The following is a 56,905-nucleotide window of genomic DNA, read 5'->3' as shown; positions in this document are numbered from 1 at the left end:
GTGATCTGGTCGAGATACTCGATGACCGAGACCTCGGCGCCCAGCCGATGCCAGACGGAGCCGAGCTCGAGCCCGATCACGCCCGCGCCGATCACCACCAGCTTCTTGGGAACCTCCTTCAGCTCCAGCGCGCCGGTGGAGCTCACGATCCGCTCCTCGTCCAGCTCCACGAAGGGCGGCACGGCGACGTCGGAGCCGGTGGCGATGACGATGTTCTTGGCCTTGTAGACGCCCTCGGACTCGCCCGAGACGGTGACCTCGCCCTTGGCGGTGATCTTCCCGTAGCCCTTCAGCCAGGTCACCTTGTTCTTCTTGAACAGGAACTCGATGCCCTGGGTGTTGGAGTCGATCACGCCCTGCTTGTAGTCGAGCATCTTGGCCACATCGACCGAGACGTCGCCGACCGTGATGCCCATCTTGGCGAAGTTGCCCTGGGTCTCATGCACCAGCTCGGAGCTGTGCAGCAGCGCCTTCGAGGGGATGCAGCCCACGTTCAGGCAGGTGCCGCCCAGCGTGCCGCGTCCCTCGACGCAGGCGGTCTTCAGGCCCAGCTGGGCCGCGCGGATCGCGCAGTAGTAGCCGCCGGGGCCGCCGCCGATGACGACCAGGTCGAATTCGGTTTCGGACATGGGTCCTCCTTGCGGGTCTTCGCCCGCGGGTTCGGGCCGCGCGCTCTCAGCCGAGCAGCGCGACGAGGATCATAATGAGCGCGGCGCCATTGCCCACCGCGAAGATGAGAGAGCGGCCGGGGGTCCAGCCGAAGGCGTAGGCGGGCACGTAGAGCACGCGCGCCGCCAGCCAGATCCAGGCGCAGGCCGCCGTCAGCGGCGAGGCCGCGCCCAGCAGCGTGACGCTGACCGCCGCCACCCCGTAGAAGAGCAGCGATTCATGCATGTTCGACAGCGCCCGCTGCAGCCGCCCGGCCTTGCCGTGCAGCTCCAGCGGCTCGTCGCGCGGGCCCATGGTCTTGTCGGGGCCCAGCTGCAGGTTGGCCGGGATCGCCATCAGCACGAACTGCGCGAACAGCAGCAGGCCGCCGAGCGCCAGCACCACGATCTCGGGTCCGCCGAGGGGGACGGTTTCGGACATCTTCAGGTTCCCTTCGGTCCATGCCATTCGGCGGCCGCGTCGTACGCCGCCGCCCGCGTCGCCCTGTCGTGGCGGAGCATCGCGAGAGTGCAGGCGCCGATCATCAGGCCGCCCAGCGACTGACTCGCAACGCCCACCGGGATCGACCCCAGGCGCGCCAGCAGGCCGGGCAAGCTCCCATCCCCCTCGCCGAGCGCCCTGGGCGGGCCCCAGTAGACCAGCCAGAAGACCAGGGCGCAGCCGCCGAACAGCAGCGCCAGGATCCGCAAGTCCTTCAGGGTCGGCTTTGCGCCGCGCGCGTCGCCTTTCCGTGGCGCATCCGGCAGGCGGTGGAGCAGCAGGCTCGCGCCGGCCCCGAATAACGGGGCGAACGCCGCCAGGGCGCCGGCGCGATGGGGGGAGGCGTTCAGCCAGTCGTGGGCCGCGGGCCAGAGGCGGCGGGCCGCCTCCGTCCCTGGAAGCAGGACCGCGAGCGCCATGACGATCGCCAGCGTGGCCACGATCAGAACGCCCTCGTCCTTGGTGGTCCAGGGCGGCGCCTCGCGCGGCGCGGGGTCGGGACGGGAGAGGGTGTCCTGCATCGGCCGATCCCCGCCTCAGGCCCCGACCGCGGGCGCGGCGGGGGCGCGGAGCGCGTCGCGGATGCAGCGGGCGCCGGCCAGGGCGAACAGCAGCGAGAACAGCGCCAGCGGGATCCAGTGCGGCGTGCGATGGATCAGGGCGAGGAACCAGGATAACTCCGGCGCCCCGAACGCATAGGGCAGCACGGCCGCGAGCAGGATGACGGCGAGGACCAGCTGCACCCGCAGTTCGGCGAGCGGGCGCGTCCAGGTCCGGCGGGGCTGCGCGGTCTCCCTCCTCTGGACCTGCGGTCCAGGGGGCGGCAGCAGGCTGCGCGCGAGGGTCAACGGAACCAGGCCCAGCAGGACGAGGACGAGGCAGACGAGCAGCTCGTTCCCGTCCTCGATCCCCGCCGCGAAGGCGTCGAGGCGCGGCCAGCCGGTCGCGCCCCACTTGAGCCAAAGCGCCCAGCCCGCCGCCGCGAAGGCGATCGTGACGCCGCCCAGGAGGGCGGCGATCGCGTGGCGGACGGGCCGGGACATGTCGGCCTCAGAGGTCCATCAGCAGGCGCCGGGGATCCTCCAGCGCCTCCTTGACCCGCACCAGGAAGGTCACGGCGCCCTTGCCGTCGACGATCCGGTGGTCGTAGCTCAGCGCCAGGTACATCATCGGGCGGATGACGATCTGGCCGCCCACGACCATCGGACGCTCCTGGATCTTGTGCATGCCCAGGATGCCCGACTGCGGCGGGTTCAGGATCGGCGAGGACATCAGCGAGCCGTAGACGCCGCCGTTCGAGATGGTGAACGTGCCGCCCTGCATCTCGGCCATCGAGAGCTTGCCGTCGCGGGCGCGCACGCCCAGCTCGCCGATCTTCTTCTCGATGTCCGCGAAGCCCATCTGGTCCGCGTCGCGCACCACCGGAACCACCAGACCGTTGGGCGTGCCGACGGCGACGCCCATGTGGTAGTAGTTCTTGTAGACGACGTCGGTCCCGTCGATCTCGGCGTTGACCTCGGGCACCTCCTTCAGGGCGTGCACGCAGGCCTTCACGAAGAAGGACATGAAGCCGAGCTTCACGCCGTGCTTCTTCTCGAAGACGCCCTTGTACTCGTCGCGCAGCTCCATGATCGCCTTCATGTCCACCTCGTTGTAGGTGGTCAGCATGGCGGCGGTGTTCTGCGCATCCTTCAGGCGGCGGGCGATGGTCTGGCGCAGGCGCGTCATGCGCACCCGCTCCTCGCGGTCCGCGTCCGAGGCCGCGACCGGCGCGCGGGGCGCCGACTGCGGGGCGGGCGCGGGCGCCGAGGCGCCGCCGGAGGCCGCCTTCTGGACGTCCTCCTTCATGATCCGGCCGTCGCGGCCGGTGCCCTTGACCTGGTCGGGGCTCAGCCCCTTCTCGGCCATCAGCTTCTTGGCGGACGGCGCATCCTCGACGTCCTTCCTGCCGGAGGCCGGGGCGGCCGCGGGCGCGTCGTCGGACTTCGGCGCGGGCGCCGAGGCCCCTGCCGAGGCGCCGGCGGTGATCTTCGCCAGCACGCCGCCGGTCTGGACCGTGTCGCCCTCGGCGACCAGGATCTCGGCCAGCACGCCCGCCACGGGGCTCGGCGCCTCGACCGAGACCTTGTCGGTCTCCAGCTCGCACAGCATCTCGTCGGCGGCCACGGCCTCGCCGACCTTCTTGAACCAGGTCGACACCGTCGCCTCGGAGACGGACTCGCCCAGGCTCGGCACCTTCACCTCGACCGTCTCGCCGCCCGCGTCCGCGGGGGCCTCGGCCTCGGCCTTCGGCTCCGCCTTGGGCTCGGCCTTCTTGGGGGCGGGGGCGGCGCCCTCGCCTTCCTCGACCATGGCCAGCAGGGCGTCGACGCCCACGGTCTCGCCCTCGGCGGCGACGATCTCGCCCAGCACGCCGGCGGCGGGCGACGGGACCTCGACGGTCACCTTGTCGGTCTCCAGCTCGCACAGCATCTCGTCCACGGCGACGGCGTCGCCCGGCTTCTTGAACCAGGTCGCCACGGTCGCTTCGGTGACGCTCTCGCCGAGGGTCGGGACCCTCACTTCCACTGCCATCTTACCAGTCTCCCGTCAGCCGAGCGCATCGGAGATCAGCGTCTCCTGCTCCTGCTTGTGCTTCGAGGCGAGGCCGGTCGCCGGCGACGCCGAGGCCGGACGACCCGCATAACGCGGCCGGCCGTGCGCGGCGCCGATGCGGCCCAGCACCCATTCGATGTTCGGTTCCACGAAGGTCCAGGCGCCCTGGTTCTTGGGCTCCTCCTGGCACCAGACGATCTCGGCGTCCTTGAAGCGCGACAGCTCCTTGGTCAGCGAGATCGCGGGGAACGGATAGAACTGCTCCAGACGGAGCAGGTAGACGTCGTCGCGCCCCTCCGCGTCGCGCCTCTCGAGCAGGTCGTAGTAGACCTTGCCCGAGCAGATCACGACCTTGCGGATCTCCGCGTCCGGCTTCAGCGTCAGCTCCGAGCCGCCGCCCATCTCCGCGTCGTCCCACAGCACCCGGTGGAACGAGGAGCCGCTCTCGAACATCGACAGGTCCGAGACCGCCTTCTTGTGCCGCAGCAGCGACTTCGGGGTCATGATGACCAGCGGCTTGCGGAAGGTGCGGTGGATCTGGCGGCGCAGGATGTGGAAGTAGTTCGCCGGGGTCGAGCAGTTGGCGACGATCCAGTTGTCCTCGGCCGAGTTCTGGAGATACCGCTCCAGCCGCGCCGAGGAATGCTCCGGCCCCTGGCCCTCGTAGCCGTGGGGCAGCAGCATCACCAGGCCGGACATGCGCAGCCACTTGCGCTCGCCCGACGAGATGAACTGGTCGATCATGATCTGCGCGCCGTTGGCGAAGTCGCCGAACTGGGCTTCCCACAGGGTCAGCGTGTTCGGCTCCGCCAGCGAATAGCCGTACTCGTAGCCGAGCACCGCGTACTCCGACAGCATCGAGTCCACGACCTCGTACTGCGCCTGGCCGGGCTTGATGTTGTTGAGCGGGAAGAACCGGTCCTCGGTCTTCTGGTCCACCACGCCGGAGTGGCGCTGGGAGAAGGTGCCGCGGGTCGAATCCTGGCCCGCCAGGCGCACCGGGTGCCCCTCGGTCAGCAGGGTGCCGAAGGCCAGCGCCTCGGCGAAGGCCCAGTCGATGCCCTTGCCGCTGTCCAGCATCTCGCGACGGCCCTCGTAGACGCGGGCCACGGTCTTGTGCGGGGTCACGTCGTCGGGGATCGTGGTGATCGCCTCGCCGACCTCGCGCAGGCGCTCGATCGGCACGGCGGTGGCGCCGCGCTGGTACTCGCCCTCTCCGGCGCCCATGCCCGACCACTTGCCGTCGAGCCAGTCGGCCTTGTTGGGCCGGTACTCGCGCGCCGTCTCGAACTCCTCGGACAGGAAGGCCTGGAAGCGCGCCTTCTCGTCCTCGATCTCGCCCTCGGGCAGCAGGCCGTCGGCGATCAGGCGATCAGTGTAGAGCTGCAGCGTCGTCTTGTGCCGCTTGATGTTGGTGTACATCTGCGGCTGCGTGAACATCGGCTCGTCGCCTTCGTTGTGACCGAAGCGACGGTAGCAGAACATGTCGATGACCACGTCCTTGTGGAACTTCTGACGGTACTCCGTCGCCACCTTGGCGGCGTGGACCACCGCCTCGGGGTCGTCCCCGTTGACGTGGAAGATCGGCGCCTCGACCATCAGCGCGATGTCCGTGGGATACGGGCTGGAGCGCGAGTTGTGGGGCGCGGTGGTGAAGCCGATCTGGTTGTTCACCACGATGTGGATGGTGCCGCCGGTGCGGTGGCCCTTCAGGCCCGACAGGCCGAAGCACTCCGCCACCACGCCCTGGCCGGCGAAGGCCGCGTCGCCATGCAGCAGGATCGGCAGAACCGCGGTGCGGTCCTCGTCGTTGAGCTGGTACTGCTTGGCGCGCACCTTGCCCAGCACCACCGGGTTCACCGCCTCGAGGTGCGAGGGGTTGGCCGTGAGGCTCATGTGGACCGAGTTGCCGTCGAAGGTCCGGTCCGAGCTCGCGCCCAGGTGATACTTCACGTCGCCCGAGCCCTGGACCTCGTCCGGGGTGACCGAGCCGCCGTGGAATTCGTGGAAGATCGCGCGGTAGGGTTTGCCCATCACGGCCGCCAGGACGTTGAGGCGCCCTCGGTGCGGCATGCCGATGACGATTTCCTTAACCCCAAGCGCGCCGCCGCGCTTGATGATCTGCTCCATCGCCGGGATCAGCGCCTCGCCGCCGTCCAGGCCGAAGCGCTTGGTGCCCATGTACTTCACATGGAGGAACTTCTCGAAGCCCTCGGCCTCGACCAGCTTGTTCAGGATCGCGCGGCGGCCCTGCTTGGTGAACTGGATCTCCTTGCCGTAGCCCTCGATCCGCTCCTTCAGCCAGCCGGCCTCCTCGGCGTTGGAGATGTGCATGTACTGCAGGGCGAAGGTGCCGCAGTAGGTGCGCGAGGCCAGCGCCACGATCTCGCGCATCGAGGCGGTCTCGAGGCCCATCACCTGGTCGAGGAAGATCGGCCGGTCCATGTCGGCCTCGGCGAAGCCGTAGGTCCGCGGATCGAGCTCAGGGTGCGGGACCGGCGGCGTCAGGCGCAGCGGGTCGAGATCGGCGGCCAGGTGGCCGCGGATGCGGTAGTTGCGGATCAGCATGATCGCGCGGACCGAATCCAGCACCGCCTGCTTGATCTCGGCGGCCGAGGCGGGCTTGCCCTCGGACTTCGCCTTGTCCGCGATCTTCGCGGCCAGGTCCTTGGGATTGCGGTCGAGCTGCGGGCCGTAGTCGCCGGTCAGCGCGCCGGTCAGCTCCGAGAAGTCCTGCGGCGGCCAGTCGGCGCGCTCCCACGACGGACCGGCGGCCTCGGCCTCGACGGCCGCGGGATCGTCGCCCAGGCTCTCGAAATACTTCCGCCAGCTCTCGTCGACCGAGGACGGGTCCTTGGCGTAGCGCGCATAGAGCTGCTCCACGAAGACCGCGTTGTGGCCTTGCAGGAACGACGAGGAGTGGAACGCCTTGTTGGGGCTCTGGTCCGTCATGGCAGTCTTCCTACCGGTGCGCCCAGGGTTGCGGACGCGTTTGTGCTTCAGGCTGTAGGTTGTTTTCGCGCGACGATGCGCAAGGAGTCGAACTTGTTTTCGGGAGGCGCCCGGAAGGTTTTCAGGAAGTAGGCCGTCTGGGAGGCGAGCGGGGTTCCCGGCGGGCGGCCGTAGGCGCGGCGAATATTCGCCTGCTGGCCCGCCCACTCCTGACAGATCTGCCGCCAGTAGCCGCGGAACTCCACCGCCTCGACCTCCAGGCCTACCGTCTCGATCAGGCCTTCAAGACTGGATCGCGTGAAGAAGTTCAAGTGGCGGGGCACGTCCAGCCAGTACCATTCGTCGCCGAATCGACGAAAACCTTCGCAGTCGTTGTTGGGCACTTCCACGACCAGGCGTCCGCCGGGCCGCAGAAGGCCGGCCGCATTCTCGAGCGCCAAGGCCGGATCGACGCAGTGCTCCAGGACATGCGACATCAGGACGACGTCCCAGATTTCGGGGGCAAGCTCGGGCGGCAGCGACTCCGCCGTCGCCTGCGACACCTCGATGCCGCGCTTGCGCGCCTCGGCCAGCGCGACGGGGTCCGGCTCGACGCCGAAGACGTCGTGACCCTCTTCGGCGAGCAGGGCAAGGGTCTGGCCATGGCCGCAGCCGATCTCGACCACGCGGAACCGCCCCTCGCCCAGAAGGTCGCTCCACCACCGGCGCGGAGGCCGGCTGTCCCCCTCGAACCGGGAGGCGGCCGACTCGAGCAGGCGCCACCCCAGCGTGCGGCGTGCCTGCACGCCCTGGTCGGTGCCGTGGGTGTAGTACTGCGCCAGGTCGTAGAAGCGCGTCACCTCGTCCGGGGTCGGGCGCGGCAGGATCTGGCCGTAGCCGTCGGCGGAGCGCCAATACAGGTTCCAGCCGCCGTCGCGCGCGTCGGGCCGTCGCCAGTCCGACGCGACGCGAAAGAGGAGGGCGACGTCCGCGTCGCCCTCGCGCAAGCTGAACCGATCGCGCGCTCCTTCGAGCATCGCCTCAGCGCCCCATCGCCTTCAGCACCGCCTCGCCGAGGCCGGCGGGGCTGTCGGCGACCACGAAGCCCGCGGACTTCATGGCCTCGATCTTGTCCTCGGCGCCGCCCTTGCCGCCCGAGATGATCGCGCCCGCGTGGCCCATGCGGCGGCCCGGAGGGGCCGTGCGGCCGGCGATGAAGCCGGCGATGGGCTTGGCGCGGCCCTTCTTCGCCTCGTCGGCGATGAACTGCGCGGCCTCTTCCTCGGCGGCGCCGCCGATCTCGCCGATCATGATGATCGACTCGGTCTCGTCGTCGCCCAGCAGCCACTCCAGCGCGTCGATGTGCTCGGTGCCCTTGATCGGATCGCCGCCGATGCCGATGCAGGTCGACTGGCCCAGGCCCGCGACGGTGGTCTGCAGCACGGCCTCGTAGGTCAGCGTGCCCGAGCGGGACACGACGCCCACCTTGCCGCGCTTGTGGATGTGGCCCGGCATGATGCCGATCTTGCAGGCGTCGGGGGTGATCACGCCCGGGCAGTTCGGCCCGATCAGGATCGAGGACGAGCCCTGCAGCGCGCGCTTCACCTTCATCATGTCCAGCACCGGGATGCCCTCGGTGATGCACACGATCAGCTCGATCTCGGCGTCGATCGCCTCGAGGATCGAGTCGGCGGCGAAGGGCGGCGGCACGTAGATCACGGACGCGTTCGCGCCGGTCTTCTCCTTGGCCTCGATGACGCCGTCGAAGACGGGCAGGCCGAGATGCTCCATCCCGCCTTTGCCCGGCGTGACGCCGCCGACCATCTTGGTGCCGTAGGCGATCGCCTGCTCGGTGTGGAAGGTGCCCTGCGAGCCGGTGATGCCCTGGCAGATCACCTTGGTGTTTTCATCGACGAGAACGGCCATGTTCCGTCTCTCCCTTCAGAATTTCGACGCCGAGCGATCGTCGGCGAGCCGGTCGAGGACCCGCGCCAGCACGATGCCGATCCCGGCGAACAGAACGGAGCGGCCGATCCCGGCCGCAAGATTGCTTGGAAGCACGTCGGCGACGCGGTCGCGCGTCTCCTGCGCGACGGCCCCGACGCGGTCGCCGCGCCGATACCGCCGTTTCGCGGAAGCCAGCGAGCCGCGCCGGCGGGGCATGGACAGGGCCTCGGGATCCGAGCGCATCAGCAGCACGCCGGCCACGATCAGCGCGCCCGCCGCAAGCAGCGGCGCCTCGCGGATCGGTTCGCGGTCGTGGCGTCTGATGCGCATGGCCCTCATCCCTGGTCCGGCCCCGCGGGCCTCAGCCCTTGACCGCCTTGACGATCTTCTCGGCCGCGTCCGACAGGTTGTCGGCCGCGATCACGTTCAGGCCGCTCTCGCCGATGATCTTCTTGCCGAGGTCGACGTTGGTGCCCTCGAGCCGGACGACGAGCGGAACCTGCAGCCCGACCTCCTTCACCGCGGCGATCACGCCCTCGGCGATGACGTCGCAGCGCATGATGCCGCCGAAGATGTTGACCAGGATGCCCTTCACCTGCGGATCGGAGGTGATGATCTTGAAGGCCTCGGTCACCTTCTCCTTGGTCGCGCCGCCGCCCACGTCGAGGAAGTTGGCGGGCTCGGAGCCGTAGAGCTTGATGATGTCCATCGTCGCCATCGCGAGGCCGGCGCCGTTGACCATGCAGCCGATCTCGCCGTCGAGCGCGATGTAGTTCAGGTCGTACTTCGACGCCTCGAGCTCCTTGGGGTCCTCCTCGGTCTCGTCGCGCAGCGCGAACACGTCGGGCTGGCGGTAGAGCGAGTTGGAATCGAAGTTCATCTTGCAGTCGAGGCAGCGGATGTGCCCGTCGGTCATGACGATCAGCGGGTTGATCTCCAGCAGGCTGACGTCCTTCTCGACGAACAGCTTGTAGAGCTTCGCGACCAGCGCCACGCACTCCTTGAACGCCTGGCCCTTCAGGCCCAGCGCGAAGGCGACCTTGCGGCCGTGGAAGCCCGAGACGCCCGAGGCCGGATCGACCGAGAAGGTGACGATCTTCTCAGGGGTCGAGGCCGCGACCTCCTCGATGTCCATGCCGCCCTCGGTCGAGGCGATGAACGAGATGCGGGAGGTGTCGCGGTCGACCAGCAGCGCGAGATACAGCTCGGTCTCGATGTCCGCGCCGTCCTCGATGTAGATGCGGTTCACCTGCTTGCCCGCCGGACCGGTCTGGTGGGTGACCAGCGTGCGGCCGAGCATCTTCGCCGCTTCCTCGGCGGCCTCCTCGACGGACTTCGCCAGGCGGACGCCGCCCTTCTCGCCGGCCGAGGCCTCCTTGAACTTGCCCTTGCCGCGGCCGCCCGCGTGGATCTGGGCCTTCACGACCCAGAGGGGGCCGTCCAGGCCGCCCGCAGCCGTCTTGGCTTCCTCGGCCCGGGTCACGGCCCGGCCGTCGGCCACCGGCGCGCCATACTCCTTGAGGAGCTGCTTGGCCTGGTATTCGTGGATGTTCATGTCGCTCGCACCCTTCCGCGGTTCTCCCTCGGGAGCCGGGGTCGCGGCGGCGCGCATCGGGCGGGCTCCTGTGCGGAGCGGGCCCCGTCGCCGGCGATCCGGCCTTCGGCGCCTTGTAGACGCGCAGATGCGCCGGCCGCAATCGACTCTTTCGAGCAAAGCCGAAAATCGAACGTCTGTGATCACACGTCGGAAAGCTGTGATCACAACAACGCGGCAGATTTCGCGGACGCAGCGGAAACGACCCCGAAAGCGATTCGCAAGCGCGAACTCGTGTTGCGCCGCAACATTCAGCAAAACCGATCTTTTCGGGCGAAACGGGCCCTTCGAAGCGCCTCGCGGGGCCGAAACGCCTCGCCTTGGCCTCTCCGCCCTTCGCCGCCCGCGGCGACGCCGCGCCCGCGAAGCGCCCTCTCGGCGCCTTCGCCCTGGGCCGGCGAGAGACGTGGAGCCGCTGGCGGGGCGCGCGCGGAAGTGATACGGCGACCGTATGAACGACGCTCCCGGCGCCTCCCCCGACCCGACCATCGACGCCGCCCCGGCCGCCGCCGAGCCGAAAGGCTGGCTCGCCGCGCTCGATCCGGTGGCGATGCTGATGGGCGTGGGCTTCGCGATCATCTGGTCCTCGGCCTTCACCGCGGCGAAGTTCGTGGTGGCCGACGCGCCCCCGTTCCTCGCGCTCAGCGCGCGCTTCGCGGTGGCCGGGCTGATGGCCTGCGCGCTGGCCGCGGCGATGGGCCAGTCGGCGAAGCTGACCCGGCGCCAGTGGGGGCTCGTGGTGGTCTTCGGGCTCTGCCAGAACAGCCTCTATCTCGGGCTCAACTTCCTGGCGATGACCCGGATCGACGGGGGGCTCGCGGCGATCATCGCCTCGACCCTGCCGCTGTTCGTGGCCGCCGGCGCCTGGGTCTTCCTGTCCGAGCGGCCGCGCAAGCTGGGCGCGGTGGGCCTCGCGCTCGGCTTCGCGGGCGTCGCGGTGGTGATGGGCGCGCGGATCGAGGGCGGGGCGGACCCGCTCTACGTCGGCTTCGCGCTGCTGGGCGCGCTGGCGCTGGCGGTGGCCACGCTGCTGGTGCGCGGCGTCTCGCCCGGTCCGAACGTGCTGATGATCGTGGGCCTGCAGATGCTGGTCGGCTCCGCCGGTCTCGCCCCGGTGGCGCTGGCCTTCGAGAGCGTGGACGACGTGCGCTGGACCCTGCCGATGCTGCTGGGCGTGGGCTATTCGATGATCTTCGCAGGCATCGTGGCGACGGTGGTCTGGCTGCGGCTGGTGCGCCGGATCGGGCCGACCAACGCCGCCGCCTTCCACTTCCTCAACCCCTGCCTGGGCCTCGCCGTCGCCGCGGCCCTGCTGGGCGAGACGCTGGGCCCCCGCGACCTCGTGGGCGTGGCCATCGTCACCGTGGGGATCCTGCTGGTGCAGCTTTCGCGCCGCCCGGCCTGAGGCCGCGCGGCGCGTCCGCCCGGCCTAGAAGCCGTAGATCGCGCCGAACTTCGCCTCCAGCGCCGCCAGCATCGGCTTCTCGTCCACCGGGCCGCCGCAGGCCTGGGTCATCAGCTCGGTCGCGGGCAGGACGCGGCCGTGGCGATGCACCTTCTCCCGCAGCCAGGCGAGCGGCGCGGCCAGGTCCCCGCGGCCCAGCCGCGCGTCCAGGTCGCCCAGGTCGCGGCGCATGGCGGCCGCCAGCGCGGCGGCGTTCAGGTTGCCCAGCGTGTAGGTCGGGAAGTAGCCGATCAGCCCCTCCGACCAGTGCACGTCCTGCAGGCAGCCCAGCGCGGCATGGGGCGGGCGGCGGCCGAAGTCGGCCTCGAACCGGTCCGCCCAGGCGACCTCCAGGTCCGCCACGGGCAGGTCGCCCGACAGCAGCGCCCGCTCCAGGTCGAAGCGCATCAGGATGTGCAGGTCGTACTGCGCCTCGTCCGCGGCGGTGCGGATGAAGCCGGGGCCGACCGCGTTCACCGCGGCGAACAGCGCCTCGGGGCTGCGCAGGCCCAGGGCGCCGAAGGCGATCTTCATGCGGTCGTGCAGGAACGGCGCGAAGGCGGCCGAGCGGCCGACGTGGTTCTCCCAGAACCGCGACTGACTCTCGTGCACGCCCATCGAGGCATGTGTCCCCGACGGCCGCCAGGCCAGCGCCGGGTCGATCCCCTGCTCGTAGAGCGCGTGTCCCGTCTCGTGCATCGTGGCGAAGATGCACTCGGTCGGGTCGGCGGGGTCGACGCGGGTGGTGATCCGCACGTCCTGCCCCGAGCCGGACGAGAACGGATGCACCGCCCGGTCCAGCCGCCCGGCCGCGAAATCGTAGCCGCAGTCGGCCGCCAGCTCATGGGCCAGCGCCATCTGCGCCGTTTCGGGAAAGGCGCCCGAGATCCGCGGGATCCTGGCCGAGGCGCCGCGGATCCGGTCCAGAAGCGCGGTCAGCCCCTCGCGCAGGCGGGCGAAGACCGGCTCCAGCTCCGCCGCGCGGGCGCCGGGCTCGTAGTCCTCCAGCAGCGCGTCGTAGGGGTCCTGCCCCGGGTCGGCCAGGGCCAGCGCCTCCTCCCGCCGCAGGGCGAGCACCTCGGTCAGCGCGGGGACGAAGGCGGCGAAGTCGCGCGCGCCCCGCGCCTCCGCCCAGGTCTGGTGGCTGGAGGAGCGGGCGCGGGCCAGCGCCTCGGCCAGCCCGTCGGGCAGGCGGGCGGCCCGGTCCAGCGCGCGGCGCGCCTCGCGCAGGTCGGCGCGCACGTCGGGGGCGGGGTCGGCCAGGCCCTCGGCCGCGTCCAGCCAGTCGCGCTGGCGCGGATCGGTGCGCATCTGGTGCAGCACCGCGGCCAGCGCGCCCATCTGCTCCGCCCGCTGCGGGGCGGCGCGGGGCGGCATCATCGTCTCCTGGTCCCAGCCCAGCAGGCCGGCCGCCTGTTCCAGCGCGGCGACGCGGCGGGCGTGATCGAGCAGGGCGGCGTAGGCGTCGTCTGGCGTCATGGGGTCCTTTGGCGGCGGCCTGCCCGCGGGCATGGCCTGGGGGGGACGGGCGCGGCGCCCTCCGGTCGGTCCGGGGAAGCGCCGCATCCCGCCGAAAGATCGACGCGGGACACTGCCACACCCAAGCTGAACGCGGGCCATCCGGCCGATCCGCCGGGACGCCCGGGCGGCGCGACCAGACCGCGCAGCCGCCGCGCCCGGCCGGCCGCGCCCGAAAGCGAACGGGCCCGACGCTCCGCCGGGCCCGTTCAGCTTGCCATGGACGGCGGCGGGAGTCCCGCCCGAGTCGCCCCGGCGGCGCCCTTCCGCCTCAGACGTCCAGGTTCTCGACGTTCAGCGCGTTGTCCTGGATGAACTGGCGGCGCGGCTCCACCACGTCGCCCATCAGGCGCGAGAAGATGTCGTTCGCCTCTTCCATGTCGTCGATGCGCACCTGCAGCAGGGTGCGCGCGTCGGGATCGAGCGTCGTCTCCCACAGCTGGTCGGGGTTCATCTCGCCCAGGCCCTTGTAGCGCTGCAGGCTCAGCCCGCGCTCGCCCTCGGCCATCACGAGGTCCAGCAGCTCTTGCGGGCCGCGGGCGGGATAGCCGCGGTCCTTGCGGCGCAGGGTGACGGGGTTGGTGGTGGCCGCCAGCCCGTCGGCGCCCAGCCCGCCGGAGTAGACCTCCGCCAGCCCCGGCGCGATCGAGGCGAGCCGGCGCGCCTCGCCGCCGCGGAACACGGCCGCGTCCAGCATCCGCGTCTCGGTCACGCCGCGCAGGGTGCGGGTCAGGCGCAGGCCGCCGTCGCCGGTCGGCTCGCCCTTCCAGCCCCGCTCGGTGTCGGGCGAGACGGAATCGAGCCGCGCCGCCACCGCGTCCGCCACCCCCTGCGGGTCGGCGGCGTAGGTCCCTGCCTCGAAGGCGCCGGCGATGGCGGCCTGCTCGAGGATGAAGCGCGGGTAGTTGGTGGGGAAGGCGTTCAGCAGCGTACGGGCGGCGCGCGCCTCGTCGATCACGGCCAGCAGGTCGGGGCCGGTGCGCACCTCCCCGTTCGCCAGCTCCAGCGAGGCGTCGGCCGAGCCTTCGCGGATCAGGAAGTTCTCCAGATCCCGCTCGTCCTTGAGGTAGACCTCCGACTTCCCGCGCGAGACCTTATAGAGCGGCGGCTGCGCGATATAGAGATACCCCGCCTCGATCAGGCTGGGCATCTGCCGGTAGAAGAAGGTCAGCAGCAGGGTGCGGATATGGGCGCCGTCGACGTCGGCGTCCGTCATCACGATGATCTTGTGATAGCGCAGCTTGCCGAGGTCGAACTCGTCGCGCCCGATGCCGGTGCCCAGCGCGGTGATCAGCGTGCCCACCTGGTCGGACGACAGCATCTTGTCGAAGCGCGCCCGCTCGACGTTGAGGATCTTGCCGCGCAGCGGCAGCACCGCCTGGTTGCCGCGGTGGCGGCCCTGCTTGGCCGAGCCGCCGGCCGAGTCGCCCTCGACGATGAAGAGCTCGGACTTCGCCGGGTCTTTCTCCTGGCAGTCCGCCAGCTTGCCGGGCAGGGAGGCCACGTCCATCGCGGTCTTGCGCCGGGTCAGCTCGCGCGCCTTGCGGGCGGCCTCGCGGGCCAGCGCGGCCTCGACGATCTTGCCCACCACGTTCTGCGCTTCCTTGGGGTTCTCCTCGAACCACTCGGCGAGCTTCTCGTTCATCAGGTTCTCGACCGCCGGGCGCACCTCCGACGAGACCAGCTTGTCCTTGGTCTGGGAGGAGAACTTGGGGTCCGGCACCTTCACCGAGAGCACGCAGGTCAGCCCCTCGCGCGCGTCGTCGCCGGTCAGCGAGACCTTCTCCTTCTTGGCGATGCCCGAGGAGGCGACGTAGCTGTTGATCGTGCGCGTCAGCGCCCCCCGGAAGCCGGCCAGGTGGGTGCCACCGTCGCGCTGGGGGATGTTGTTGGTGAAGGGCAGCACCGTCTCGTGGTACCCGTCGTTCCACCACATCGCGGCCTCGACCTCGATGCCGTCGCGCTCGCCCTTCACCACGATGGGCCCGGACATCAGCGGGTTGCGGGAGCGGTCGAGGTAGCGCACGAAGGCCTCGATCCCGCCCTCGTAGTACAGTTCCTCCTGCTGCGGCTCGGCCGAGCGCTCGTCGGTCAGCAGGATGCGCACGCCGGAGTTGAGGAAGGCGAGCTCGCGCAGGCGATGCTCCAGCGTCTTCCACACGAACTGGCGGTTGGAGAAGGTGTCGAGGCTGGCGAGAAAGCGCACCTCGGTGCCCTTCTTGCCCTCGGCCTCGCCGGTGACGCGCAGCGGCTCGACCGTCGCGCCATGCTCGAACTTCGCGTAGTGGGCCTTGCCGGCGCGCCAGATGCGCAGCTCCAGCCAGTCCGACAGCGCGTTCACCACCGAGACGCCCACCCCGTGCAGGCCGCCCGAGACCTTGTAGGAGTTCTGGTCGAATTTCCCGCCGGCGTGGAGCTGGGTCATGATGACCTCTGCGGCCGAGACCCCCTCCTCCTTGTGCATGTCGACGGGGATGCCGCGGCCGTTGTCCGAGACGGAGACCGACTCGTCGGCATGCAGCGTGACGGTCACCCGGTCGGCATGGCCGGCCAGCGCCTCGTCGATGGCGTTGTCCACCACCTCGTAGATCATGTGGTGCAGGCCCGAGCCGTCGTCGGTGTCGCCGATGTACATGCCCGGGCGCTTTCGCACCGCGTCCAGCCCCTTGAGGACCTTGATGGAATCCGCGCCGTAGTCGGCGCCCGGCTGGGCCTCGTCGCTCATGCTCGTCCTGTTCTCCGGTGGGCTGGCGCACCTTATCCGCCGCATGGGGCGAAGTCCACGCGCGCGCACGCGCGCGTTCTCTAGATATGGCGGCGTTTTCGGGCGGCGGGATCCGCGCGAGGGTCAATGCGCCCTGGCGCGGCGGGCCAGCATCTCGACGTGGCGCTCGAGCATTTCGAAGGCGGGAAACGGGTTGCCCCACCCGGGCCAGCGCCGCCAGCCCCTCGCCGCCTCGAGCGCCGCCTCCGGTCCGTCCATGTGCAGGCGGGCTGCGACCACCGGGATCGGACTGCCGCAGAATGGCGGATCCTGAGCGATGCGCCGCCGGATGGCCTGCGGAGTCGCCGCGGCCTCGGCGATGGGCAAGGCTCGCTCCAGACAGAAGCGGACGAGCCTGTCGATCTCGGCCTCGATGTCGAACTCCGGCAGGCGATCGATGTCGAGGGTCGGATGATGCCGCTCGCTCCAGGTCGGCAGATACCACAGGCCGGCGCGCAGGCCGGCGTCCCGCATGAGCCGTTGGACCGGCATCCAGTAGACGACCGAGACCGGCGCCACTTGCGGGATGCCGTGCGGGCTGTATCCCCAGAGCTGCACGCCGGCCTCGAACGCGTCGCCGATGGCTCGGGTGAAGGTCTCATGAGGGCGTCGCTTGAGGCCGGCGGCGATCAGCAGCGGGCGGCTGGGCCGGATGATTGCGGGGGCCCTCATGCCTCGCCTTCGCGGGCGGCGTCCGGCCGGCGGACCCAGCCGGCCTGCGCCGCCGTCGCGCCCTTCAGCATCAGCACGTCGAAATTCGCGAAGATGCGGTAGCCGCGGGCCTTCATGGCGCGGATCTGCGCCTCGTCCCGCGCGCCGCCCGCCAGCGGGATGCCGGCGGCGAGGGCCGCGTCCTCGATCTTCTTCGCCGCGGCCAGGAAGTCGGGGTGGTCGAAGCGGCCGGCGACCCCGAGGTCCGAGCTCAGGTCGAAGGCCGCCATCACCACGATGTCGACGCCGGGCACGGCGCAGATCTCCGCCGCGTTCTGCGCCGCCTCGGCCGTCTCGAGGGTGAGATACCCGTAGGGGCGGTCGCCGAAGCGGGGCTGGTAGTCGAAAAGCTGCGCGTCCCAGCGCGACGCGGCCAGGAACGGCCCCCAGCCGCGCGTCCCCTCGGGCGGATAGCGCAGGGAGGCGACGCAGCGGGCGGCGTCCCGGGCGGTGTTCACGAAGGGAAAGCAGATCCCCTCGGCCCCCATGTCGAGCGCGCGCTTGCACTCCGCCTCGTCGATCTTCGAGATCCGCACGGCGGGCGAGCAGTCGAACCCCTGGGTCGCCGCGATCATCGCGTGGCAGGTCGCCCAGTCGACGGCCCCGTGCTCCATGTCGATCAGCACCCCGTCGGCCCCCGCCGCGGCCATCGCCTGGGTGACCACCGGGCTTGGGATGGTGGCGAACTGGATCGAGAGCGCGCGGCCGGGTTCGGCCAGCTTGTCGCGGAATTTCATCGGAGGTCCCTCCCGAGGCTGCGGCCGGGATCCTACGCCGCGCGAGAGCGCCGCGCGAGCGTCGCCGGAGGGTCCAACGCGCGGCCGGGCCCCGGGGCGCGGAGGCGCCCTTCGGGCGGGCTTGGGCGGGACGGCGGCGGACGCCCTCCGCCGGCGGACGTCCTTCCGGCGGTAGGGGCGCGCCCGCCTCAGTCGAGAGGCGCGAGGATCGTGCCGCCCTCGCCTTCCGAGACCTCGACCCGCAGCGCCTCCTCCCCCAGCGCCGCGAACAGCTCCGCCTCGGTCCCCGTCATCCAGGCCTGCGCCCCCAGCGCCCGGATCTCGGCGTAGAGCGCGGCGCGCCGGCCCTCGTCGAGATGCGCCGCCACCTCGTCCAGCAGCAGCAGCGGCGGCGTGCCGGTCTGCGCGGCGAGCGCCCGGGCGGTGGCGAGCACCAGCGAGATCAGCAGCGCCTTCTGCTCCCCGGTCGAGCACAGCCGCGCCTCGATCCCCTTGGCCGCGTAGACCGCCCGCAGGTCGGCCCGGTGCGGCCCGGTCAGGGTGCGCCCGGCGGCGTAATCCGCGCCGCGGCCCGAAGCCAGCGCCTCGCGCAGCGACGCCTCCGCCCCGGCCTGCGCCTCTTCGGCCGAGGCGCCCTCGGCCAGCGCCGCGGCCGCGTCGGCGTCGGGCGCGCCCTCCAACGTCAGCTCGGCGGCGGGGAAGGCGGTCTCGGCCCCTGCCTGCGCCTCGCGCAGCCGGATCAGCGCCACCGCCCGCGCCCGCGCGACCGCCGCGCCCGAGGCCGCCATCCGCGCCTCCAGCGCGTCCAGCCAGCGGGCGTCGCGCACGTCGTCCTTCAGCAGGCGGTTGCGCTCGCGCATCGCCTTCTCATAGGCGACCGAGGCCTCGGCATGGTCGGGATCGAAGCCCATCGCGGTGCGGTCGAGGAAGCGCCGCCGCTCCGCCGCGCCCTCGGTCCACAGCCGGTCCATCGAGGGGGTCAGCCAGGCCATGCGCAGCAGCGCGCCCAGCCGGGTCTGCGGCGCGGGCTTGCCGTCGATGCGCACGCTGCGCGAGGCGCCGGGCTGCTCGGCCCCCGTCTCCACCTCGTGCAGGCCCTCGGGCGTCTCGATCCGCGCCTGCACCCGCCAGCCCAGCGACTCGGGGCGCCGGGCCAGCGCCTCGCCCTCCGCCCGCCGCAGGCCGCGGCCGGGGGACAGCATCGAGACCGCCTCCAGCAGGTTGGTCTTGCCCGCCCCGTTGGGGCCGTAGAGCGCGACCGAGCGCCCGCCGGGCGCCAGCCGCGCCAGCTTGTGGGAACGGAAATGCGACAGGGCGAGCGCCGCGACATGGCTCATGCGCCGGCCCCCCCTGCCGAGCGGCGGCGGCCCGGGCGCGCCGGCCCGCGGCAGGCCCAAGCCCGCCCGCAGGGCGCCTCCGCGCCCGGGAATCCGCCCCGCCCCGCAAGAGGCGCATCGCTATGGGAAAGCCGGGTCCTCAGACCCGCATCGGCATGACGACGTAGACGGCGCTTTCGTCGTCGCCCTCCCGCACCAGGGTCGGGTCGCCGGAATTGTTGAACAGGAACACCGCGTTCTCGCGGTCCACCTGGCCTGCGATCTCCAGCAGGTAGCGGGCGTTGAAGCCGATCTCCAGCGCGTCGTCCCCGTAGGCGACCGCCACCTCCTCGGTCGCCGCGCCCGAATCCGGGGCGTTCACCGACAGGACCAGCCGATCCTCCGACAGCGACAGCTTCACCGCGCGCGAGCGCTCGGAGCTGACCGTGGCCACCCGGTCGACGGCCGAGGCGAACTCGGCCGCGTCCACCTCCATCCGCTTGGGATTCCCCTGCGGGATCACGCGGGTGTAGTCGGGGAAGGAGCCGTCGATGACCTTCGAGGTCAGCGCCACCCCGCCCGAGGCGAAGCGCACCTTGGTCTCGGAGACGCCCACCTGGATCACCGCCTCGTCGTCCGACAGCAGCCGGTTCAGCTCGCCCACCGTCTTGCGCGGCACGATCACGCCGGGCATCGACTCGGCCCCCGCGGGCAGGGGCGCGTCGACCCGCGCCAGCCGGTGGCCGTCGGTCGCCACGCAGCGCAGCGCCTTGCCCTCGGCCCCGTCGGCCACGTGCATGTAGACGCCGTTGAGGTAGTAGCGCGTCTCCTCGGTCGAGATCGCGAACTTCGCCTTGTCGAACAGCCGGCGCAGCACCTTCGCCGGCGCCTCGAAATCGCAGGCGTAGTCGGCCGACGCCATCACCGGGAAATCCTCCCGCGGCAGCGTCGCCAGCTTGAAGTCCGAGCGGCCGGCGCGGACCTCCAGACGCCCCGAGGCCGGGTCGTCGATCAGGCTCGCCTGCGCGCCGTCGGGCAGCTTGCGCACGATGTCGTGCAGCATGTGCGCGGGCGCGGTGGTGGCGCCGGCCTGCTCGACCAGCGCCGGGATCTGCTCCAGCACCTCGACGTCCAGGTCGGTCGCGCGGATCGACAGCGTGTCGCCCGAGGCCTCCAGCAGCACGTTCGACAGGATCGGGATGGTGGTGCGGCGCTCGACGACGCCCTGGGCGCGGCTCATGGCCTTCAGGAGGGCCGCCCGCTCGACGCTGATCTTCATGGTCCCCCGTGGTCCCTCGTCCGGTCGGTCGGTCGCCCCATTTCCCGGCGCGCGCGGTCGCGGCGGCGCGCGGGCGGGGGACCTGCGTTGTTCGGGCGATCACACTAGCGGCTCGCGCGCCGGGCGCAACGGTTCGGCGCGCCTTGCGGCCGCGACGCCCTTCGAATTTCGGCCGTCCGGCGCATCCGCGCCCACGGCGCCGCGACCGCACGCCGCCCCGGCCCCGCGGGGCGGGGCGAGGGCCGCGACCCGCATGACGAGTCCCCGCCGCAGGGTCAGGCCGCGCGGCCCGGCGCCGGCGCGCGCGATCCCCCGGCCTTGCGGCCGGACGGCGGGAACGGAGATCGGGGAGAGGGGTCGTCGTCGCGGCCGCCCGGGGCCGCGGGCGGAGGCCTCAGGCCTCCAGCATCCGCCGCAGCAGCTCCAGGTCCTCGGCCATCTGGCTGTCGGTTTCCTTGAGCTTCTCGATGGTCTTGCAGGCGTGGATGACCGTGGTGTGGTCGCGCCCGCCGAAGCGCCGGCCGATGTCGGGCAGGCTCTTCGAGGTCAGGGTCTTCGACAGCCACATCGCCACCTGCCGCGGCCGGGCCACCACGCGGGCGCGGCGGGGCGACAGCAGGTCGGTCAGGCGCACGTTGTAGTGGGCCGCGACCTTGCGCTGGATCTCCTCGACCGTGACCTTGCGGTCGGCGGCGCGCAGGATGTCGGCCAGGCACTCCTGCGCCATGTCGAGGTCGACCGGGCGGCCGACGAGGCTGGCGAAGGCGGTCAGCCGGGTCAGCGCGCCTTCCAGCACGCGGACGTTCGAGCTGATGCGATGGGCCAGGAACTCCAGCACCCGCGGCTGGATCACCACCTCGGGGTGGGAGGCCTGCAGCAGGTCGAGCTTGGACTGCAGGATGCCCAGGCGCAGCTCGTAGTCGGTGGGGTGCAGGTCGACGACCAGCCCCCACTGGAGGCGCGAGCGGATCCGCTCCTCCAGGTGCTCCATGTCGACCGGGTTGCGGTCGCCGGAGATCACCACCTGCTTGCCCTGGTCGACCAGCGCGTTGAAGGTGTGGAAGAATTCCTCCTGCGTCGAGTCCTTGCCGGCGATGAACTGCACGTCGTCGATCATCAGCACGTCGACCGAGCGGAAGATCTGCTTGAAGCCGATCATGTCCTTCGAGCGCAGCGCCTGGATGAAGCGGTACATGAACTGCTCGGCGGTCAGCAGGACCACCTTCGCCTCGGGGCGGCTCTGCTGCAGGCGCCAGGCCATGGCGTGCATCAGGTGGGTCTTGCCCAGGCCGGACGCGGAATAGAGGAACAGCGGGTTGAAGGTGACGTCCCCGCCCTCGGCCACGCGCCGGGCGGCGGCGTGGGCGAGCTCGTTGGGCTTGCCGACCACGAAGCGGTCGAAGGTGAAGCGCGGGTCCAGCGGGATCGAGGGCGACTCGCCCGGATCGGTGGTCGCGGCGGCGCGCGTCTCGGCCGGGCGGGCCGCGGGGGCGGCCTCGGAGACCTCCTCGCGGCGGGCGGCGGCGCTCTCGACCGCGCGGCGCGCGGCCTGGGCGGCCGGCGCGGGGGCCGAGGGGCCGTCGGCGCGGCGGCGCGCGGGCTCGGGCGCCAGGCCGTCGTCGTCATGGCCGTTCATGGCGCGGGCGCCGTCGGCCCGGCCGTTGTCGGCGGCGCGGCGGGGCGCGCAGCGCAGGTCGACGCGCTGGAGGTTCGGCAGCTCCGCGCGCAGGGCGCGCAGCAGGCTCTCGGCGTAGTAGCGGTCCACCCACTCGGCGATGAACACCGTGGGGGCGGTCAGCTTGGCCACGCCCTTGCCGGCGCCCTCGATCTCGAGGTTGGCGATCCAGCTGTCGTGCAGCGCCTCGCCGATCTCGTCGCGCACGCGTCCCTTCGCCCGATCCCACGCGGCGACCAGCGCCGGGGGACAATCGCGGGGGGATTCGAACGACGGGTACGGGGGGCGGCCGTGCGCCGGGCCATCCGGGGAAGTCATGGCGGGCATTCGGGCTCCTGCGGGGGCGGCATCGCCCTTGGGGAATCGGGCGGCGGTCGGGGCGGGGCGGGCGGCGTCCGGTCGGGTCAGCTCTGGACCCAGGGAAGGCCGCGGACCTTCCAGCCGTTGACGCCGCCGCGATGGTTGTCGGGGCCGAGATCGCCTTCGAAGCCTTCGGCGACGTTGCAGCACGCGCAGTCGACGCCCTTGTCGGCCAGCGCCGCGGCGACGCTGAGCGCCGCCTGCTGCGAGCGCCCGCCCGAGCGGCACAGGAACAGCAGCTTGGCGGGCGGGGTCTCGCCCAGCGCGGCCAGCACCTGCTCGACGAAGGCGGGGTTGCGGGTCATGTCGGGGTAGCGCTGCCATTCCACCAGGATCGGCTGCGCGCCGATCGGGGACAGGTCGGGCAGGCCGACCCAGGCCCACTCGGCGCGCGTGCGCACGTCCACCAGCGCGGCGTCCCCGCCCGACAGCGCCTCGTAGGCTTGCGCCGGAGCCAGCTGGGGAATGCCCGCGATCGAGCCCGAATCCTGCGTCACCTGCTAGTCTCCCTCAGACGGTCCCGGTGGAATCGGGGGTATGGTAGGCGGCCGGCCCGAAATCCCGCAAGGCGTCGGCAAGTCGCGCGGCCGATTTTCTGGCAAGTCGTTGACTCATTGCGCCATGCCCTCCGAACTCGTTGCGCCGCAGCAAAGTAAAACCGTTACCGCCTCGCGGTGAGCATTCTCACCCCGAGCGATTCCGACTCTAGTTTTACTTGGAGGCCGTCCTGTGTCCCTCGAACAGCGCAGGTTCGACTTTAGGCCGAGCGCGGCCGGGCTGGCAACAGGACGAAATGGAGAACATGACAAGACGGTGGCGAAACCGTGACGCCACGACAAGACGCGCCGGTCGGCCATGCCGACCGGCGCGATGCGCGAAGCATCGACCTCGTCTCGTGTCGGAAGGCCGGATCCAGGTCCGGCCGGGCGATCAGGCCGAGAGGGCCTTCACGCGCGACGCCAGGCGCGAAACCTTGCGCGAGGCGGTGTTCTTGTGCAGCACGCCCTTGGTGACGCCCCGCATGATCTCCGGCTGGGCGCTCTTCAGCGCCTCGGCGGCGACGGAGGCGTCCCCCTTGGCGATCGCTTCCTCGACCTTCCGGATGAAGGTGCGGATGCGGCTGCGACGGGCTTTGTTGACCGCGGTGCGGCGCTCGATCTGGCGAATGCGCTTGCGTGCGGACGGCGAATTGGCCATCTGTGATTCCCGAGTTCTGCTCGTTCTAACGTGAGGCGCGGCGTATACACGTCGGCCCGCGAGGGGTCAACGGCGGAGCGGAACCTTCCGGTCAAACGCCTTCGCCGTCTGTACTTTCCGCCACGCCGGAAACCGGCGCGGCGCGTCGTCTCTCCGAACCCGGGGGCGGCGGGCGACTCGACCCCTTCCCCTGCGTCCGAATCCGTCGCGCGATTCGACGTCCTCGCGCCCGAGGGCTTGCGCCCAGGGCCGGCGGGGCGCCGACCGGCTCAGCGGCCGCGGAACTGCGGCTCGCGCTTCTCGATGAAGGCGGCCATGCCTTCCTTCTGGTCCTCGGAGGCGAACAGCCCGTGGAACAGCCGGCGCTCGAACATCACGCCTTCGGCGAGCGTGGTCTCGTAGGCGCGGTTCACCGCCTCCTTGGCGGCCATCGAGGCGATGGGCGACTTGTCGGCGATCTTGGCGGCCACCGCCATCGCCTCGTCCAGCAGCTTGTCGGCCGGGATCACCCGGCTGACGAGCCCGGCGCGCTCGGCCTCCTCGGCGCCCATGAAGCGGCCCGACAGGCACATCTCCATGGCCTTGGCCTTGCCCACGTAGCGGGTCAGGCGCTGGGTGCCGCCCATGCCGGGGATGACGCCCAGATTGATCTCGGGCTGGCCGAACTTGGCGGTGTCGGCGGCCAGGATGAAGTCGCACAGCATCGCCAGCTCGCAGCCGCCGCCCAGGGCGTAGCCGGCCACGGCGGCGATGATCGGCGTGCGGGTCCGTTCCATCGCGCGGCAGCCGTCCGCGAAGAAGTCGAGCTTGAACATCTCGGTGGCGGTCTTGTCCGACATCTCCTTGATGTCGGCGCCGGCGGCGAAGGCCTTCGCCGAGCCGGTCAGCACGATGCAGCGGATCTTGTCGTCCGCGTCGAACTTGGCGAGCACCTCGCCCAGCTCGTTCAGCAGCTCCTGGTTCAGCGCGTTCAGCGCGTCGGGGCGGTTGAGCTTGACGAGCCCGACGTGGTCCCGGGTCTCTGCGATCAGGTTGGCGTAGGCCATCGGCCCCTCCCGTTGCTGCGGTCCCTCTGGCGGGGCGGCTTCGCCCTCCTTGAAGCCGGCCGGCGGGTGTTAACGGAGCGGCGCCGGCCGATCAAGGCGCACTCGGCCCCGGTCGTCGCGACGTCATCCCTCGCTCAGCGCTGGCATCGGGGGCAATGGAAGGTCGAGCGACCCGACTGCACCATCCTCGCCACGACGCCGGCGCACCCGTCCCGCCGACAGGCCTCTCCCTCGCGACCGTAAACCGCGAACGCGTGCTGGAAATAGCCCAATTCGCCGGAGGCCTGCCGATAGTCCCGCAGGCTGGACCCGCCCGCGTCGAGCGCCTCGACCAGCACCTCGCGCACCGATTGCGCAAGCGTTTCCAGGCGCGCCCGGCCGATCCTTCCGGCGGCGCGGGCGGGAGCGATTCCCGACCGCCACAGCGCCTCGCACACGTAGATGTTGCCCAGGCCGCAGACGATTCGCTGGTCCAGCAGCAGCGCCTTCACCGGCGCCTTGCGGCCCGCGAAGGCCTCGGCCAGCAGCTCGGCGTCGAAGTGGTTGCCCAGCGGCTCGGGCCCCAGCGAGGCCAGCAGCCAGTGCCGCGCCTCCCCGTCCGGCGGAATCAGGTCCATCGCCCCGAAGCGGCGCACGTCGTTGAAGGTGACGCGGGCGGCGGCGCCGTCCGCGCGCTCCAGGTGGAAGACGACGTGGTCGTGCTGGGGATGCAGGCCGGGGTCGTGCACGAACTCCCCCTGGACCTCCTGCCCGATCAGCATCCGCCCGGTCATGCCGAGGTGGATCAGCAGCGTCTCGCCGCTCGACAGGTCCCCCAGGAGGTATTTCGAGCGCCGCCGCAGGCGCAGCACCGTGGTCCCGGTCAGACGCTCGACGAAGCGTTCGGGCAGGGGCCAGCGCAGGTCGGGGCGGCGCTGTTCGACGCGCGCCAGGCGGGATCCGGTCATCACCGGCTCCAGCCCGCGACGCACCGTCTCGACTTCGGGCAGCTCGGGCATGTTCCTGCGCGCGCTCCTTTCGGCTAAGGGAAACGCCATGACCGACGCGACCGAGAATGACAAGGGGCCCCAGGCCCTGACCGAGACGGCCCGGGAGGCCGTCGAGGACACCGCCGATTTCGGCTACCGCAAGGTGGCCGCGAGCCAGAAGGCGGAGCTGGTGCGGGGGGTCTTCTCCTCGGTCGCCGCGCGCTACGACCTGATGAACGACCTGATGTCGGGGGGCGTCCACCGGCTGTGGAAGGACGCGCTGATCGACTGGATGGCGCCGCGCCCGGGCATGAAGCTGCTCGACGTCGCGGGGGGCACCGGCGACATCTCGTTCCGCTTCCTCAAGCGCCTGAAGGGCGACGGACACGCCACGGTCTGCGACCTGACCTCCGACATGCTGGAGGAGGGGTGCCGCCGCGCCGACGCGCAGGGCTTCGCCGAGCAGCTCGACTGGGTGGTGGGCGACGCGATGAAGCTGCCCTTCCCCGACCGCAGCTTCGACGCCTTCACCATCGCCTTCGGCATCCGCAACGTCACCCGCCCGCAGGAGGCGCTGAACGAGGCCTATCGCGTGCTCAAGCCCGGCGGCCGCTTCCTGTGCCTGGAGTTCTCCCAGATGACGGACGCGATGCTGCAGAAGGCCTACGACGCCTATTCCTTCTCGGTCATCCCGGCGATGGGCAAGGCGGTGACCGGCGACCGCGACAGCTACCAGTACCTGGTCGAGTCGATCCGCAAGTTCCCCGACCAGGAGACCTTCCTGGACATGGTGAAGGCGGCCGGGTTCGCCCGTGCCAGCTATCGCAACTACACGATGGGCGTGGCGGCGATCCACTCCGGCTGGCGCATCTGAGCATGGGCGTCTTCGCCAATCTCTGGCGGCTGGCGCGCACCGGCGCCACCTTCCAGCGCACCGGCGCGATGGAGGAGGCGCTGGCCGCCCTCGAGGCGCCGCGCTCGATCCGGGTGGCGGCGCGCATCCTGGGCTGGCCGCTCGCGCCGCTCGGCCTGAAGGGCGACCCCGCCCTGCCGCCCGTGCCCCGCGCGCTGACCGCGCTGGGCCCGGCCTACGTGAAGTTCGGCCAGACCCTCTCGACCCGCCCCGACGTCGCGGGCCCCAAGCTCGCGCGCGAGCTGCGGGTGCTGCAGGACCGGCTCGCCCCCTTCTCCGACGCCGAGGCCCGCGCCACGGTCGAGCATGAGCTGGGCCGACCGGTCGAGGACGCGTTCTCCGAGTTCGGCCCCCCCGTCGCCGCCGCCTCCATCGCCCAGGTCCACCCGGCGGTGGAGCGCGAGACGGGCCGGCGCGTGGCGGTGAAGATCCTGCGCCCGGGGGTCGAGCGCGCCTTCCGCAAGGACGTCGAGGCCTTCCATTTCATCGCCCGCACCATCGAGGTGCTGGCCCCCTCCGCCCGCCGCCTGCGCCCCACCGCGGTGACCAAGCATTTCGAGGGCGTGGTCACCACCGAGCTGGACCTGCGGCTCGAGGCCTCGGCCGCCTCCGAGTTCCAGGCCAACACCATCCAGGACGCGGGCTTCCGCGTGCCCTCGGTGCTGTGGGGCCTGTCGCAGAAGCGGGTGATGACGCTGGAATGGGTCGACGGCGACCCGCTGGGCGACGTCGACCTGCTGGCCGAGCGCGGCCACGACCTGCCGGAGCTGGGCCGCTTCATCATCCGCAGCTTCCTGCGCCACGCCCTGCGCGACGGCTTCTTCCACGCCGACATGCACCAGGGGAACCTCAAGATCGCCCGCGACGGGACGCTGGTGGCGCTCGACTTCGGCATCATGGGCCGGATCGACCCCTACACGCGGCGCGTCTACGCCGAGATCCTGCTGGGCTTCCTGCGCAAGGACTACCACCGCGTCGCCGAGGTGCATTTCGAGGCGGGCTACGTCCCCGCCGACCAGGACCTGGAGACCTTCGCCCAGGCCCTGCGCTCGATCGGGGAGCCGATCTTCGGCCAGGACGCCTCGCGCATCTCGATGGCCCGCCTGCTCGCCCACCTGTTCGAGGTGACCGAGCGCTTCGGGATGGAGACGCGGACCGAGCTGATCCTCCTCCAGCGCACCATGGTGGTGGTCGAGGGCGTGGCCCGCACGCTCGATCCCAACCTCAACATGTGGAACTCGGCCCAGCCCGTGGTCGAGGAGTGGATGAAGGACAACCTCGGCCCCAAGGCGGTGAAGCGGGACCTCGAGGCGACCTTCAAGGTGCTGGCCCGCTTCGGTCCCCGGATGCCGGAGATGGCCGAGAAGCTGCTGACCAAGCTCGCCGAGGGCGAGCCGATCGAGGTGCAGGACCAGGGGCTGGAGCTGCGCCGCGCCATCGCGGTGGGCGTGGTCGCGGGCCTGCTGGGGGGGCTCGCCGGGGCCCTGGCGATCGCGCTCGCGATCTAGCGCCCGCCGAGGGGCGGGCTCCCGGGCCCATAGGCGCCCTGCGGGCGGGCTTGGCCGGGTCGCGCCCGGGGCGGCCGTCGCGCGGGCCTGCCTGCCGGACGCCCGGGGGCGAGGCCCCGGGTCGAGCGCCGGGCTCGTTTCCGCTCCGGCGCCCGCGCCCATCGCGCGTCCGTGAGCCGCGCCCGCTTGCATTCGGGAACGGCCGTTCCAATATCGCCTGCCATGACGGACGCCGCCCCCCTCTCCCCCCTTCCGGCCTGCTGGCCGACCGCCTGCGCCGAGCGGCGCTGCGGCCCGGGGCGTCCGCGCGCCTACGATCCCGACTGCGTGCTCGCCGCCCTCACCCGCACCTTCCGCGAGAGGGGCTACGAGGCGACCAGCGTCGAGGACCTGATCTCCGCCGCCGGGCTCAGCCGCTCCAGCTTCTACAACGCCTTCGGCTCGAAGCGCGGCGCGATGCTGGCGGCGCTGGAGGGCTACTGCGCCGCCCACCGCGCGCAGCTGCGCGGCCTCGCCCGCCCGCAGGACCCGCCGGCGGAGCGCGCCCGCGCCGTCATCGACGGCCATTTCGACTGCGAGGTGGCCCCCACCGGCTGCTTCATCGGCGACGCGGCGGCCGAGCTCGGCGCCCGCGACCCGGAGGTCGCCGGCATCGTCTCGACCCATCGCGACCGCCTGGTCGAGGATTTCGCCGCCCTGGCCGAGCCCCTGGTGGGTCCGGCCGAGGCGGCGCCCCGCGCCCGCGCCGCCTACGCCATCGCGCTGGGCGCCGGCGTAATGCTGAAATCGGGCGCCTCTCCCGACACCGTCGAAGGCCTGCGCCAGGAGGCGCGTCGCCTGCTCGGCGCCTGACCCGCCGGCGCGGACCGGTCCTCCCCCGGCCCGCGCCTCATTATGGAACGAACGGTCCAGAAACCGGACCCCTGATCCCCGGAGCCTCCCATGACCCATCCGCTCTTCACCCCGACCCGCCTGGGCGACATCGAGATCGCCAACCGCATCGCGCTGGCGCCGCTGACCCGCAACCGGGCCGACGAGGCGACCGGCGTGCCCTCGCCGCTCGCCGTCGAGTACTACGCCCAGCGCGCCTCCGGCGGCCTGCTGATCACCGAGGCGAGCCAGATCTCGCCCCGCGCCAAGGGCTACGCGATGACGCCGGGCATCTACACGCCCCAGCAGGTCGAGGGCTGGAAGGCCATCACCTCGGCGGTGCACGAGAAGGGCAGCAAGATCGTCATCCAGCTCTGGCACGTCGGGCGCATCGCCCATTCCGACCTGCTGCCGGGCGGCGAGCCGCCGCTGTCCTCGGCCGGCGTGCGCGCCAACATGCAGACCTTCCTCAAGGACAAGGGCTTCGTGCCGACCTCGACCCCGCGCGCCCTGCGCACGGACGAGATCCCCGGCATCGTCGACGACTACGCCCGCGCCGCCGAGCGGGCGATGGAGGCCGGCTTCGACGGGGTCGAGATCCACGCCGCCAACGGCTACCTGATCGACCAGTTCCTCAAGGACGGCATCAACCGGCGCGACGACGCCTACGGCGGCTCGGTCGAGAACCGCGCCCGCCTGCTGGGCGAGGTGGTGGACGCCGTGACCGGGGCGATCCCCGCCGGCCGCGTCGGCATCCGCCTGTCGCCGTTCTCGGGCGCCAACGACCTGACGGACTCGGACCCGATGACCACCTTCGCCCACGCCATCGGCACGCACCTGGCGGGGCGCGGCATGTCCTACCTGCACCTGGTCGAGGGGCAGACCGGCGGCCCGCGAGAGCTCGCCGAGGGCCAGTCCATCGCCGAGCTGCGCAAGCTCTTCGACGGGGCCTACATGGCCAACAACGGCTATGACCGCGAGCTGGCGATGAAGACGGTCGAGAGCGGCGCGGCGGACGTGATCGCCTTCGGCCGCCCCTACATCGCCAACCCCGACCTGCCCGAGCGCCTGGCCGCCGACGCCCCCCTCGAGGAGGGCGACCGCGCGACCTACTATGGCGGCGGCGCCGAGGGCTACACGGACTATCCGACGCTGGCGCAGTCCAAGGCGGCCTGAGGCCGACGTCGGCCTGTGGGCAGCCCGCCCGGAAACGCGACAGGGCCCGGCGAGGGATCGCCGGGCCCTGATTCATGCCGCCGGAGGGGCCTCTCGGCCTCACTCCATCGCGAGGATCATGTTGCGCACCACCGGGTAGATCTCGTTGTCCCAGCGCTTGCCGTTGAACACGCCGTAGTGGCCCACGTTGGCCTGCAGGTGGTGGCGCTTCAGGTGGGGCCGCAGGGATGAGCACAGGTCGTGCGCGGCCGAGGTCTGGCCCAGCGCGCAGATGTCGTCGCGCCCGCCCTCCACCGTCAGCAGCGCTGTGCGGGTGATCTTCGAGGGGTCCACCGGCTTGCCGCGGTAGGTGAACTCGCCGGTGGCGAGCTGCGCCTTCTGGAAGATCCGGTCGATGGTCTCGATGTAGAATTCCTCGGTCAGGTCGAGGACCGCGAAATACTCGTCGTAGAAGGTCTTGATCTTCTCGGCCTCGGCCTCCTCGCCGGCCTGGAGATGATCGTAGAGCCGCTGGTGCGTCGCCTTGTGCCGCTCCATGTTCATCATCATGAAGCTCATCAGCTGCACGAAGCCGGGATAGACCCGCCGCCCCCCGCCCTTGTGGCGCCAGGGCACGGTCTGGATCATCCGCTCCTTGAACCAGCTCAGGGTCTTCTCGTTGGCGAGGTCGTTGACCGAGGTCGGGCTCTCGCGCACGTCGATGGGGCCGGCCATCAGGGTCATGGTGCGGGGCGTGCAGTTGTTCCTGCGTTCCGACATGATCGCCACGGCGGCCAGCGTCTGCACGCAGGGCTGGCAGACCGCCAGCACGTGCGAGCCGGGGCCCATCTCCTCGAGGAAGCGGATCAGGTAGTCGATGTAGTCCTCGACCCCGAACTTCCCCTCGCGCATCGGCACGTCGCGGGCGTTGGCCCAGTCGGTGATGTAGACGTCGTGGTCCTGCAGCATCGTCTTCACGGTGCCCGCCAGCAGGGTGGCGAAATGGCCCGACAGCGGCGCCACGATCAGCACCTTGGGCTGGGGCGCGTCCACGTCCTTGGCGAAGCGCAGCAGGTTGCCGAAGGGCAGGGCGAGCGTGATCTCCTCGGTCACCGGAACCACGCGGTTGCCGACCTGGACCTCGGAGATCCCCCACTCGGGCCGGGCGTGGGTCAGCTGGAAGCGCGACAGCATCTCCAGCGTCGCGCCCAGGCGCTTCTGGACCTCGTCGCCCCTCGTCCAGGCGCCGCTCCATACCTGGCCCCAGCGCGCCGCCAGGCGCAGGGGCGCCAGCATGTCGTCGCTGAACTGGTAGGCTTGGTAGAGCATGGACGAGCCTCCGGACCGCATCCCCGTATTCAGGAAACGCTAGCGCAAGGCCCCGCGACGTGCGAGACATTTTTGCTGCACTGCGTCATTCTCAAGAGTATGATGCAGCCGTAACGGCGCCGCAAGCGGCGGCGCACCCGTGCGCAACGGGCGCGGGACAACGATCGGAGGGTTTTCGCGATGGCGAAGGCGACGCTGACCATCTCGTCCAAGAACTACGGCGCCTGGTCGCTTCGGGGCTGGCTGCTGTGCAAGATGGCGGGCCTCGACTTCGAGGAGGTCGTGGTCGACATGGACGATCCCGACCACCGCCAGGAGCTGCTGCTGCTCAGCCCCTCGGTGCTGGTGCCCCGCCTCGTCGACGGCGAGGTCACGGTCTGGGACACGCTCGCCATCGCCAACTACCTCAACGAGGAATACCCCGAGGCGCGGCTGCTGCCCGACCCCAAGGCCAAGCGCGCCCACTGCCGCGCGGTGTCGGGGGAGATCCACTCGGGCTTCTACAACCTGCGCTCGGCCCTGCCGATGAACCTCAAGGCGGAGCACAAGAGCTTCAAGATCTTCTCCGGCGCCCGTCCCGACGTGGAGCGGGTGAAGGAGATCTGGACCGAGTGCCTCGACGCCTATGGCGGCCCGTTCCTGTTCGGCCGCCCCACCATGGCCGACGCCATGTGGGCCCCGGTCTGCACCCGCTTCCGCACCTACGCCGTCAAGCTGGATCCCAAGCTGCAGGCCTATTGCGACACGATCTTCGAATGGGACCTGATGAAGGAATGGACCGCCGGCGCCATGGCCGAGCCCGACGAGATCGTCGAGCTCGAGGTCGAGTTCTGATCCCCGCCCGCGCCTGACGGCCCCCCTGCGCGGGGCCGTTCCCCGGTCCCTTTCCCGCCTCGCCCGCGCCCCCTGCGGGCGAGCGGTTGACCCATGGGTCGACTCACGGGCTTCCCCCCCCTATCAACTGGCCCTAATCTGACCTGAACGGCGGGCCGCACGAAGCCCGCGTCTGGGCTCCGCGCCGAGAGCCGCCTGGGAGGACGAGGGATGAACGCGAAGCGGGTGCTGATCGCGGAGGACGAGCCGCACATCGTCGAATCCCTGCGCTTCATCCTGGCCCGCGAGGGCTATGCCGTCGCCGAGGCGGGGGATGGCGAAAGCGCCTTCCAGTCGGTCGAGGCCGAGCGGCCGGACCTGCTGATCCTCGACGTGATGCTCCCCCGCCTGAACGGGTTCGAGCTGCTGCGACGCCTGCGCGCCGATCCCGCGCTGACCGGCCTTCCCGTCATCATGCTGACCGCCAAGGGCCAGGCGCAGGACCGGCGCACGGCCGAGGACATCGGCGCCGACGCCTTCATCACCAAGCCCTTCTCGAACCGCGACGTGGTGGACCATGTGCACCGCCTCATCTCCGGCTGAGCGCCGGCCTCGCCCCTTCCCGCGCCGTCCCCGGGGCCGGGCGTGAGCCCCGCGCCCGACCTGCCGCCGGGCGGCGAGGAGCCCGCCCCCGGGCCGCGCCCCCGCTTCCTGCGCCGCCGCCGGGCCGAGGCGCTGGCCGCGATCATCCCGCTGGCCGCCTTCATCTCGCTGATGCCGCCCTTCGTGCGGATCTTCGCCCACGACGGCCGCATCTTCGGCGCGCCCGTCGCGCTGGTCTTCCTGCTGGCGCTGTGGACGGGGCTGGTGATCGCGACCCGCATGCTCTCGCGCCGGCTGATGCGCCGCGACCGCGAACCGTGAGCGCGGCGCGATGAGCGGCGTCTCCACCGACCTGCTGCTGGGCGTCGCCCTGCTCTACGTGGCCGTCCTGTTCGCCGTGGCCTTCTGGGCGGACCGGCGGATGCGCCGGCCGGGGGGCGACTGGCTGACCTCCCCGCTGGTCTACACGCTGTCGATCTCGGTCTACTGCACGTCCTGGACCTTCTACGGCGCCGTCGGCTCGGCGGCGCGCGGGGGGCTCGAGTTCGTGGCGATCTACACCGGCCCCGCGCTGGTCTTCGCCGGCTGGTGGTGGGTGCTGCGCAAGATGGTGCGCATCGGCCGCTCCCAGCGCATCACCTCCATCGCCGACCTGCTGTCCTCGCGCTACGGCAAGAGCCCGTCGATCGCGGTCCTCGTCACCCTGCTCGCGGTCGTCGCCTGCACCCCCTACATCGCCCTCCAGCTCAAGGCCGTGACCGAGAGCTTCGCCCTCTTCGTCGGCCCCGAGGCGGAGGAGGGGGGCGTCGCCGCCTTCTGGGTGGCGGCGGGCATGGCGGTGTTCACCGTCCTCTTCGGCACCCGCTCGCCGGACGTGAACGAGCGTCACTTCGGCGTCGTCGCCGCCATCGCGGTCGAGGCGCTGGTCAAGCTCGCCGCCCTGACGGCGGTGGGGGCCTTCGTGGTCTTCGGCCTCTACGGCGGGGTCGGCGCGACCATGGCCGACATGACGCCCGAGCTCCTGAAGCTCGACACCACCTTCGACAGCCGCTGGATGGTCATCACCCTGCTGTCGGGCGCCGCGATCCTGTGCCTGCCCCGCCAGTTCCAGGTGACGGTGGTCGAGAACGACGACGAGCGGGGGCTCGCCACCGCCGCCTGGCTGTTCCCGCTCTACCTGCTGGTGATGTGCCTGTCGGTCCTGCCCATCGCCGCCGCCGGCCTGCGCTGGCTGCCCGAGGGGATGAATCCCGATCTCTTCGTCCTCTCCCTGCCGCTGGCCGAGGGCAAGACGGCGCTGGCGATCTTCGTGTTCCTGGGCGGCTTCTCCTCGGCCACCTCGATGGTGATCGTCAGCTCCATCGCCCTCTCGACCATGGTCTCGAACCACATCGTCACGCCGCTGGCGCTGCGGGCGCGGGCGGAGTCGGAGGCGTTCTCGGGCGACGTGCGGCGCATCGTGCTGCTGGGGCGGCGCGGCTCCATCGTGGGGGTGCTGGCGCTGGGCTTCCTGTGGCACCAGGCCTCCGAGGGCAACGCGGCGCTCGCCTCCATCGGCCTGATCGCCTTCCTGGGCGCGGCGCAGTTCCTGCCGCCGCTGATCGCGGGGCTCTACACCCGCCAGGCCACCCGGCTGGGCGCGCTCTGCGGCCTGGGCGGCGGCGCTGCCGTCTGGGTCTGGACCCTGCTGCTCCCCGCCGCCGGCCTGCCCGAGACGATCCTGGCGGACGGCCCCTGGGGCCTGAGCCTGCTGCGCCCCCAGGCGCTCTTCGGGCTCGAGGGCATGGATCCGCTGATCCACGCGACGTTCTGGAGCCTGCTCGCCAACGTTGGCCTGCTGACCGTCGTCTCCCTCCTGCGCGACCCGAGCCCGCTGGAGTGGCTGCAATCCGCGATCTTCGTGGACGTGTTCCGCACCGGGGACGAGGACACCGCCGGCGTGCTGCGCCGCTCCGCCGCCTCCGAGGATCTGTTCGTCCTCGCCCAGCGCATCCTGGGGGCCGAGCCCGCCCGCCGCCTGTTCATGGACGCCGCCGCCGAGCAGGGCCGCGACCAGGGCCTGCCGGCGGCCACCGACCAGTTCGTGCAGCGGCTGGAGAGGGAGCTCGCCGGCTCCGTCGGCGCCGCCACCGCGCACGCCATGGTCACCAAGGCGGCGGGGGGCGAGACGATCTCCCTGACCGAGCTGATGCGCATCGCCGACGAGACGGTGCGGATCATGGAGTATTCCCAGGAGGTCGAGCGCAAGTCGACCGAGCTGACCCGCGCGCTCGCCCAGCTGCGCGAGGCCAACGCCCGCCTGCGCGAGCTCGACGCCCAGAAGGACGACTTCCTCAGCCAGGTCAGCCACGAGCTGCGCACGCCGATGACCAGCGTGCGCAGCTTCTCCGAGATCCTGCTCGAGGCGGGCTCGATGGAGGGGCCCGAGGCGCAGCGCTTCCTGCGCATCATCCATGACGAGAGCCTGCGCCTGACCCGCCTGCTGGACCAGATCCTCGACCTCAGCGTGCTGGAGCGGGGGCAGGTGGAGCTCGACGTCGCCCCCACCGACGCCGCCGAGGTGCTGCGCCGCGCCGTCGACACCGTGCGCGGCGTCACGCGGGAGGCGCGCGCCGACGTGCAGCTGCGCATCGACGAACCCGAGCTGTGGGTGCTGGGGGAGCCCGACCGCCTGGCGCAGGTCTTCATCAACCTGCTGTCGAACGCGATGAAATACTCCGACAAGACCCGCCCGCAGGTCTGGGTCGAGGCCGCGCGCGACGGCGACCAGGTGGTGATCGCCATCCAGGACGACGGCCCCGGCGTGGTCGAGGCGGACCGCGAGCGGATCTTCCAGAAGTTCTCCCGCGGGTGGGACCGAAAGGACCGCGGCGGGGCGGGGCTGGGCCTGGCCATCAGCCGCGAGATCCTGCGCCGCTTCGGCGGCGACCTGACCCTCGCCCGCCCCGCGACCGGCGCCCGCTTCGAATGCCGCCTGACCGCCGCCCGCCGCCCCGCCGAAACCGACGCCGCCGCCGCGGAATAGCCCCGGCCGCCCGAGACGACGCTGGCGCCCCAAGCTTGCCCCGGGGCCTCCGCCGCAGGAGCTGCGCTAGCGAATGAAAGCCGCCCGGCTCAGCCGCTCAGCGCGCCCGCGGCCTCCATCGCCATGGGGGCGAAGCGGCGGCGGAAGTCGGGCTCGGTCCATTCGGACAGCGAGCCGGCGATGTGGATCGCCCCCACCGGGCGCCCCTCGCGGTCGCGGATCGCGGCGGCCACGGCGATCTCGCCCAGCAGCGCCTGCTCGACCGCCAGGCAGTAGCCGTCGCGCCGCGCCTCCTCGATCGTCTCGCGCACCGCGGCGCGGTCGACCTCGGTCCTGGGCGTCAAGCGCACCATCACCGAGCGCTCGAGGATGTCCTCGACCTCCTCGTCCGACAGCAGCGCCAGGCAGGCCCGCCCGCCGGAGGTCGCGAAGCTCGGCTGCCGGCGGCCCGACAGGGTGGCGTAGAAGGTCTCGCGCTTCGACTGCAGGCGCGTGGCGTAGACGATCGAGAGATTGTCGTTCACCGCGTCGAACAGCGACAGGTCGATCCGCTCCTCCGCCGCCTTGCGCAGGTCGGTCAGGATCGGCGTCGCCCGCTCGATCAGCTCGTTCGATCGCAGGTAGTCGAAGCTGCGGTCCAGGAACAGCCGCCCCAGCTTCAGCCGCCCGGTGTCCGTCTGCTCCAGGTAGCCCCGCGACAGCAGCGTCTGCCCGATGCGCTGCGCGGCGGACTTGTTGATGCCCGCGGCCTCCGCGATCTCGCCCAGCGACATCGGACGGGGCGAGGCGGCGTAGGCCTCGATCACGTCCAGCGCACGGCTGACCGACTGAAGGAACAGGCGGTCGTCGATGGTGGGAAAGCGGTGCGGCTGGCTCATACGCGTCCTCGACTGCGGGCTGGGGGGCTGGGGGCCCGGTATCGCCGAGCCCTTAACATGCGTTCATCCCCCGCGGAACCGCGAGGACGAGGAGGCGGCGCGGCGAGAAGGGGGAAGCGGAAGCCGTCCGTCCGTTCGTGCCGGCGAGCCCGGACCGGAAGGCCCGCGGCGTCCCGGCCATATCGAATTTCGATGCGGCCGAATTGCGTTCATGCTCGTAATGTCTGGACCGCATGTCAAGCGGCCTGCGTCCGAAAACGATACGGCCCGTGTCGCGATTCCGCGCCCCGGGCGCCCGGCCCGCGTTCTGACCGGCCGGCCGAGAAAAACCTTGCCCTCCCGCGCCGCGCCTGCCTTCCATGTCCCGAAACAGGAAGGTCGCCTTATCCACGCCCGGAGCGGAGCGGCCCCAGGACCAGGAGACGCCCATGACCGACGCCCCGCGCGAGGAGATCCTCGAGCCCGACCTGCCCATCATCGACCCCCACCACCACCTGTGGGTCGGCCGCGCCTCGCACGAGCAGCCGCCCGTGCACGGGTTCAACAAGGTGCTGGAGATGGTCCCCGACTACATGTTCGACGAGATGCTCGCCGACATGAACTCGGGCCACGACGTGCGGGCGACGGTGTTCGTGGACTGCCGCGCCTTCTACCGGGCGGACGCGCCGGAGGGCTTCGACACGCTGGGCGAGACCGAGTTCGCCAACGGCATCGGCGCGCTGGCGGCCAGCGGCCAGTTCGGGCCGAAGCGGATGTGCGCGGGTATCGTCAGCCGGGTCGACCTGATGCTGGGCGACCTCGCCGGCGCCGTGCTCGAGGCGCACATGCACCGCGCCCCCGACCGCTTCCGCGGCATCCGCAACGTGGGCGCCAACGACGAGGACCGCGCCGTCTCGGGCCCCATGCACGGGCGCGCGCCGGCGGGGCTCTACCTCGATTCCACCTTCCGCAAGGGCTTCGCCCACCTCCAGCGCCTCGGCCTGAGCTTCGACGCCTGGGTGTTCGAGCCGCAGCTGGGCGACGTGGTGGACCTCGCGCGGGCCTTCCCCGACACCTCGATCATCCTCGACCATGTCGGCACGCCGGTGAACATCGGCCGCTGGGCCGGCACCCTGGACGAGCGGCGCCCCCACTGGCTCGCCTCGATCAAGGCGCTGGCGGAGTGTCCCAACGTGACCGTGAAGCTCGGCGGCCTGGCGATGTCCTTCTGCAACCTCGAGGGGTTCCTGTCCGAGCCCCCGGCCTCCTCCGAGGTGCTGGCCAAGGCCTGGGCGCCCTGGATCGAGCCGGTGATCGAGGCCTTCGGGGCGGATCGCTGCATGATGGAGAGCAACTTCCCCGTCGACCGCGGCGCCTGCACCTACGCGACCCTGTGGAACGCCCTCAAGCGGGTGGCCGCCGGCGCCTCGGACGACGAGAAGGCCGCGCTGTTCCACGGCACCGCCTCGCGCGTCTACCGGGTGGCGCTGCCCTCGGCCTGACGCTGCCGGCCTGTCGCCACGACCGGGGCGCGCGGACCTTGATCGGGACGCGCCGCGGGATTGACCCGCGGCGCGATCCCCGCTCCCTTGCGCGCCAAAGGTTCCAGACGGAGGAAAGATCATGCGCGTCGTCGAAGCCACCGGAGACGGCCTCGCCGCCGTCGGCCTCGCGGACCGGCCCGAGCCCCCCGCCCCCGGCCCCGGCGAGGTGAAGCTGCAGATGCTGGCGATGTCGGTGAACCCCGCCGACCTGCTGCTGCTGGAAGGCCGCTACGGCGTGAAGCCCGAGCCCCCGTTCATCCCCGGCGCCGAGGGCGTGGCCCGCGTGATGGAGATCGGGGAAGGGGTCGACGACCTCGCCGTCGGCGACCTCGCCATCCCGCTGCCCGGCCCCGCCTGGGTCGAGCGGATGACCCTGCCGCGCGCGGCGGTGGTGAAGATCCCCGAGGGGGCCGACCTCGACCAGGCCGCGATGCTCAAGGCGAACCCCGCCACGGCGCTGGCGATGCTCAAGGACATCGTGGCGCTCGAGCCCGGCGACTGGGTGGCGCAGAACGCCGCCAACTCGGCCGTGGGCGTGAACGTGATCCGGCTGGCCAAGGCGCTGGGCCTGAAGACCATCAACATCGTGCGCCGACCGGGGCCGGAGGAGCGGCTCTACGCGCTCGGCGCCGACGCGGTGCTGGTCCACGACGGCGAAGGCCCGCCCCCCGCGGCGCCCGCGCAGGCCAAGCTCGCCTTCGACGCGGTCGGCGGCTGGGGGACCGAGGCGCTGGGCAAGCTGATGGCGCCGGGGGGCGTGATCGCCAACTACGGCCTGCTGTCGGGCGAGCCCTGCCGCATGGACCCCGCCCACCTGGTCTTCCGGGACGTGACGCTGAAGGGTTTCTGGCTGACCAAGTGGTTCCGCGACCAGCCCAAGGGGCGCGTCGCCGAGACCTACGCCTACCTGGTCGAACGCCTGAAGAGCGGCGACATCGGCGCCCCGGTCGCGGCCCGCTACCCGCTGGAGCGCGCGGCCGAGGCCGTCGCCCACGCGGCCCGCGACGCGCGCGACGGCAAGATCCTGCTGATCACCGACGCGCACCCGGACGCCTGACGGCGTTCGGGGGACGGAGGCGCCCTGCAGGCGGGCTTGGGCCCGTGGCGCGGGGCGCGCCCCGGTCTGGAAGGGGGGAGCCTCCGGCGGGCTCCTGACTCACCCAAGAACAGGCGCTCCCCGCGGCGCGTGGGGCGGGCGGGCGCCTGGGGGCGGGCGCGGCGCTCAGTCGGGGGCGGGGGCGATCTCCAGGGCGCGGGCGCCGAGGTCGCGGAAGGCGCGCTGGCGGCAGCTGAGCACGAGGATCTGCATGTCGCGCGCCTGGCGGTGCAGGGCGCGGAACATCCGCTCGATCCGGTCGTCGTCCGTGTGAACCAGCGCGTCGTCCAGGATCACCGGCGCGGGCTGGCCGCCCGCGGCCAGCATCCGCGCGAAGGCGAGCCGCACCAGGATCGCGATCTGCTCCTGCGTGCCGCCCGAGAGGGTCTCGTAAGGCTCGTCCGCGCCGCGGCGGATCAGGGCGGCGGGCGCCACCTCCGCCTCGTCGAAGCGCAGCTCCGCATCCTCCCACAGCAGCGCCAGCAGGGGGCGCAGCTCTGCCATCACCGGGGCGAACCAGCGGTCGTGCGCGGCCGAGCGCGCGGCGTCCAGCGCCTCCAGCAGCCGGGTCAGCGCCTGCGCCTCGAAGGCCAGCCGGTCGCGGGCGGCGCGCGCGCGGGCGAGACGGGCGCGCGCGTCGGCCAGCTCCTCCTCCACCGCGTCGGAGGCGAAATGCTCGATCCGCGTGCTCAGCTCCACCTCGGTCTTCTCCAGCCGCTCGCGCGCCTGGGCGGCGTTGGCGACCACGCCGCGGGCGCGGGCGAGCTCGGCCTCCGCTGCGGCCAGGTCGGGGGCGCTCTCCTCCAGCCGCGCGCGGGCGGCCTCGGCCCCGGCGAGCGCCGTCTCCTCCTCGGCGATGCGGGCGGCGAGGGCCCCGGCGTCCCGCTCCTCCAGCGCCTCCAGCGTCGAGCGGGCGCGGGCGAGGCGCCCGGCGGCGGCGTCCGCGGCGGCGGCGGCGCGGGTCTCGGCCTGCTCGGCGGCGCGGTCGTCGGCGTCCACGGCCTGCAGCGCGCCGGCGGCCTGCTCCTGCGCGGCGCGGGCGGCTTCGGCGGCGGCCTGCGCTTCGGGCAGGGGCGGGGCGCCGGCGTCGCCATCCGCATCCGCGGCGGGCTCGGGGAGGGCTGCGAGCGCCTCGCGCAGGGCGGGCAGGCCGCCGGGGGCGAGGGCCGCGAGCTTCGCGTCGGCGACGCGGCGGCGCGTCTCGGCGGCCTCGCGCCGCTCATGCGCCGCGCGAGCCGCGTCGAGCGTGTCGAGCGAGAGCGCGGCCAGCGCCTCGGCCAGCGCCCGCTCCGCCGCCTCCACCGCGCCGGCGTCGTCGGCGCCGCGGCCGGGGTCGATGGTCAGCCGGCCGAGGCCGCGCAGCTCCAGCACCGCGCCCTGCGGGATCGCCACCCGCTCCCCGTCCGGCAGGGGCGCGCCGTCGAGGGTCGCGCCCCCCTCGGCGCCGGGCGCGTGGCGCAGGACGATCGAGGCCGCGCCCCGGTCGCGGGCGGCCCGGCGGTCGCGCAGGTCGCGGGCGAGATCCTCCAGCCGGCGCAGGGCCCGGGCGTCGGGGCCGAGGCGCGCCTCGGCCTCCGCCGCCTCGCGCTCCCCGCGCAGGGCCTCGGCGCGGGCGAGGGTCTCGGCCAGCTCGGCGCGGCGGCGGCGCTGGTCCTCGGCGCGGGCGGCGTCGTGGGCGCGGGCGAGGCGGCGGTCGGCCTCGGCGCGGGCCGTTGCGGCGGCGGCGGCGGCCTCGCGCGCGGCGCGCAGGGCGCGGGCGGCGGCCTCCCGCTCCTCCCGCGCCTTCGCCAGCGCGGTCGCGGCGGCGGCGGCGGCGGTCCCGGCCTCCTGCGTCTCGGCCTCCGCGGCGCGCAGTCCGGCGAGCTTGCCGCGCGCGCTCTCCAGCGTCAGGCGCGCCAGCGTCTCGGCGGCGAGCGCGGCGCGCAGGCGTTCGGCATGGCGCTCGGCGGCGGCATGGGCGGTCTCGGCGTCGCGCAGCGCGGCCTCGCGGGCGGCGGCGGCGGCGGGCTCGACGATCTCGGCGAGCTCCCGGCGCAGGGCGCGGCGACGGTCGAGATCCTCGTGCAGGCGCCCGACCTCCGCCTCCAGCCGCGCGACCTCCGCCTCCAGCGCCTCCGCCTCGTCCTGCGCGGCCTTCCAGGGGCCGCCGGTGCGCGGGCGCCCGGTGGCGGTGGCCAGCGCGTCGAGCTCGGCCTGCGCCCGCGCCCGGGCGCGATCCATGCGCCGGCCGCCGGTCATCGCCTCGACCTCGCCGGTGACCGAGGACAGCAGGTCCCGCCGCAGGCCCGCATCGTCGCCCAAGCCGCGCTCCCCCTGGCGCACCCACAGAAGGCCCGCGGGGCCGCGGCCGTCCGCGCCGCCGCCGACCAGCCGGGCGATCGCCGCCTCCGCCTCGTCGGCCTTGGACAGCAGCTGCGCCGCGCCGCCGCCGGCGGGCAGGGCGCGCAGCTCGGCCATGGGGCGCGACAGCCAGCGCTTGGCGATCTCGAACCGGCCCTCGGCCGTCTCGACCTCCACCACCACCTCCGGGGCGCCGCCGACGCGGGCGCGCAGGCCCCGCGCCTCCTTCGCCTGGGAGCGGTGGGGCAGGAAGAACGCGGCGTGCAGCGCGTCGAACAGCGTGGACTTGCCGCTTTCGTTGGGCGCGGAGAGCAGGTTCAGACCGTCGCCGATGCCCTCCACCGTCACCGGGCGGTCGAAGCGGCGCACGTCGGTCAGGCGGATGGCGCGGATCCTCATGCCTCCTCCTCCCGCAGCAGGCCGAAGAGGCGGGCGAGCGCGGCGCGCGCCACCTCGCGCTCGGCGGCCGACAGGGCCTCGTCCCGGGTCTGGGCGTCCAGCGCCTCGGCCGCGGCGCGCAGGGCCCCGGCGCGGTCGATCTCGTCCAGGTCGCCGGGCGCGGCCTCCAGCGACAGGGCGGCGTCGTCGAGCTCGAAGAACCCGAACTCGGGCGCGTGGCGCTCGGCCGCCGCCTGCAGGGCCGCGCGTTCGGCGAGGCCGGCGCGGCCCGTGGCGCGGATCCGCAGCAGGGTCTCGCGCCGCTCTCCCGGCGGGGGCAGGCGGCGCTCCAGCTCCTCGGCGGCGTCGACGCCGGGCAGCAGGGCCAGCTCCTCCTCCGCCCAGGCGAAGACGCCGACGGGCACGGGCGCGACCTCGGGCAGGGCGCCGCGGGCGGGGATCGTCACCGCCAAGCACTCGCCCCGCCCGGCATGGCGGAAGCCGCCGCGCTCCGGCGCGCCGGGATACCAGGTGCGCGGACCGACGCGCACCCGCCCGTGCCAGTCGCCGAGCGCGAGGTAATCCAGGCCCGCCCGCTCCGCCCGGTCCGGGGCGATCACGTCGCGGGGGTCGTCCTCGCCGAAGTTCGCCACGCCCCCGTGGGCGAGCCCGATGCGGATCCCGCCCGGATCCGGGGCGGCGTCGAACCACTCGGTCAGGTCGCGGCCGGGGTGGCGGCGGGTGGCGGGGGCGGTCAGCAGGGCGACGCCGGGGGCGAGCTCCACCGTCTCGGCCGCCATCGCCACGTGCACGTTCGCGGGCAGGCGGACGCGCACCCGGTCCCACAGCGCCTCGGCCGCCAGGCTGTCGTGGTTGCCGGGCAGCAGGCGCCACTCGAGGTCCGCCTCCGCCCCCATCGCCGCCAGCGCCTGGCGCCAGACGGGGTCGGAGGGGGTCTCGGAATCGAACACGTCGCCCGCCACCAGCACGTGCCGCGCCCCGTGCGCCCGCGCCGCCGCCGCCAGCCGCGCCAGGCTCGCGTGGCGCGCCTCGGCCAGGCGGCCGCGGATCTCCTCCGGCCAGGTGGAGAAGCGGCGCCCGAGGTGCAGGTCCGAGGCGTGGAGGAAGCGGAAGGCGGTCATCGGCTCATGCGGTTGGGGATCGAGGGGGCACTCTGCCCATTTGGGGTGGCGAAACTTGTCGTGCATCGCGGGCGAGGGGCGATTCCCCCTCGCGCGGACGCGCCGCGCCTGCCATCAACCATGACCGGAACCGTCATGGAAGAGTCAGGGGCCCTCCGATGTCCTTCGCCAAGGCCCGCCAGCTCCTGCAGCTGGCCGAGATGTCGGCCGCCCGCCACGGCGGCGTCACCCTGCAGGAGATCGCCGAGACCTTCGACGTCGACCACCGCACCGCCCAGCGCATGGTCCGCGCGCTGGAGGACTGCTTCGGCGAGGTCGAGGTGCGCGCCCTGCCCGACCGCCGCCGCGCCTGGAAGCTGCGCGACCTCGGGCCCGCGCGCTACCAGGGCCTGGACGACGAGGGGCTGGCCGCGCTCGACATCTCGATCCGCGCGGCCGAGCGCGGGGACACCGCCGCCGACGCCGCCGCGCTGCGTCGCCTGCGCGACCGGCTGATCGCCAACGCCCCGGCGCGGGAGGCGCGGCGCGCCGAAAGCGACGCCGAGGCGCTGCTCGAGGCGCGCGGCTTCGTCGCCCGCCCCGGTCCGCGCACCCGCATCGACCCGGCGGTGGCCGCGACCGTCACCCATGCGCTGAAGGGCCCGTTCCGGCTGCGCATCCTCTACGTCACCCCCGGCGGCGCCCCGCCGGTTCCGCGGATCGTGGAGCCCCACGGCCTGCTGGTCGGGCCGCGCCGCTATCTCGTCGCCCGCCAGCCCGACCGGGGGCCGGAGCTGCGCCACTTCCGCCTCGACCGCATCCACGAGGCCGAGGCGCTGGCGGAGAGCTTCGCCCGCGACCCCGATTTCGACATCGACGCCCATGCCGCCCGCGCCTTCGGCCTGTTCCAGTCGGCGCGCGAATACGGCGAGGTCGTCTGGCGCTTCGCCCCCCGCGCCGCCGCCCACGCGCGCGAATTCGTCTTCCACCCCGACCAGCAGGTCGAGGAGCAGCCCGACGGCGGCCTCGTGGTCCGCTTCTCCGCCGCCGGCTGGACCGAGATGGCCTGGCACCTCTACCAGTGGGGCGACTCGGTCGAGGTCCTCGCCCCCGAGCCCCTGCGCCGCATGGTCGAGGACCACCGCCGCAGCGATTTCGAGGTGCTGCCCTGACGCGCCCGGCGCCGGACGGCCGGCGCCCTACCCCTCCCGCCCCTTCAGCAGCGCCAGCACCCGCGGCGGCGTCAGCGGCAGGGCGTTCGCCGCGACCCCGGCGGCGTTCGACACCGCGCAGGCGACGGCGGCGGGGACGTTGAGGATCGGGACCTCGCCCGCCCCCTTGATCCCCAGCGGCCCCAGCGAGGGCGCGCCCTCGTGCAGGATCGCCTCCACCGCCGGCACGTCCAGCGCGCCGGGGATGCGGTAGCTCTCGAACCCCGTCTGGCGGATCGCCCCGCAGGGATCGAGCGTCACCTCCTCGTGCAGCGCATAGCCCAGGCCCTGGGCGACGCCGCCCTGGATCTGGCCGCGCACCGCCCGCGGGTTCAGCGCCAGGCCCACGTCCTGCACCACCCGGTAGGCCAGCACCTCGACATGGCCGGTCTCGGGATCCACCGCGACCTCGGCCTCGTGGACGGCGTGGACGGGGATGTCGATCGCCTCGAGGAAATGGCCCGCCGCGCAGCCGGGCAGGGCGGGCTCCCCCGGGGCGGTGTAGGCGCCGTGCCCCGCCACCGGCCCGTGCGAGGCCTGGCGGCGCGCCACCAGCTCGGGGATCGGCACGCCCGCGCCGGGGGAGGCCGCGATCTCGGCCCGCCCGTCGCGCAGGACCAGCCCCTCGGCCGGGGTCTGCAGGATCTCGGCCGCCGCCTCCAGCAGCTGCGCGCGCACCGCCGCGCAGGCCTCGATCCCCGCCGCCCCCAGCGAGACGGTGGTCCGCCCGCCGCCCACGCCCATGTCGAGCCCGCTCGCGTCCGTGTCGGCCTGGCGCACCACCACCCGGTCAGGCGCGATGCCGAGCTGCGCCGCCACGATCTGCGGCAGCCCCTGCGCCATCGAGCCCGAGCCGATCTCCACCCCCGCCGTCACCAGCGTGGCCGAGCCGTCGTCATGCATGTGCACGGTGGCCGAGGAGGGGCCGACGAAGACGAACCAGGTCCCCACCGTCGAGGCCCGGCCGTAGAGCCGCCCGTCCGGCAAGAGCCCCGCCCGCGCCTCCAGCCGGCGGGCGGGGGCCGAGGCCGCCTCCATCCGCTCCAGCATCGGGCCCAGCACGTCGCCGCGGAACACCTGCCCAGTGGCCCCCAGGTCCCCGTCCCCCAGCACGTTCGCCCGCCGGAATTCGAGCGGGTCGAGCCCGAGCCGGGCGCAGATCTCGTCGGTGTGCCGTTCCAGCGCGAAGGTGCAGTAGACGCCGTTGCAGGCCCGGAAGGCGCCGTTGGGGGGCGTGTTGGTGTAGACCGCCCGGCTGACCAGCCGCACCGCCCCCAGCCGGTAGTTCCCCCCCAGCGTATGCGCGGTCATCGAGGTCAGGAACACCTGCTCCCCGCCGTAGGCGCCGCAGTCCATCAGCACCTCCGCCTCCCGCGCGGCGATGGCGCCGGCGGGGTCGATGGCGCTGCGCACCCGGATGCGGGCGTTCTCGCGGCACAGGCAGGTGGCGGCCTCCTCGGCGCGGTCCAGCTCCAGCGCCACCGGCCGGCCGGCCTTGCGGGCGAGCACCGCGGCGATGGGCTCGATCGTGCAGTCGAACTTCAGCCCGAAGCCCCCGCCCACCGGCGGGACCGTCACCCGCACCCGGCTCGGCGCGATCCCCATCACCGCCGCCGTCACCCGGCGCACGGTCCAGGGCGCCTGGGTCGAGCACTCGATATGCACGCGCCCGTCCTCCCACCGCGCGATGGCGGCGCGCGGCTCGAAGGGCACGTGGGACTGGCGGCCGACCTCGAAGACGCTCTCGACCACGCGCACGTCCGCGCGGGCGAAGGCGGCGTCGACCTCGCCCCGCTCCACCCGCGCCTCCCAGGCTATGTTGCCGCGACGGTTCCCGCCCTCGGCCAGCGAGGCGTAGGCGCGCCAGTCGGGGTGGACCAGCCGGGCGCCCGGCGCCAGCGCCTCGTCCAGCGTCAGGGCGGCGGGGTCGGGGGCGATCTCGACGACGATGGCGGCCAGCGCGGCGCGCGCCTGCTCGGGCGTGTCGGCGGCGACGGCGGCCAGCGCCTCGCCGGGGTGGCGGACGTGGTCGCGGGCGAACAGCGGATGATCCGCCACCCCGATCCCGTGCAGCCCCGGCGCGTCGGCCGCGCCCGCGACCGCGCGCACCCCGGGCAGGGCGAGCGCGGGCGCGAGGTCCAGCCGCACGATCCGCCCCGCCGGCCCCTCGGCCCGCAGCACGGCCGCATGCAGCATCCCCGCCCCGATCCGGTCGACGGTGTAGCGCGCGGCGCCGGTCAGCTTGTCCCGCGCATCCCGGCGCGGCAGGTCCATGACGGGGGAGGGCAGGTCGGCGCTCATCGGGCGGCCTCCGGCGCAGGCGCGGCTTCGGTCTCGGGCCGCAGGGCGCGCAGGGCGGCGTCGAGGATCCGCTCGTAGCCGGTGCAGCGGCACAGGTTGCCGGTCAGCGCCCGGCGAAGGCCCTCGCGGTCGATCCCGGGCTCGGCCTCCAGCACCGGGGCCAGCGCCATCACCATGCCGGGAAAGCACATGCCGCACTGGACCGCGTCCTCCTCCAGCAGCGCGCGTTGCAGCGCGGTGGGCAGGGCCGGGTGCGTCCCCTCCACCGGCGCGACCGAGGGGGGCGCGTTGCGGCCCAGCCCCTCGATGGTGGTTATCTCGGCGCCCTCGACGAGCCCCGCGGGCGTGAGGCAGGCGAGCCGCGGCTCCCCTTCCACATGCACCGTGCAGGCGCCGCAGAACCCCTCCCGGCAGACGGCCTTGGCGCCGGTCAGGCCCAGGTCGCGGCGCAGCAGGTCGATCAGCGGGGTCATCGGGTCGCGGTCGAGCTCCCGCGTCTCGCCGTTCACGCGCAGGCGGATCATGGGCGGATCTCCTGGATCAGGGCGCCGAGCGCGCGGCGGACGAGGGCGGGCAGCACCTCGACCCGGTACCAGCCGGGCGCCTCCACCCCGTCGCGGGGGGCGAAGCCGCCCAGCAGCCCGGCGGCGGCGGTTGCGCCTGCGGCGGGGTCCGGAGCGGCGCCTTCGAGCGCGGCCTCCAGCTCCGGCCAGCGGCGGGGCGCGGCCTCGACCGAGCCGACGGCGACGACGGGCCGGGCGAGCCGGCCGTCGACGAGGTCCGCGGTCAGGGAGAGGATCGCCACGGGGTAATCCCCCGCCCGCTTCAGGGGCAGGCGGACATGCGCGCCCAGCCGCCCCGGCCGGCGCGGGATGCGCACGCCCGCCACCAGCGCCCCGGGCAGCGCCTCGGCCCGCGTCTCCAGGAACCGGGCGAGGGGCAGGCGGCCGGGGCCCGACAGCCGCTCCAGGTCCACGTCCGCCTCCAGCGCCAGCAGGGCGCAGGCGAGGTCGGCGGCGGGGAAGTCCACGGCGCAGAGGTTCCCGCCCAGCGTCGCCGCCCGCCGCACGCCGGGGTTCGCCGAGGCGCCCGCCGCGACCGCCAGCGGCGCGAGGTCCGGCAGCCCGTCCAGCGCCTGCGCCAGCCGCGCATGGGAGACGGCCGCGCCGATCTCGGCGCCCTGGGGCGAGAGGTCAAGACGCTGCAATTCCTCGATCGCGTGCAGCGCGGCGAAGTCGCCCGACAGGGCCTCGCCCCGCAGGGGCGCGCGCATCAGCCAGGTGCCCCCGGCCAGAAGCCGCGCGCCGGCGGCCTGCGCCTCCAGCGCCGCGGGGATCGTGGCGGGGATCAGCAATGAGCGGGGCGCGGCGGCGGCGGGAGCGGGGGGCATCCGGCGTCCTTCGATCCGGGAACGGGGGGTCGGGCGCCCCGGAACCGGTCCGGGGCGCCCGCGGCGGCGCCGCCCCGGCACGGGCGGCGGCCTCCGGTCGGAGGGGGCGGCGCGGCGACGGGACCGCCGCGCCGCCCGCATCGCCTCAGGCGGCGGCCTCGGCCCAGTGGGCCACGGTGCGCTTCTCGAAGCTCTCGCGGAACTGGGCGGTGGACTTGGGCAGCAGCTCGCCCGTGTTCCAGTCGAGGATCACCGCGTAGCGGCGCAGGGCGTCCATCGCGTCGATCTCGCCCGCCTGGTAGAGGGCGGCGACCTCCGCCGGGTCCTTGCGGGCCCAGCCCACGCGCTGCGAGCGGATCTCGGCGCGCAGCGTCTCGGTCGCCGCGGCGTCGATCTCGTACTCGCACAGGTCCGCGTCGATCTCCCGGATCACCACGCCGTAGTCCAGCGCCGCCCGGCGGATCGAGACGTAGTCGTCCACCACGTCCAGCAGCACCTTCTCGGGGTCCCGCTCCAGCGGATCGCCGAAGCCGCCGCCGCCGGCGGTGGGCCGGGCGAAGACGTCGCCCGTCGCGACCTCGTAGTTCGAGAAGACCGAGCCCAGCCACACGTCCTCGCCGGTCGCCTTGGGCGTCAGGGTCAGGCCGTGGGGCATCGAGGGCAGGCCCCCTTCCACGCCCCACACCACCGCCCGCTCGCGGTCGCAGATGTAGGACATGACCGAGGCCTCGTTCTCCAGCAGGACCGACGTCTTCTGCACCCCCGTGCCGCCGCGCCATTTCCCCGGCCCGGCCGAGTCCTGGAGGATGTCGAAGCGCAGGGTGCGGGTGGGGTTCACCCGCTCGTTCCCCTCGTTGGGCTGGGACATCAGGCCGGTGCCGAAACAGGCGGTGGTGACGTCCGAGCCGTCCTTGCCGTTGCGCCCGCCCCAGCCGCCGGGAAGCCACTCGTAGAACATGAAGATCGGCTTCTCGGGCTTGCGCAGGTCGCGCCCGCCGCACAGCAGGTATTCCAGGTTGAAGGCGCAGGCGATGGCGCGCTCGGGCATGATTTGGGACCACATCTCGAAGATCGCGTTCATGATCTTCTCGAACGGCATCAGGAAGCCGGTGACGGCCGTGGGCCACTCGGCGGCGACGATCGAGCCCGGAGGCGCCTTCACCGAAATCGCCCGGTAGAAGCCGGAGTTCAGCGGCAGGTCGGGGAAGAAGGTCTTGGTCCCCGCCACCACCGCCGAGAAGGTCGCGCCGGGGGCGGAGTTGTACATCGACGCGATGGTGGGATGAGAGCCCTCGAAGTCGAAGAGGATCTCGTCCCCCTTGATGGTCATCTTGATCCGGATCGGGATCATCCCCTCCCCCTGGGAGGGGTCGCGGTCGATGTAGTCCACCGTCTCCCAGGTCCCGTCGGGCAGGGCAGCGATGCGCTGGCGCATCGCCCGCTCGACGTAGTCCTGCACCTCGGCCATGCCCTGGGTGACCTGGTCGCGGCCGTACTTGCGCACCAGGCGCAGCACGTCGCGCTCGGCCACCTGGGTCGCCTGCGCCTGGGAGTGGATGTCGCCGATGATCGAACCCGGGTCGCGGGTGTTGTTGGCGATCAGGTCCGCCACGTCCCGGCAGAAGCGGCCGCCGTGGAAGAGCCTCACGGGGGTGATGCGCACCGCCTCGCCGAACATCTGGCGCGACATCACGTCGAAGGAGCCGGGCACGGTCCCGCCCAGGTCCGACCAGTGGCCGTTGGACTGGGAGAAGCCGATCAGCGCGTCGTCGTCGAAGATCGGCCGCACGAGGCGGACGTCCGAGAAGTGCGTGCCCCCCGCATAGGGGTCGTTGATGGCGTAGACGTCGCCGGGCAGCATCTCGCCCTCGAAGTACCGCAGCACGTCCTTGCAGGTGTAGTGCAGGGTTCCGACGTGGACCGCGATGTCCTGGTTGCCCTGCGCGACGCTGTTTCCTTCCGCGTCATGGAGCCCGTTGGAAAAATCGCGGTTGTAGATGACGAACGAATAACACGTCCGCAGCATCCGCTCGGCCATCTGGTCGACCGAGGTGATGAAGCTGTTCTTGAGGACCTCGAACGTGACCGGGTCGAGGCTCTGTTTGCTGAGATCGTCCATGGGTCAGCCCTTCATGCGGATCAGGATGTTGGCGTAGCGGTCGACCTCGGCGGTCGTGCCCGGCGGGACCACGATGGTGGAGTCGAACTGCTCGACCACCGCGGGGCCCTGGAAGGTCGCCCCCGCGCCCAGGTCGTCGCGCCAGTAGAGCGCGGCGTCGCATTTCTCGCCGTCGAACCAGGCGGGGCGGGTCCCCGTCGGCTCGGGCGTGTGGGGTTTGGGCTCGGAGGACGGCAGGTCCGCCTTGGGCACCACGCCCGTCGCCTTCACCGCCACGCGGAAGATCGCCACCGGGGCGTCGTCGCGGCGGAAGTTGTACTCGCGCTCATGCTCGGCGTGGAACGCGTCGATCAGATCGCCCAGGCTGGTGACCTTCGCCGGCACGTTGACCGAGAGCGAGCGCCACTGGCCCGCGTACATCATCTCCACCGTGCGCTGGATCAGCATGTCCTTGGGCTCGACGCCCTCGTGCGCCAGGCGCGCGGCGGCCTCGGTCTCGATGGCGGCGAAGGCGGCCTCGAGGTCCTCGGGCTTGGTCGAGCCGGCGTCGGCCATGAAGTTGTCCGAGTAGTCGTGCTGCACGTCCACCAGCAGGCAGCCCAGCGCCGAGGTGACGCCCGGGTTCGGCGGCACGATCACGGTGGGGATCGAAAGCTCCTTGGCCACCGCCGCCCCGTGAAGCGCCCCGGCGCCCCCGAAGGCCACCAGCGCGAAGTCGCGCGGATCGTAGCCGCGGGCGATCGAGAGCAGGCGCACGGCGTTGGCCATGTTGGCGTTGGCGACCTGCACGACGGCCTCGGCGGCCTCGTGCAGCTCCATCCCGAAGGGTTCGGCCACCGTCTCGCGCACCGCCGTTTCGGCCTTGGCCGCGTCCAGCGTGATCTTGCCGCCGGCAAGGGACGTGCCCAGCCGCCCCAGCACCACGTTGGCGTCGGTGTTGGTGGCGACCTCGCCGCCCTGGCCGTAGCAGGCCGGGCCCGGCACGGCGCCCGCGGACTGCGGACCGTTGCGAAGCGAGCCGCCCTCGTCCTTCCAGGCCATCGAGCCGCCGCCGGCGCCGATGGTCAGCACCTCGATGGACGGGAAGCGGATCGGGTAGCCGTATTCGACGTACCAGTCCTTGGTGATCCGCGGCTCCCCCTCGTAGACCAGCGAGACGTCGGTGGACGTGCCGCCCATGTCGAAGCCGATGGAGTTCTGGTAGCCGCACAGCCCCGCGATGTAGCGCGACGCGATGGCCCCCGCCGCGATGCCGGATCCGGCCAGGCGCGCCGAGAAATCCTTCACCGAGCTCGGCGTCATCACGCCCCCGCCGGTGTGCAGCAGCAGCAGGTCGCGGTCGTAGCCGCCGGCCGACAGCTTCTCGCCCAGCCGCTCGACGTAGGAGACGACCACCGGCGCCACCACGGCGTTGGCCATCGTGGTCGAGAAGCGCTCATGCTCGAAGATCTCCGGCATCACCTGGGAGGAGATCGAGACGGCGACGTCCGGCATCTCGGCCTTCAGGATCTCGGCCATCTTCTGCTCGTTGGCGCCGTTGACGTAGGAGTTCATGAAGCACACGGCGATCGAGGAGACGCCGCGCTTCTTGAGCACCTGCGCCACCCGCCGCGCGTCCTCCTCGTTCAGCGGCGTCAGCACCTCGCCCTCGGCCGACACGCACTCGCGCACCGTCAGGCGGTCGCGGCGCGCGATGTAGGGTTTCGCCACGTCCTTGTAGGTGTCCCAGAGGTCCTCCTTGTTGGCGCGGCGGATCTCGACCACGTCGCGGAAGCCCTCGGTGCACACCATCGCCGCGCGGGGCAGGCGACGGGTGATCAGCGCGTTGGTCGCGACCGTGGTCCCGTGGGAGAACATCGAGACCTCGGCCAGGTCGACCCCGGCCTGGCCGATCCCGTTCATGATCGCCTGCATCGGATCGTCGGGGGTCGAGGCCGTCTTCTCGATGCGGATCGCGCCGGAGGTCTCGTCCATGATGCAGATGTCGGTGAAGGTCCCGCCGACGTCGACGGCGACTCGGGTGGTTTTCATCGTCCCTCCAAGGGTTTGTCGGGGCCCCTGCGCCTGTCTGAAGGGCGCGCGGGACCGGCCGCCGGCACGCGGGCCGGCGGGGCGTTTCGCTCCGGGTCTGGAAGCAGGTCAGGCGGCGGGCCCGGAACGCGGGCCCGTCCGGGGATCAGGTCATTGCGGCGCGACGAGCGCGCTCGCCCGCTCCGCCGCCGCGGCGCGGCGGGTGTCGGTGGGCGTGCAGCCGAAGCGCGACTTGTAGAGGCGCGAGAACCGCGACTGGTCGGAGAAGCCCCAGCGGTAGGCGATCTCGGCGACCGAGGCCGCCCGGCCGCCGGCGCGCAGCTCCTCCGCGCAGCGGTTCAGGCGCTTGTCGCGGATGAAGCCGTTGATCGACTGCTCCCGCTCGGCGAACAGCCGCTGGAGATAGCGCAGCGAGATCCCGCAGGCCTCCGCCACCTGGGCGGGGCCCAGCTCGGGGTCCTTGAGGTTGTCGCGGATGTACTGCTCGGCCCGGTGCAGATGCGCGGCGCGGATCGAGGAGACGTTGGAATCCAGCACCCGGTCGTCGGAGCGGATGGCCAGGCACAGCAGCTCCAGCAGGTGCATCCCCGCGGCCGCCCGCGCGGTGGGGCTCAGGTGGTCCACATGCGCGCCGGTGGTGCGCACCATGTCCACGAAATAGGAGGCCACGCCCGAGGTCGCGTCGAAGTTCAGCGCCGCGATCCGGTCCGTCGGCCCGATGCGCGAGCGCACGGACGAGGCCTTCACCTTCAGCACCCACAGCGAATTCGTCTTGCCGTGCCAGAACTCGTAGGGCGCGTCGCCCCGCTCCACCAGGAAGCCGCCGGGGCGGCAGTGGGTCGAGCGCGATCCCTGGGAGAAGCCGACCTCGGCGATCTCGGGGATGGTGATCAGCAGGCTCGAGTCCGACTCGTGCAGGAAGTGCCGGCGGTGACGGCGATACAGCAGCCCGTCGCAGGCGTTGCGCGAGATGGCGACGTCGCCCAGCGACCAGGCTTCGAGCGTGCCCTGGAACGCGGCGCTGTTGCGGATTTCGACGTCGAGGGGGAAGTAGGTTTCGGAGACGGCGCGACGCCACGCGTCGCCGCCTTTCCCCGATCCGTCGTGCTGCACCTTGTATTTCATGTGCGTTCCCTGTCGGAAGCGGCGGGCGGATCCGCCTGTTCCCTTGCTCTCTGGTCCTTGGAGTCGACTCGAATCAGCGTCGGATTAGTCCGGACCAAGTGTGGGCGCTTCGCTCTCTTTGGGGAAGCTTCATCGCCCGACGACTCCTACGATACGCGGGATTCGTCCCCGCTCTTGGTCGAAAGCGCCCAAAAAGATGACGCTGGCCGGCCCCGCGCCCAGCCGCTGGGCGCCGGGGCCGGAGGGCGGTCAGGCGGCGCGCAGGCGCGCGGTCTCGGGCGCGTCCACCACCCAGACGTCCGGCGCCTCGCCCGCGACGAGGGCCACGCGGTAGACCTCGCGCGCCGTCTCGGGATCCAGCCAGCCGCGGTTGACGGTGGCCGCCACCCGGGCCGGGTCGCGGGCCAGCGGGTCGCCGTAGCCGCCGCCGCCGCAGGCGGTGAACTCGATCTTCTGGCCGGCGGCGATCACCTCCTCGGAGAAGGCGGGCAGCACCTCCTTCTCGTCTCCGCTCACGCGGATCGAGGTGCTGGCCCCGCCGGCGCCGCCGCCCAGCACGCCCTGGGGGGGCGTGTGGGTGCCGTCGGCCGCGTAGATGATCGTCATGTCGTGGTCGAGCGGGTAGAACACGCCGCCCATCGCCGGCGCCCCCTCGAACTCTCCCCAGCCCTGGGAGCCGGGGATCACCCCGCGGCGTTCGACGACGATGGGATACATGCTCTCGTCCATCTCCACGCTGTCGAGCTGGATCAGGCCTGCGTTGGCCGAGCCGCAGAAGGTCAGCCAGCCGTCGTGGCCGTGCACGGCGCCGCCGCCCCCGTAGCCCACGAAGATCTGGTTCACGTAGCCCTTGCCGTTCTTCCACGGGTCCGCGCCCGAGATCACCCCGACCCCCGCCGGCAGGTGCCCCGCGCTCTCGGCCCGCCCGTAGGGCGCGCCCATGCCTGAGAACACCGCGTCGCCCGCCACCATCAGCCGGTCGTTGACGTTGGTGGTCGCGACCGAGGTCCCCACCGGGTATTTCGGCTTGCCGATGGCCGAGCCCTCGCGCATCCGCACCCGGACGCGGGACTTGGCCCCCTCGTTATGCGGCACGCTTTCGGGGAGGTTGTTGAACACCCCGATGCGGCAGGAGCCGGTGCAGGTGTTCTCCGACAGGTTCAGGCCGCCGGGGACGCAGTCGACGTTGTTGGTCACGTCGACCAGGATCTCGCCGGCTATGGGGTCGACCTCGATGGCGACGCGCACGGGGATGCCCTCGTCGGCGACGCCGGGGACGGGGTCGTGGCGGGTCTCGTATTCGTAGCGCCCGGCCGGCAGCTTGGAGATCGCGGCCTTGGCCGAGCGCGCGCCGTAGTCGAACCAGTCCTGGATGAAGCCGAGGACCGTCTCGGTCCCGTAGCGCTCGCACAGGTCCATGATCCGCCGCTCGCCGGTGCGGCAGGCGCCGATCTGGGCGCGGACGTCGCCCATCCACAGGTCCGGCACCCGGTTGCGCATCGCCCCGATGCGCAGGATGTCGGCTTTTTCCTTGTAGTTCCGGGCCATGCGGACCGCGGGGAAGTGCATGCCCTCCTCGAAGATCGTCTTGGCGAAGGGCAGGTAGGTCGAGGGCGCCGGCGCCCCGGTGTCGGCGTGGTGGCTCAGCGCCACCACCCAGAACAGCGGCTTGCCGCCCACGAAGACCGGCATCGCCATGATCAGGTCGGCGTGGTGGGTGCCGCCGGTGTAGGGGCAGTTGTTGATGTAGATGTCGCCCTGCGCGATGTCGTCGAAGAGCTCGGTCAGCGGCCGGGTCGCGAGGTCCATGGACATCACGTGGATCGGAAGGGCGTCCTCGACCGTGACCAGCTCATGCTCGTAGGTCAGGATCGCGCAGGAGAAGTCGCGGGCGTTCTTGATCACGGCCGAGCGGGAGGCGCGCATGACCACCAGGGTCATCTCGCGCACGATCGCCTCGAACCGGCTTTTCAGCACCGACATCATGAAGGCGTCGATGCGCCGGGTCTCGGCGTCGGCGTCGCCGCAGGTCGAGCGGGTCTCGATGAAAGCGTCCATGGGGTCCTCCGGGGTCAGGCGATGGCGACGACGAGGTTGCCGTGGGCGTCCACGCGGCCGTCGTGGCCGGACTTGAGGTAGGCGGTGAAGGTGGCGGCCTCGACCAGGGCCGGGCCGGAGATTTCCGCGCCGGATCCGAGGGTTGCGAGGTCGTAGACCGGCAGCGAACGGGGTCCGCCGGCGGCGTGGTCGTAGACGGGGCGGCGCCCCTTGGGGGCGGGGGCGCCGTCCTGCGCGGGCAGCGTCGCCTCCTTCCACTGGTCGCGGCCCCGGCGCAGGCCGATGGCGCGCAGCTTCCAGGCGGTGAACTCGACCACGTCGTTGTCGGAGCGGATCGAGTAGATGCGCTCGTGCATCCTGTGGAAGGCTTCGACGAGGGTGGGGAGGTCCTCCGCCGTCAGGGTCCCGTCGGGCGCCTCGAACGGGGTCTCGATTTCAAAACTCTGGAACTCGTAGCGGCCCATGAAGACGAACTCGTAGACGCGGTCTTCCTGAGGGATTCCAGCGGCTTCGAGGAAGCCTGCGCCCTGCGCCATCAGCTTCGCGAGGGTGGCGTTGACGGCGTCCACGTCGAAGGCGGCGTCGGAGGTCAGGCAGACGGCCGCATCCTCACGCCGGATGTCGGAGATCAGCCCGCCGAAGGCCGAGAGGCCGGCCATGAAGCGGGGGACGACGTAGCGTTTCAGCTCCAGGATGTCGGCCATCTCGGCCATGTGGATCGCGGTGGCGCCGCCGCCGCAGACGAAGACGGAGTCGCGGGGGTTGATGCCCTCGCGCACCGTGATCTCCTCGATGGCGGCGACCATGTTGTGGTTCGAGGTGGTGTAGATCGCGTAGGCGGCCTCGGGGATCGTCACGCCCAGCCGGTCGGCCACCTTGGCGACGGCCTGCTCCGCCAGGTCCTTGCGAAGCTTCATCTTTCCGCCGAGGAAATAGTCCGGATCGACGATCCCCAGAACCACGTTGGCGTCGGTCACGGTGGGCTCGGTCCCGCCCGCGTCGTAGCAGGCGGGCCCCGGCCGGGCGCCGGCGGAGTGGGGGCCGACGCGCAGGAGCCCGCCCTCGTCCACCCAGGCGATGGAGCCGCCGCCGGCCCCGACCGAGCGGACGTCCACCTTGGGAATCCCGAGGCTGTCGTCGTGGATCATGCCGTCGGGTGTGACGATGATCTTGTGGTCCCGCAGGGCCGAGACGTCGAATGTGGTGCCGCCCATGTCGCCGACGATGATGTCGGCCTCCTCCCGCAGGGCCAGCGCGGCCATGGGGGCGAGGGTGGGGCCGGACATGACCGAGTAGATCGGCTTCGCCATCATCTCGGGCACCGGCATCATGCCGCCGACGCAGTTGGCCAGCAGCAGGTCGCCCTCGAAGCCCTGCTCCAGCAGCGCGGCGTTCAGCTTCTCGATGTAGGCGCGCACGATGGGGGAGATCGAGGCGTCGATGGCGGCGGCGATGGTGCGCTTGTATTCGCGCGGCATCGGGTTGATTTCGTGGGACAAAGTGATGGGGATGCCGGGGAGTTCCGCTTCCAGAACCGCCTTCACGGCCAGTTCGTGGGCGGGGTTCACCACCGACCACAGCAGGCCCACGGCGACGGCCTCGACGCCCATCGCGGCGAAGGCCTTCGCGGCCTCGCGGGCGTCGTCCAGCGACACCGGGGCCAGCTCGCGGCCGCGGGCGTCGATGCGGCCGGCGACGGAGCGGGTCAGGCGGCGGGGGACGTAGGGCTCGGGGTAGTCGAGGCGGTACTGGAAGGCGCCCTTCCGGGGACCCTCGCGCAGGACCAGGATGTCCTCGTGGCCCCGGGTCAGGAGGAGGCCGACCTTCACCGTCTTGCGCTCGACCAGGGCGTTGGTGGAGACGGTCGAACCGTGGACGATCAAATCA

The 56,905-nt window shown here is 72.3% G+C and carries 45 protein-coding genes (2 of these 45 only partly in view); 12 read left to right on the top strand and 33 right to left on the bottom strand.

All coding sequences use genetic code 11. The annotated features are described in order from the left end of the window. The 10 genes in view from lpdA to sucC are tightly spaced (at most 47 nt apart) and all read right to left on the bottom strand, a layout consistent with a single transcriptional unit that may run on beyond the window. Positions 1 to 629 carry the start of a dihydrolipoyl dehydrogenase gene (gene lpdA / locus P2H44_RS00485; RefSeq protein ID WP_275761449.1) on the bottom strand. 772 nt of this gene lie to the left of the window's left edge, so only the first 629 of its 1,401 coding nucleotides appear in the window; its start codon is at positions 627 to 629; its stop codon lies beyond the left edge, outside the window. A 46-nt stretch (positions 630 to 675) separates the two neighbouring features. Then, positions 676 to 1,089, bottom strand: a complete 414-nt coding sequence (locus P2H44_RS00480; RefSeq protein WP_275761448.1) for an MAPEG family protein — start codon at positions 1,087 to 1,089, stop codon at positions 676 to 678. A 2-nt stretch (positions 1,090 to 1,091) separates the two neighbouring features. Then, the gene (locus P2H44_RS00475) at positions 1,092 to 1,670 is read right to left on the bottom strand and encodes a hypothetical protein (RefSeq protein WP_275761447.1); all 579 of its coding nucleotides are present in this window, start codon (positions 1,668 to 1,670) and stop codon (positions 1,092 to 1,094) included. Positions 1,671 to 1,685: 15 nt separating this feature from the next. Then, entirely contained in the window at positions 1,686 to 2,192 is a 507-nt protein-coding gene (locus tag P2H44_RS00470) for a hypothetical protein (RefSeq protein WP_275761446.1), read from the bottom strand. Between the two features lie 7 nt (positions 2,193 to 2,199). Further along, entirely contained in the window at positions 2,200 to 3,723 is a 1,524-nt protein-coding gene (gene odhB, locus P2H44_RS00465) for a 2-oxoglutarate dehydrogenase complex dihydrolipoyllysine-residue succinyltransferase (RefSeq protein ID WP_275761445.1), read from the bottom strand. 15 nt (positions 3,724 to 3,738) lie between these two features. After that, positions 3,739 to 6,696 carry a 2-oxoglutarate dehydrogenase E1 component gene (locus P2H44_RS00460; RefSeq protein ID WP_275761443.1) on the bottom strand — a complete coding sequence of 986 codons (2,958 nt, stop codon included), beginning with the start codon at positions 6,694 to 6,696 and terminating at the stop codon, positions 3,739 to 3,741. Between the two features lie 47 nt (positions 6,697 to 6,743). After that, positions 6,744 to 7,712 carry a class I SAM-dependent methyltransferase gene (locus P2H44_RS00455; protein WP_275761442.1) on the bottom strand — a complete coding sequence of 323 codons (969 nt, stop codon included), beginning with the start codon at positions 7,710 to 7,712 and terminating at the stop codon, positions 6,744 to 6,746. A gap of 4 nt (positions 7,713 to 7,716) precedes the next feature. Then, positions 7,717 to 8,601 (bottom strand): succinate--CoA ligase subunit alpha, encoded by an 885-nt coding sequence (gene sucD, locus P2H44_RS00450; protein ID WP_275761441.1) that lies wholly within the window; start codon positions 8,599 to 8,601, stop codon positions 7,717 to 7,719. A gap of 15 nt (positions 8,602 to 8,616) precedes the next feature. Then, on the bottom strand, positions 8,617 to 8,952 hold the full coding sequence (locus P2H44_RS00445; RefSeq protein ID WP_275761440.1) for a hypothetical protein: 336 nt from the start codon (positions 8,950 to 8,952) through the stop codon (positions 8,617 to 8,619). Positions 8,953 to 8,983: 31 nt separating this feature from the next. After that, positions 8,984 to 10,177: an ADP-forming succinate--CoA ligase subunit beta gene (gene sucC / locus P2H44_RS00440; RefSeq protein ID WP_275761439.1), complete on the bottom strand. Its 1,194-nt coding sequence runs from the start codon at positions 10,175 to 10,177 to the stop codon at positions 8,984 to 8,986. A 490-nt stretch (positions 10,178 to 10,667) separates the two neighbouring features. Here sucC and P2H44_RS00435 point away from each other — a divergent pair, with 490 nt between their 5' ends. Next, complete coding sequence (locus tag P2H44_RS00435) at positions 10,668 to 11,621, top strand: DMT family transporter (protein WP_275761438.1); 954 nt, start codon at positions 10,668 to 10,670, stop codon at positions 11,619 to 11,621. A gap of 24 nt (positions 11,622 to 11,645) precedes the next feature. On the opposite strand, the gene P2H44_RS00430 is transcribed toward P2H44_RS00435, so the two are convergent. The 11 genes from P2H44_RS00430 to mutM all read right to left on the bottom strand — a co-directional run bounded on the left by P2H44_RS00430 (position 11,646) and on the right by mutM (position 25,261). Beyond that, positions 11,646 to 13,139, bottom strand: a complete 1,494-nt coding sequence (locus P2H44_RS00430; protein WP_275761437.1) for a carboxypeptidase M32 — start codon at positions 13,137 to 13,139, stop codon at positions 11,646 to 11,648. 310 nt (positions 13,140 to 13,449) lie between these two features. Beyond that, positions 13,450 to 15,903 carry a DNA topoisomerase (ATP-hydrolyzing) subunit B gene (gene gyrB, locus P2H44_RS00425; protein ID WP_275761436.1) on the bottom strand — a complete coding sequence of 818 codons (2,454 nt, stop codon included), beginning with the start codon at positions 15,901 to 15,903 and terminating at the stop codon, positions 13,450 to 13,452. Between the two features lie 123 nt (positions 15,904 to 16,026). Then, positions 16,027 to 16,614 (bottom strand): hypothetical protein, encoded by a 588-nt coding sequence (locus P2H44_RS00420; RefSeq protein WP_275761435.1) that lies wholly within the window; start codon positions 16,612 to 16,614, stop codon positions 16,027 to 16,029. Next, positions 16,611 to 17,390 (bottom strand): HpcH/HpaI aldolase family protein, encoded by a 780-nt coding sequence (locus tag P2H44_RS00415; RefSeq protein ID WP_275761434.1) that lies wholly within the window; start codon positions 17,388 to 17,390, stop codon positions 16,611 to 16,613. Before P2H44_RS00415 ends, P2H44_RS00420 begins: the two co-directional genes overlap by 4 nt. Positions 17,391 to 17,578: 188 nt before the next feature. Next, positions 17,579 to 18,727, bottom strand: a complete 1,149-nt coding sequence (gene recF, locus P2H44_RS00410; protein WP_275761433.1) for a DNA replication/repair protein RecF — start codon at positions 18,725 to 18,727, stop codon at positions 17,579 to 17,581. Positions 18,728 to 18,866: 139 nt separating this feature from the next. Continuing rightward, a complete protein-coding gene (dnaN, locus tag P2H44_RS00405; RefSeq protein WP_275761432.1) occupies positions 18,867 to 19,985 on the bottom strand; it encodes a DNA polymerase III subunit beta in 1,119 nt (372 codons plus the stop codon). Positions 19,986 to 20,379: 394 nt separating this feature from the next. Continuing rightward, entirely contained in the window at positions 20,380 to 21,900 is a 1,521-nt protein-coding gene (gene dnaA, locus P2H44_RS00400) for a chromosomal replication initiator protein DnaA (protein ID WP_462976254.1), read from the bottom strand. Positions 21,901 to 22,064: 164 nt separating this feature from the next. Continuing rightward, entirely contained in the window at positions 22,065 to 22,517 is a 453-nt protein-coding gene (locus P2H44_RS00395) for a rhodanese-like domain-containing protein (protein ID WP_275761431.1), read from the bottom strand. 433 nt (positions 22,518 to 22,950) lie between these two features. Next, positions 22,951 to 23,217 (bottom strand): 30S ribosomal protein S20, encoded by a 267-nt coding sequence (gene rpsT / locus P2H44_RS00390; RefSeq protein ID WP_275761430.1) that lies wholly within the window; start codon positions 23,215 to 23,217, stop codon positions 22,951 to 22,953. A gap of 269 nt (positions 23,218 to 23,486) precedes the next feature. Beyond that, positions 23,487 to 24,263, bottom strand: a complete 777-nt coding sequence (locus P2H44_RS00385) for an enoyl-CoA hydratase (RefSeq protein ID WP_275761429.1) — start codon at positions 24,261 to 24,263, stop codon at positions 23,487 to 23,489. A gap of 134 nt (positions 24,264 to 24,397) precedes the next feature. Continuing rightward, positions 24,398 to 25,261 (bottom strand): bifunctional DNA-formamidopyrimidine glycosylase/DNA-(apurinic or apyrimidinic site) lyase, encoded by an 864-nt coding sequence (gene mutM, locus P2H44_RS00380; RefSeq protein ID WP_275761428.1) that lies wholly within the window; start codon positions 25,259 to 25,261, stop codon positions 24,398 to 24,400. Positions 25,262 to 25,298: 37 nt separating this feature from the next. Here mutM and ubiE point away from each other — a divergent pair, with 37 nt between their 5' ends. The 4 genes from ubiE (at position 25,299) to P2H44_RS00360 (ending at position 29,698) form a co-directional block, all read left to right on the top strand. Beyond that, positions 25,299 to 26,105, top strand: coding sequence for a bifunctional demethylmenaquinone methyltransferase/2-methoxy-6-polyprenyl-1,4-benzoquinol methylase UbiE (gene ubiE / locus P2H44_RS00375; RefSeq protein WP_275761427.1), 807 nt, complete (start codon positions 25,299 to 25,301; stop codon positions 26,103 to 26,105). Between the two features lie 2 nt (positions 26,106 to 26,107). Continuing rightward, positions 26,108 to 27,652 (top strand): 2-polyprenylphenol 6-hydroxylase, encoded by a 1,545-nt coding sequence (gene ubiB, locus P2H44_RS00370; protein ID WP_275761426.1) that lies wholly within the window; start codon positions 26,108 to 26,110, stop codon positions 27,650 to 27,652. A gap of 222 nt (positions 27,653 to 27,874) precedes the next feature. Continuing rightward, the gene (locus P2H44_RS00365; protein WP_275761425.1) at positions 27,875 to 28,504 is read left to right on the top strand and encodes a TetR/AcrR family transcriptional regulator; all 630 of its coding nucleotides are present in this window, start codon (positions 27,875 to 27,877) and stop codon (positions 28,502 to 28,504) included. Between the two features lie 90 nt (positions 28,505 to 28,594). Then, positions 28,595 to 29,698, top strand: coding sequence for an alkene reductase (locus P2H44_RS00360; RefSeq protein WP_275761424.1), 1,104 nt, complete (start codon positions 28,595 to 28,597; stop codon positions 29,696 to 29,698). 99 nt (positions 29,699 to 29,797) lie between these two features. Here the strand turns inward: P2H44_RS00360 and P2H44_RS00355 are convergent, their stop codons facing one another. After that, positions 29,798 to 31,006, bottom strand: a complete 1,209-nt coding sequence (locus P2H44_RS00355; RefSeq protein WP_275761423.1) for a polyhydroxyalkanoate depolymerase — start codon at positions 31,004 to 31,006, stop codon at positions 29,798 to 29,800. Between the two features lie 180 nt (positions 31,007 to 31,186). On the opposite strand from P2H44_RS00355, the gene P2H44_RS00350 reads away from it, so the two are divergent. From P2H44_RS00350 to P2H44_RS00335, 4 genes are all read left to right on the top strand, one after another. Then, positions 31,187 to 31,840: a glutathione S-transferase gene (locus P2H44_RS00350; RefSeq protein WP_275761422.1), complete on the top strand. Its 654-nt coding sequence runs from the start codon at positions 31,187 to 31,189 to the stop codon at positions 31,838 to 31,840. A gap of 210 nt (positions 31,841 to 32,050) precedes the next feature. Continuing rightward, on the top strand, positions 32,051 to 32,422 hold the full coding sequence (locus P2H44_RS00345) for a response regulator transcription factor (RefSeq protein WP_275761421.1): 372 nt from the start codon (positions 32,051 to 32,053) through the stop codon (positions 32,420 to 32,422). A gap of 42 nt (positions 32,423 to 32,464) precedes the next feature. Next, a complete protein-coding gene (locus P2H44_RS00340) occupies positions 32,465 to 32,743 on the top strand; it encodes a hypothetical protein (protein WP_275761420.1) in 279 nt (92 codons plus the stop codon). 10 nt (positions 32,744 to 32,753) lie between these two features. Next, complete coding sequence (locus P2H44_RS00335; protein WP_275761419.1) at positions 32,754 to 35,447, top strand: sensor histidine kinase; 2,694 nt, start codon at positions 32,754 to 32,756, stop codon at positions 35,445 to 35,447. Positions 35,448 to 35,536: 89 nt separating this feature from the next. On the opposite strand, the gene P2H44_RS00330 is transcribed toward P2H44_RS00335, so the two are convergent. Continuing rightward, the gene (locus tag P2H44_RS00330; protein ID WP_275761418.1) at positions 35,537 to 36,325 is read right to left on the bottom strand and encodes an IclR family transcriptional regulator; all 789 of its coding nucleotides are present in this window, start codon (positions 36,323 to 36,325) and stop codon (positions 35,537 to 35,539) included. Between the two features lie 428 nt (positions 36,326 to 36,753). On the opposite strand from P2H44_RS00330, the gene P2H44_RS00325 reads away from it, so the two are divergent. Beyond that, the gene (locus P2H44_RS00325) at positions 36,754 to 37,806 is read left to right on the top strand and encodes an amidohydrolase family protein (protein WP_275761417.1); all 1,053 of its coding nucleotides are present in this window, start codon (positions 36,754 to 36,756) and stop codon (positions 37,804 to 37,806) included. 121 nt (positions 37,807 to 37,927) lie between these two features. Continuing rightward, positions 37,928 to 38,905 (top strand): zinc-dependent alcohol dehydrogenase family protein, encoded by a 978-nt coding sequence (locus P2H44_RS00320; protein ID WP_275761416.1) that lies wholly within the window; start codon positions 37,928 to 37,930, stop codon positions 38,903 to 38,905. 165 nt (positions 38,906 to 39,070) lie between these two features. On the opposite strand, the gene P2H44_RS00315 is transcribed toward P2H44_RS00320, so the two are convergent. Next, positions 39,071 to 41,683 carry an AAA family ATPase gene (locus tag P2H44_RS00315; RefSeq protein ID WP_275761415.1) on the bottom strand — a complete coding sequence of 871 codons (2,613 nt, stop codon included), beginning with the start codon at positions 41,681 to 41,683 and terminating at the stop codon, positions 39,071 to 39,073. Further along, the gene (locus P2H44_RS00310; RefSeq protein WP_275761414.1) at positions 41,680 to 42,804 is read right to left on the bottom strand and encodes a metallophosphoesterase family protein; all 1,125 of its coding nucleotides are present in this window, start codon (positions 42,802 to 42,804) and stop codon (positions 41,680 to 41,682) included. The genes P2H44_RS00315 and P2H44_RS00310 overlap by 4 nt, the downstream gene beginning before the upstream one ends. Positions 42,805 to 42,962: 158 nt before the next feature. On the opposite strand from P2H44_RS00310, the gene P2H44_RS00305 reads away from it, so the two are divergent. Then, a complete protein-coding gene (locus P2H44_RS00305) occupies positions 42,963 to 43,955 on the top strand; it encodes a helix-turn-helix transcriptional regulator (RefSeq protein WP_275761413.1) in 993 nt (330 codons plus the stop codon). 27 nt (positions 43,956 to 43,982) lie between these two features. On the opposite strand, the gene P2H44_RS00300 is transcribed toward P2H44_RS00305, so the two are convergent. From P2H44_RS00300 to P2H44_RS00265, 8 genes are all read right to left on the bottom strand, one after another. Continuing rightward, positions 43,983 to 46,295 (bottom strand): xanthine dehydrogenase family protein molybdopterin-binding subunit, encoded by a 2,313-nt coding sequence (locus P2H44_RS00300; protein WP_275761412.1) that lies wholly within the window; start codon positions 46,293 to 46,295, stop codon positions 43,983 to 43,985. Then, entirely contained in the window at positions 46,292 to 46,819 is a 528-nt protein-coding gene (locus P2H44_RS00295) for a (2Fe-2S)-binding protein (protein ID WP_275761411.1), read from the bottom strand. Before P2H44_RS00295 ends, P2H44_RS00300 begins: the two co-directional genes overlap by 4 nt. Next, on the bottom strand, positions 46,816 to 47,685 hold the full coding sequence (locus P2H44_RS00290) for an FAD binding domain-containing protein (protein ID WP_275761410.1): 870 nt from the start codon (positions 47,683 to 47,685) through the stop codon (positions 46,816 to 46,818). The genes P2H44_RS00295 and P2H44_RS00290 overlap by 4 nt, the downstream gene beginning before the upstream one ends. A gap of 145 nt (positions 47,686 to 47,830) precedes the next feature. Beyond that, positions 47,831 to 49,804 carry a hydantoinase B/oxoprolinase family protein gene (locus P2H44_RS00285; RefSeq protein WP_275761409.1) on the bottom strand — a complete coding sequence of 658 codons (1,974 nt, stop codon included), beginning with the start codon at positions 49,802 to 49,804 and terminating at the stop codon, positions 47,831 to 47,833. A 3-nt stretch (positions 49,805 to 49,807) separates the two neighbouring features. Then, positions 49,808 to 51,835 carry a hydantoinase/oxoprolinase family protein gene (locus tag P2H44_RS00280; protein WP_275761408.1) on the bottom strand — a complete coding sequence of 676 codons (2,028 nt, stop codon included), beginning with the start codon at positions 51,833 to 51,835 and terminating at the stop codon, positions 49,808 to 49,810. 150 nt (positions 51,836 to 51,985) lie between these two features. Beyond that, the gene (locus P2H44_RS00275) at positions 51,986 to 52,960 is read right to left on the bottom strand and encodes a helix-turn-helix domain-containing protein (RefSeq protein WP_275761407.1); all 975 of its coding nucleotides are present in this window, start codon (positions 52,958 to 52,960) and stop codon (positions 51,986 to 51,988) included. 249 nt (positions 52,961 to 53,209) lie between these two features. Continuing rightward, complete coding sequence (locus P2H44_RS00270; RefSeq protein WP_275761406.1) at positions 53,210 to 55,018, bottom strand: hydantoinase B/oxoprolinase family protein; 1,809 nt, start codon at positions 55,016 to 55,018, stop codon at positions 53,210 to 53,212. 14 nt (positions 55,019 to 55,032) lie between these two features. After that, positions 55,033 to 56,905, bottom strand: partial view of a hydantoinase/oxoprolinase family protein gene (locus P2H44_RS00265; protein WP_275761405.1) — the 3' portion only. It continues 188 nt past the right edge of the window; 1,873 of the gene's 2,061 nt are visible here — the last part of the coding sequence; its start codon lies beyond the right edge, outside the window; its stop codon occupies positions 55,033 to 55,035.

This window comes from Albimonas marina (assembly GCF_029223255.1).
Lineage (GTDB): Bacteria > Pseudomonadota > Alphaproteobacteria > Rhodobacterales > Rhodobacteraceae > Albimonas.
This window is presented reverse-complemented; position numbering and strand designations above follow the sequence as displayed.

Excerpts from the sequence above, each read along its gene's own strand:
- P2H44_RS00480 (WP_275761448.1), bottom strand. The coding sequence starts at position 1,089 with ATGTCCGAAACCGTCCCCCTCGGCGGACCCGAGATCGTGGTGCTGGCG.
- P2H44_RS00295 (WP_275761411.1), bottom strand. The coding sequence starts at position 46,819 with ATGATCCGCCTGCGCGTGAACGGCGAGACGCGGGAGCTCGACCGCGAC.
- P2H44_RS00330 (WP_275761418.1), bottom strand. The coding sequence starts at position 36,325 with ATGAGCCAGCCGCACCGCTTTCCCACCATCGACGACCGCCTGTTCCTT.
- odhB (WP_275761445.1), bottom strand. The coding sequence starts at position 3,723 with ATGGCAGTGGAAGTGAGGGTCCCGACCCTCGGCGAGAGCGTCACCGAA.
- P2H44_RS00335 (WP_275761419.1), top strand. The coding sequence starts at position 32,754 with ATGAGCGGCGTCTCCACCGACCTGCTGCTGGGCGTCGCCCTGCTCTAC.
- P2H44_RS00475 (WP_275761447.1), bottom strand. The coding sequence starts at position 1,670 with ATGCAGGACACCCTCTCCCGTCCCGACCCCGCGCCGCGCGAGGCGCCG.
- P2H44_RS00290 (WP_275761410.1), bottom strand. The coding sequence starts at position 47,685 with ATGCCCCCCGCTCCCGCCGCCGCCGCGCCCCGCTCATTGCTGATCCCC.
- P2H44_RS00445 (WP_275761440.1), bottom strand. The coding sequence starts at position 8,952 with ATGCGCATCAGACGCCACGACCGCGAACCGATCCGCGAGGCGCCGCTG.
- P2H44_RS00270 (WP_275761406.1), bottom strand. The coding sequence starts at position 55,018 with ATGGACGCTTTCATCGAGACCCGCTCGACCTGCGGCGACGCCGACGCC.
- P2H44_RS00470 (WP_275761446.1), bottom strand. The coding sequence starts at position 2,192 with ATGTCCCGGCCCGTCCGCCACGCGATCGCCGCCCTCCTGGGCGGCGTC.
- P2H44_RS00430 (WP_275761437.1), bottom strand. The coding sequence starts at position 13,139 with ATGACGCCAGACGACGCCTACGCCGCCCTGCTCGATCACGCCCGCCGC.
- P2H44_RS00320 (WP_275761416.1), top strand. The coding sequence starts at position 37,928 with ATGCGCGTCGTCGAAGCCACCGGAGACGGCCTCGCCGCCGTCGGCCTC.
- mutM (WP_275761428.1), bottom strand. The coding sequence starts at position 25,261 with ATGCCCGAGCTGCCCGAAGTCGAGACGGTGCGTCGCGGGCTGGAGCCG.
- P2H44_RS00305 (WP_275761413.1), top strand. The coding sequence starts at position 42,963 with ATGTCCTTCGCCAAGGCCCGCCAGCTCCTGCAGCTGGCCGAGATGTCG.
- recF (WP_275761433.1), bottom strand. The coding sequence starts at position 18,727 with ATGAGCCATGTCGCGGCGCTCGCCCTGTCGCATTTCCGTTCCCACAAG.
- gyrB (WP_275761436.1), bottom strand. The coding sequence starts at position 15,903 with ATGAGCGACGAGGCCCAGCCGGGCGCCGACTACGGCGCGGATTCCATC.
- P2H44_RS00360 (WP_275761424.1), top strand. The coding sequence starts at position 28,595 with ATGACCCATCCGCTCTTCACCCCGACCCGCCTGGGCGACATCGAGATC.
- P2H44_RS00455 (WP_275761442.1), bottom strand. The coding sequence starts at position 7,712 with ATGCTCGAAGGAGCGCGCGATCGGTTCAGCTTGCGCGAGGGCGACGCG.
- P2H44_RS00315 (WP_275761415.1), bottom strand. The coding sequence starts at position 41,683 with ATGAGGATCCGCGCCATCCGCCTGACCGACGTGCGCCGCTTCGACCGC.
- P2H44_RS00310 (WP_275761414.1), bottom strand. The coding sequence starts at position 42,804 with ATGACCGCCTTCCGCTTCCTCCACGCCTCGGACCTGCACCTCGGGCGC.
- P2H44_RS00325 (WP_275761417.1), top strand. The coding sequence starts at position 36,754 with ATGACCGACGCCCCGCGCGAGGAGATCCTCGAGCCCGACCTGCCCATC.
- P2H44_RS00275 (WP_275761407.1), bottom strand. The coding sequence starts at position 52,960 with ATGAAATACAAGGTGCAGCACGACGGATCGGGGAAAGGCGGCGACGCG.
- P2H44_RS00350 (WP_275761422.1), top strand. The coding sequence starts at position 31,187 with ATGGCGAAGGCGACGCTGACCATCTCGTCCAAGAACTACGGCGCCTGG.
- dnaN (WP_275761432.1), bottom strand. The coding sequence starts at position 19,985 with ATGAAGATCAGCGTCGAGCGGGCGGCCCTCCTGAAGGCCATGAGCCGC.
- P2H44_RS00365 (WP_275761425.1), top strand. The coding sequence starts at position 27,875 with ATGACGGACGCCGCCCCCCTCTCCCCCCTTCCGGCCTGCTGGCCGACC.
- ubiE (WP_275761427.1), top strand. The coding sequence starts at position 25,299 with ATGACCGACGCGACCGAGAATGACAAGGGGCCCCAGGCCCTGACCGAG.
- P2H44_RS00415 (WP_275761434.1), bottom strand. The coding sequence starts at position 17,390 with ATGAAATTCCGCGACAAGCTGGCCGAACCCGGCCGCGCGCTCTCGATC.
- sucD (WP_275761441.1), bottom strand. The coding sequence starts at position 8,601 with ATGGCCGTTCTCGTCGATGAAAACACCAAGGTGATCTGCCAGGGCATC.
- P2H44_RS00435 (WP_275761438.1), top strand. The coding sequence starts at position 10,668 with ATGAACGACGCTCCCGGCGCCTCCCCCGACCCGACCATCGACGCCGCC.
- sucC (WP_275761439.1), bottom strand. The coding sequence starts at position 10,177 with ATGAACATCCACGAATACCAGGCCAAGCAGCTCCTCAAGGAGTATGGC.
- P2H44_RS00420 (WP_275761435.1), bottom strand. The coding sequence starts at position 16,614 with ATGAGGGCCCCCGCAATCATCCGGCCCAGCCGCCCGCTGCTGATCGCC.
- rpsT (WP_275761430.1), bottom strand. The coding sequence starts at position 23,217 with ATGGCCAATTCGCCGTCCGCACGCAAGCGCATTCGCCAGATCGAGCGC.
- P2H44_RS00300 (WP_275761412.1), bottom strand. The coding sequence starts at position 46,295 with ATGAGCGCCGACCTGCCCTCCCCCGTCATGGACCTGCCGCGCCGGGAT.
- P2H44_RS00355 (WP_275761423.1), bottom strand. The coding sequence starts at position 31,006 with ATGCTCTACCAAGCCTACCAGTTCAGCGACGACATGCTGGCGCCCCTG.
- P2H44_RS00285 (WP_275761409.1), bottom strand. The coding sequence starts at position 49,804 with ATGGACGATCTCAGCAAACAGAGCCTCGACCCGGTCACGTTCGAGGTC.
- P2H44_RS00385 (WP_275761429.1), bottom strand. The coding sequence starts at position 24,263 with ATGGCCTACGCCAACCTGATCGCAGAGACCCGGGACCACGTCGGGCTC.
- P2H44_RS00280 (WP_275761408.1), bottom strand. The coding sequence starts at position 51,835 with ATGAAAACCACCCGAGTCGCCGTCGACGTCGGCGGGACCTTCACCGAC.
- P2H44_RS00345 (WP_275761421.1), top strand. The coding sequence starts at position 32,051 with ATGAACGCGAAGCGGGTGCTGATCGCGGAGGACGAGCCGCACATCGTC.
- P2H44_RS00460 (WP_275761443.1), bottom strand. The coding sequence starts at position 6,696 with ATGACGGACCAGAGCCCCAACAAGGCGTTCCACTCCTCGTCGTTCCTG.
- ubiB (WP_275761426.1), top strand. The coding sequence starts at position 26,108 with ATGGGCGTCTTCGCCAATCTCTGGCGGCTGGCGCGCACCGGCGCCACC.